This window comes from uncultured Corynebacterium sp., from assembly GCF_947253065.1.
GTDB lineage: Bacteria > Actinomycetota > Actinomycetes > Mycobacteriales > Mycobacteriaceae > Corynebacterium.
In genome coordinates this window covers 57,672-114,778 of the sequence record NZ_CAMXWS010000002.1, presented here as the reverse complement: position 1 = coordinate 114,778, position 57,107 = coordinate 57,672, and the positions used below count along the sequence as shown (strand labels likewise).

General features: G+C 60.3%; 50 protein-coding genes (1 of these 50 only partly in view). 27 read left to right on the top strand and 23 right to left on the bottom strand.

The features are described from left to right. Nucleotides 1-35 precede the first annotated feature (35 nt). From Q0X21_RS01320 to Q0X21_RS01300, 5 genes are all read left to right on the top strand, one after another. Nucleotides 36-809, top strand: a complete 774-nt coding sequence (locus Q0X21_RS01320) for a hypothetical protein (protein WP_297849896.1) — start codon at nt 36-38, stop codon at nt 807-809. Next, nucleotides 810-2,381: a DNA polymerase Y family protein gene (locus tag Q0X21_RS01315; protein WP_297849895.1), complete on the top strand. Its 1,572-nt coding sequence runs from the start codon at nt 810-812 to the stop codon at nt 2,379-2,381. Between the two features lie 67 nt (nt 2,382-2,448). Then, on the top strand, nt 2,449-3,354 hold the full coding sequence (locus Q0X21_RS01310; RefSeq protein ID WP_297849894.1) for a sucrase ferredoxin: 906 nt from the start codon (nt 2,449-2,451) through the stop codon (nt 3,352-3,354). 293 nt (nt 3,355-3,647) lie between these two features. Then, nucleotides 3,648-4,805: a class II histone deacetylase gene (locus Q0X21_RS01305; protein WP_297849893.1), complete on the top strand. Its 1,158-nt coding sequence runs from the start codon at nt 3,648-3,650 to the stop codon at nt 4,803-4,805. Then, nucleotides 4,802-6,274, top strand: a complete 1,473-nt coding sequence (locus Q0X21_RS01300; RefSeq protein ID WP_297849892.1) for an APC family permease — start codon at nt 4,802-4,804, stop codon at nt 6,272-6,274. Before Q0X21_RS01305 ends, Q0X21_RS01300 begins: the two co-directional genes overlap by 4 nt. Before the next feature lie 65 nt (nt 6,275-6,339). Here Q0X21_RS01300 and Q0X21_RS01295 read toward each other — a convergent pair whose 3' ends face one another. From Q0X21_RS01295 to Q0X21_RS01285, 3 genes are read right to left on the bottom strand one after another with little or no spacing between them, the layout of a single operon-like run. Further along, nucleotides 6,340-7,035: a methionine ABC transporter permease gene (locus Q0X21_RS01295; RefSeq protein WP_297849891.1), complete on the bottom strand. Its 696-nt coding sequence runs from the start codon at nt 7,033-7,035 to the stop codon at nt 6,340-6,342. Beyond that, complete coding sequence (locus Q0X21_RS01290; RefSeq protein ID WP_297849890.1) at nt 7,035-8,126, bottom strand: methionine ABC transporter ATP-binding protein; 1,092 nt, start codon at nt 8,124-8,126, stop codon at nt 7,035-7,037. The genes Q0X21_RS01295 and Q0X21_RS01290 overlap by 1 nt, the downstream gene beginning before the upstream one ends. Beyond that, nucleotides 8,126-9,022, bottom strand: coding sequence for a MetQ/NlpA family ABC transporter substrate-binding protein (locus Q0X21_RS01285; RefSeq protein WP_297849889.1), 897 nt, complete (start codon nt 9,020-9,022; stop codon nt 8,126-8,128). Before Q0X21_RS01285 ends, Q0X21_RS01290 begins: the two co-directional genes overlap by 1 nt. Nucleotides 9,023-9,163: 141 nt before the next feature. On the opposite strand from Q0X21_RS01285, the gene Q0X21_RS01280 reads away from it, so the two are divergent. Next, entirely contained in the window at nt 9,164-12,313 is a 3,150-nt protein-coding gene (locus Q0X21_RS01280; RefSeq protein WP_297849888.1) for an error-prone DNA polymerase, read from the top strand. 390 nt (nt 12,314-12,703) lie between these two features. On the opposite strand, the gene Q0X21_RS01275 is transcribed toward Q0X21_RS01280, so the two are convergent. Then, entirely contained in the window at nt 12,704-13,030 is a 327-nt protein-coding gene (locus tag Q0X21_RS01275) for a type II toxin-antitoxin system HicB family antitoxin (protein ID WP_297849887.1), read from the bottom strand. 99 nt (nt 13,031-13,129) lie between these two features. Between Q0X21_RS01275 and Q0X21_RS01270 the strand changes: the two genes are divergently transcribed. Further along, nucleotides 13,130-13,645 (top strand): hypothetical protein, encoded by a 516-nt coding sequence (locus Q0X21_RS01270; RefSeq protein WP_297849886.1) that lies wholly within the window; start codon nt 13,130-13,132, stop codon nt 13,643-13,645. A gap of 51 nt (nt 13,646-13,696) precedes the next feature. On the opposite strand, the gene Q0X21_RS01265 is transcribed toward Q0X21_RS01270, so the two are convergent. Continuing rightward, nucleotides 13,697-14,281 (bottom strand): hypothetical protein, encoded by a 585-nt coding sequence (locus tag Q0X21_RS01265; RefSeq protein ID WP_297849885.1) that lies wholly within the window; start codon nt 14,279-14,281, stop codon nt 13,697-13,699. A gap of 67 nt (nt 14,282-14,348) precedes the next feature. Between Q0X21_RS01265 and Q0X21_RS01260 the strand changes: the two genes are divergently transcribed. The 3 genes from Q0X21_RS01260 (at nt 14,349) to Q0X21_RS01250 (ending at nt 17,132) form a co-directional block, all read left to right on the top strand. Beyond that, a complete protein-coding gene (locus Q0X21_RS01260) occupies nt 14,349-15,227 on the top strand; it encodes a cytochrome b/b6 domain-containing protein (RefSeq protein ID WP_297849884.1) in 879 nt (292 codons plus the stop codon). 94 nt (nt 15,228-15,321) lie between these two features. Further along, a complete protein-coding gene (locus Q0X21_RS01255; RefSeq protein WP_297849883.1) occupies nt 15,322-15,771 on the top strand; it encodes a PH domain-containing protein in 450 nt (149 codons plus the stop codon). Continuing rightward, nucleotides 15,768-17,132, top strand: a complete 1,365-nt coding sequence (locus tag Q0X21_RS01250; RefSeq protein WP_297849882.1) for a PH domain-containing protein — start codon at nt 15,768-15,770, stop codon at nt 17,130-17,132. The genes Q0X21_RS01255 and Q0X21_RS01250 overlap by 4 nt, the downstream gene beginning before the upstream one ends. On the opposite strand, the gene Q0X21_RS01245 is transcribed toward Q0X21_RS01250, so the two are convergent. Beyond that, a complete protein-coding gene (locus Q0X21_RS01245) occupies nt 17,129-17,599 on the bottom strand; it encodes a tRNA (cytidine(34)-2'-O)-methyltransferase (protein ID WP_297849881.1) in 471 nt (156 codons plus the stop codon). The genes Q0X21_RS01250 and Q0X21_RS01245 overlap by 4 nt on opposite strands. A gap of 25 nt (nt 17,600-17,624) precedes the next feature. Here Q0X21_RS01245 and Q0X21_RS01240 point away from each other — a divergent pair, with 25 nt between their 5' ends. Genes Q0X21_RS01240 through Q0X21_RS01225 form a run of 4 tightly spaced genes read left to right on the top strand, consistent with a single transcriptional unit; the run spans nt 17,625 to nt 20,441 of the window. Beyond that, a complete protein-coding gene (locus tag Q0X21_RS01240; protein WP_297849880.1) occupies nt 17,625-18,482 on the top strand; it encodes a bifunctional methylenetetrahydrofolate dehydrogenase/methenyltetrahydrofolate cyclohydrolase in 858 nt (285 codons plus the stop codon). Next, nucleotides 18,454-18,807 carry a DUF3017 domain-containing protein gene (locus tag Q0X21_RS01235; protein WP_297849879.1) on the top strand — a complete coding sequence of 118 codons (354 nt, stop codon included), beginning with the start codon at nt 18,454-18,456 and terminating at the stop codon, nt 18,805-18,807. Before Q0X21_RS01240 ends, Q0X21_RS01235 begins: the two co-directional genes overlap by 29 nt. Before the next feature lie 44 nt (nt 18,808-18,851). Continuing rightward, a complete protein-coding gene (locus tag Q0X21_RS01230; protein WP_297849878.1) occupies nt 18,852-19,505 on the top strand; it encodes a metallophosphoesterase in 654 nt (217 codons plus the stop codon). 39 nt (nt 19,506-19,544) lie between these two features. Further along, a complete protein-coding gene (locus Q0X21_RS01225; RefSeq protein ID WP_297849877.1) occupies nt 19,545-20,441 on the top strand; it encodes a DUF1266 domain-containing protein in 897 nt (298 codons plus the stop codon). Nucleotides 20,442-20,447: 6 nt separating this feature from the next. Here the strand turns inward: Q0X21_RS01225 and Q0X21_RS01220 are convergent, their stop codons facing one another. Both Q0X21_RS01220 and Q0X21_RS01215 read right to left on the bottom strand, forming a co-directional pair. Further along, a complete protein-coding gene (locus tag Q0X21_RS01220) occupies nt 20,448-21,590 on the bottom strand; it encodes a homoserine O-acetyltransferase (RefSeq protein WP_297849876.1) in 1,143 nt (380 codons plus the stop codon). Further along, on the bottom strand, nt 21,587-22,912 hold the full coding sequence (locus Q0X21_RS01215) for an O-acetylhomoserine/O-acetylserine sulfhydrylase (protein ID WP_297849875.1): 1,326 nt from the start codon (nt 22,910-22,912) through the stop codon (nt 21,587-21,589). The genes Q0X21_RS01220 and Q0X21_RS01215 overlap by 4 nt, the downstream gene beginning before the upstream one ends. Nucleotides 22,913-23,085: 173 nt before the next feature. On the opposite strand from Q0X21_RS01215, the gene Q0X21_RS01210 reads away from it, so the two are divergent. After that, complete coding sequence (locus Q0X21_RS01210; protein WP_297849874.1) at nt 23,086-23,994, top strand: endonuclease domain-containing protein; 909 nt, start codon at nt 23,086-23,088, stop codon at nt 23,992-23,994. Nucleotides 23,995-24,215: 221 nt separating this feature from the next. On the opposite strand, the gene Q0X21_RS01205 is transcribed toward Q0X21_RS01210, so the two are convergent. Next, nucleotides 24,216-26,429: an NADP-dependent isocitrate dehydrogenase gene (locus Q0X21_RS01205; RefSeq protein ID WP_297849873.1), complete on the bottom strand. Its 2,214-nt coding sequence runs from the start codon at nt 26,427-26,429 to the stop codon at nt 24,216-24,218. 118 nt (nt 26,430-26,547) lie between these two features. On the opposite strand from Q0X21_RS01205, the gene Q0X21_RS01200 reads away from it, so the two are divergent. From Q0X21_RS01200 to Q0X21_RS01190, 3 genes are all read left to right on the top strand, one after another. Then, nucleotides 26,548-27,453, top strand: a complete 906-nt coding sequence (locus Q0X21_RS01200) for an exodeoxyribonuclease III (protein WP_297849872.1) — start codon at nt 26,548-26,550, stop codon at nt 27,451-27,453. 24 nt (nt 27,454-27,477) lie between these two features. After that, entirely contained in the window at nt 27,478-28,539 is a 1,062-nt protein-coding gene (gene trpS, locus Q0X21_RS01195) for a tryptophan--tRNA ligase (protein WP_297849871.1), read from the top strand. A gap of 136 nt (nt 28,540-28,675) precedes the next feature. After that, nucleotides 28,676-29,764, top strand: a complete 1,089-nt coding sequence (locus Q0X21_RS01190; protein WP_297849870.1) for a YhjD/YihY/BrkB family envelope integrity protein — start codon at nt 28,676-28,678, stop codon at nt 29,762-29,764. On the opposite strand, the gene Q0X21_RS01185 is transcribed toward Q0X21_RS01190, so the two are convergent. Then, entirely contained in the window at nt 29,724-31,073 is a 1,350-nt protein-coding gene (locus tag Q0X21_RS01185; RefSeq protein WP_297849869.1) for a D-alanyl-D-alanine carboxypeptidase family protein, read from the bottom strand. The genes Q0X21_RS01190 and Q0X21_RS01185 overlap by 41 nt on opposite strands. 267 nt (nt 31,074-31,340) lie before the next feature. Between Q0X21_RS01185 and Q0X21_RS01180 the strand changes: the two genes are divergently transcribed. After that, nucleotides 31,341-32,012: a VIT family protein gene (locus Q0X21_RS01180; RefSeq protein WP_297849898.1), complete on the top strand. Its 672-nt coding sequence runs from the start codon at nt 31,341-31,343 to the stop codon at nt 32,010-32,012. Between the two features lie 80 nt (nt 32,013-32,092). Here the strand turns inward: Q0X21_RS01180 and Q0X21_RS01175 are convergent, their stop codons facing one another. The 3 genes from Q0X21_RS01175 to Q0X21_RS01165 all read right to left on the bottom strand — a co-directional run bounded on the left by Q0X21_RS01175 (nt 32,093) and on the right by Q0X21_RS01165 (nt 34,692). Next, nucleotides 32,093-33,331, bottom strand: coding sequence for a hypothetical protein (locus Q0X21_RS01175; RefSeq protein ID WP_297849868.1), 1,239 nt, complete (start codon nt 33,329-33,331; stop codon nt 32,093-32,095). A gap of 78 nt (nt 33,332-33,409) precedes the next feature. After that, nucleotides 33,410-34,411 (bottom strand): C40 family peptidase, encoded by a 1,002-nt coding sequence (locus Q0X21_RS01170; RefSeq protein WP_297849867.1) that lies wholly within the window; start codon nt 34,409-34,411, stop codon nt 33,410-33,412. Next, complete coding sequence (locus Q0X21_RS01165; RefSeq protein ID WP_297849866.1) at nt 34,408-34,692, bottom strand: hypothetical protein; 285 nt, start codon at nt 34,690-34,692, stop codon at nt 34,408-34,410. The genes Q0X21_RS01170 and Q0X21_RS01165 overlap by 4 nt, the downstream gene beginning before the upstream one ends. 71 nt (nt 34,693-34,763) lie before the next feature. Between Q0X21_RS01165 and upp the strand changes: the two genes are divergently transcribed. From upp to Q0X21_RS01130, 7 genes are all read left to right on the top strand, one after another. Continuing rightward, on the top strand, nt 34,764-35,399 hold the full coding sequence (gene upp / locus Q0X21_RS01160; RefSeq protein WP_297849865.1) for a uracil phosphoribosyltransferase: 636 nt from the start codon (nt 34,764-34,766) through the stop codon (nt 35,397-35,399). Between the two features lie 82 nt (nt 35,400-35,481). Continuing rightward, nucleotides 35,482-35,865 (top strand): helix-turn-helix domain-containing protein, encoded by a 384-nt coding sequence (locus Q0X21_RS01155; RefSeq protein WP_297849864.1) that lies wholly within the window; start codon nt 35,482-35,484, stop codon nt 35,863-35,865. Between the two features lie 99 nt (nt 35,866-35,964). Further along, on the top strand, nt 35,965-37,149 hold the full coding sequence (locus tag Q0X21_RS01150; RefSeq protein WP_297849863.1) for an amidohydrolase: 1,185 nt from the start codon (nt 35,965-35,967) through the stop codon (nt 37,147-37,149). A gap of 110 nt (nt 37,150-37,259) precedes the next feature. After that, nucleotides 37,260-38,666 (top strand): NAD(P)H-quinone dehydrogenase, encoded by a 1,407-nt coding sequence (locus Q0X21_RS01145; RefSeq protein WP_297849862.1) that lies wholly within the window; start codon nt 37,260-37,262, stop codon nt 38,664-38,666. A 192-nt stretch (nt 38,667-38,858) separates the two neighbouring features. Then, nucleotides 38,859-40,370, top strand: a complete 1,512-nt coding sequence (gene prpD, locus Q0X21_RS01140; RefSeq protein WP_297849861.1) for a 2-methylcitrate dehydratase PrpD — start codon at nt 38,859-38,861, stop codon at nt 40,368-40,370. A 99-nt stretch (nt 40,371-40,469) separates the two neighbouring features. Next, nucleotides 40,470-41,660 (top strand): bifunctional 2-methylcitrate synthase/citrate synthase, encoded by a 1,191-nt coding sequence (locus Q0X21_RS01135; protein WP_297849860.1) that lies wholly within the window; start codon nt 40,470-40,472, stop codon nt 41,658-41,660. 80 nt (nt 41,661-41,740) lie between these two features. Beyond that, nucleotides 41,741-45,181, top strand: a complete 3,441-nt coding sequence (locus tag Q0X21_RS01130) for a pyruvate carboxylase (protein WP_297849859.1) — start codon at nt 41,741-41,743, stop codon at nt 45,179-45,181. A 118-nt stretch (nt 45,182-45,299) separates the two neighbouring features. On the opposite strand, the gene Q0X21_RS01125 is transcribed toward Q0X21_RS01130, so the two are convergent. The 9 genes from Q0X21_RS01125 to Q0X21_RS01085 all read right to left on the bottom strand — a co-directional run bounded on the left by Q0X21_RS01125 (nt 45,300) and on the right by Q0X21_RS01085 (nt 55,649). Beyond that, a complete protein-coding gene (locus tag Q0X21_RS01125; protein ID WP_297849858.1) occupies nt 45,300-45,938 on the bottom strand; it encodes a DUF305 domain-containing protein in 639 nt (212 codons plus the stop codon). 76 nt (nt 45,939-46,014) lie between these two features. Further along, nucleotides 46,015-46,845 carry a carbohydrate ABC transporter permease gene (locus tag Q0X21_RS01120; protein ID WP_297849857.1) on the bottom strand — a complete coding sequence of 277 codons (831 nt, stop codon included), beginning with the start codon at nt 46,843-46,845 and terminating at the stop codon, nt 46,015-46,017. Further along, the gene (locus tag Q0X21_RS01115; RefSeq protein ID WP_297849856.1) at nt 46,842-47,915 is read right to left on the bottom strand and encodes a carbohydrate ABC transporter permease; all 1,074 of its coding nucleotides are present in this window, start codon (nt 47,913-47,915) and stop codon (nt 46,842-46,844) included. The genes Q0X21_RS01120 and Q0X21_RS01115 overlap by 4 nt, the downstream gene beginning before the upstream one ends. 153 nt (nt 47,916-48,068) lie before the next feature. Continuing rightward, entirely contained in the window at nt 48,069-49,316 is a 1,248-nt protein-coding gene (locus Q0X21_RS01110) for an ABC transporter substrate-binding protein (protein ID WP_297849855.1), read from the bottom strand. A 218-nt stretch (nt 49,317-49,534) separates the two neighbouring features. Further along, nucleotides 49,535-50,014: a GNAT family N-acetyltransferase gene (locus Q0X21_RS01105; protein WP_297849854.1), complete on the bottom strand. Its 480-nt coding sequence runs from the start codon at nt 50,012-50,014 to the stop codon at nt 49,535-49,537. A gap of 142 nt (nt 50,015-50,156) precedes the next feature. Continuing rightward, the gene (locus Q0X21_RS01100) at nt 50,157-51,542 is read right to left on the bottom strand and encodes an NAD-dependent succinate-semialdehyde dehydrogenase (protein ID WP_297849853.1); all 1,386 of its coding nucleotides are present in this window, start codon (nt 51,540-51,542) and stop codon (nt 50,157-50,159) included. 112 nt (nt 51,543-51,654) lie between these two features. After that, nucleotides 51,655-53,208 carry an APC family permease gene (locus Q0X21_RS01095; RefSeq protein ID WP_297849852.1) on the bottom strand — a complete coding sequence of 518 codons (1,554 nt, stop codon included), beginning with the start codon at nt 53,206-53,208 and terminating at the stop codon, nt 51,655-51,657. Then, entirely contained in the window at nt 53,205-54,137 is a 933-nt protein-coding gene (locus tag Q0X21_RS01090) for a universal stress protein (RefSeq protein ID WP_297849851.1), read from the bottom strand. Before Q0X21_RS01090 ends, Q0X21_RS01095 begins: the two co-directional genes overlap by 4 nt. A 15-nt stretch (nt 54,138-54,152) precedes the next feature. Then, nucleotides 54,153-55,649: an NAD(P)/FAD-dependent oxidoreductase gene (locus Q0X21_RS01085; protein WP_297849850.1), complete on the bottom strand. Its 1,497-nt coding sequence runs from the start codon at nt 55,647-55,649 to the stop codon at nt 54,153-54,155. Nucleotides 55,650-55,760: 111 nt separating this feature from the next. Here Q0X21_RS01085 and Q0X21_RS01080 point away from each other — a divergent pair, with 111 nt between their 5' ends. Next, nucleotides 55,761-56,432 (top strand): TetR/AcrR family transcriptional regulator, encoded by a 672-nt coding sequence (locus tag Q0X21_RS01080; RefSeq protein ID WP_297849849.1) that lies wholly within the window; start codon nt 55,761-55,763, stop codon nt 56,430-56,432. Nucleotides 56,433-56,444: 12 nt separating this feature from the next. On the opposite strand, the gene gabT is transcribed toward Q0X21_RS01080, so the two are convergent. Beyond that, nucleotides 56,445-57,107: the end of a 4-aminobutyrate--2-oxoglutarate transaminase gene (gene gabT / locus Q0X21_RS01075; protein ID WP_297849848.1), read on the bottom strand. It continues 666 nt past the right edge of the window; 663 of the gene's 1,329 nt are visible here — the last part of the coding sequence; the start codon falls outside the window, past its right edge; its stop codon occupies nt 56,445-56,447.

Here is a 57,107-nt window from a genome sequence, read left to right as displayed (position 1 = left end):
GACCTTGGTTCGCCCGCGGAGCATAATCAGCTTCCGTGAGTGGAACAAGTGTTCGTAAGGCGGTTGCGGAGGTGGACCTGACGGCAGCGGCGGTGTCGACGGGCTCCAGTGGTTCTGCGCGTGCTGAACAGATCGCCCAGCTCCGCTCCAAAATGGCGCAGATTGGCGGTGCTGTCCCTGGTGGTGATGGGGATGGTGCCGGTTTCGCACAGAAGATCGCAGACGGCGAAGGTGTGGTTTCGCTCGGTGAGCAGTTTCGATTTCTGCTTCCTGGCGGTGGTCTACCGCGCCATGCTGTCACACATATGAGCGATACCCCGGCGCTGGTTGCGGAGATGCTTCTCCACGTTGTGGAGGCAGGTGGCCACGCCGGCGTGGTGGGGTGGCCGGAATTGTCTTATGCCGGAATTGACCCGAAGTATCTGGGCCGCATTATCGCTGTGCCGGATCCCGGGGTGGACCCTTTGGGTGTTGCCGCGGTGCTCACGGAGGGGCTGGACTTGGTTGTGTATCGCTCGCCAGTGTCGCTTGCTCTCTCTCCGGTGCGGTGCCGTCCACTGTTGGGCAAGCTGCGCAAAGGTCGGGCAGCACTGATGATGGTTGGCGCGACGGTGCCGTCGCCTGCGCTGACTGTCACGGGTGATATTCAGGCTTTTCATGGCATTGGTCGTGGCACGGGCCGCATTACTGGTGTGGATATTCGGGTGCGGGCGCAGTCGAAGGGTGGGCATCCGGCGTCGGCAAGCATCACTGTGGGGCAGGCTGCTGTGGAAGCGTCTGCGCCTCCGGTGTTGAAGGTGGTGAGGTAGGTGCGTATCGCGGCGGTCTGGTTTCCGGATTGGCCGGTGCAGGCTGCGCGACTAGAAGCAGATGATGAGCTGGAGGAACCGCTGGCGATCGGTGCGCAGCACCGTGTCAAGGTGGTGTCGCATCGTGCGCGGGCGCTTAGGGTGCGTCGCGGAATGAAGGTCAGGCATGCGCAGTCGGTGTGCCCGGAACTGACGGTCGTTGATGACAATCCGGACCGTGATGGACGTATGTTCAGTGCGCTCGCGGCCGGGTTTGATGATGTTGCGGCATCGGTGGAGGTGTTGCGTCCGGGGCTGGTCATTGTGGATATTGCGGCGGCGGGTTCGTTTCATGGGGGCGAAGAAACGGCTACCGAAATGCTTATTGACGCTGCCGCGCGCCGTGGCATCGATGCCTTCGCTGGTGTGGCTGATGAGATTGCGACAGCGCTTATCGCTGCTCGTTTGTCTGCGGTGGTGCCAAAGGGTGGTTCGGCAGAGTTTTTAGCGGGGCAACCGCTGAATGTCTTATTGGCGGAGACGAGTCTTGGCGCAGATGCGGAGACGGTGAAAGCACTGGGCCAGCTGGGTGTGGCGACGTTGGGGGATCTTGCGCAGCTTCCGTCGACGGCTGTGTCCACTCGTTTCGGGCGTGCGGGGATGGCGTGTCATCGGATTGCGCGTGCAGCCCCGGATCGTCGTGTTGCGCCGGAGCTTCCTGCCCAGGATCTGGCGGTGGCGATCACGCCGGAAGATCCGATCGAGCGGGTCGATGCGGCTGCTTTCGCGGCGCGTGCATTGGCGGCGAACCTGCATGAGCGGTTGGCGGAGGCGGGGCAGAACTGTTTGCGTTTGAAGGTCAAGGCGGAGCTTGCGGATGGCACTGTTGTTGAGCGTGTGTGGCGCACGCGTGAGGCGTTGTCGGAAGAGGCGACGGCGGATCGTGTTCGATGGCAGTTGGATGGGTGGCTGACCAGTGGGGGAGCGGGTGCGATTGCCTCGTTGGTGTTGGAGCCTTTGGAGCTTGCACAACCTGAATCGGCAGGACAGCTGTGGGGGACTGGTACCGCGGGCGATGGTGCTGGGGCAGCACGAAGGGTGGCGGAGCGTGTGCAGTCGACGCTTGGGATTGATGCGGTGTTGCAACCGCGATTCGTCGGTGGGCGGGGCGTGGCTGAGAGGATCGCGCTGATTCCGTTTGGGGAACGTGATCCGGAATTACCGGATGGGATCGACCCGGCGAGTGCGTCGTGGCCGGGGGCGATTCCTTCACCGTTGCCAGCGCGGATTGGTGGCGGTGTGGATCACCCGGCTGCAAAGATCACCATGATCGATGCGAAAGCACGGCCCGTCGGGGTCACGGCGGAGGCGTTGTTGAGTAGTACTCCGTACGCGTTGAGTTGGGGTGGAAGCCACTACTTGATCACTGGGTGGGCTGGGCCTTGGCCGGTGGACGAGGGGTGGTGGGGTGAGCGTCCGCAGAAGGTGGCGCGGCTGCAGGTCGTCGGTAAGCGGGAAGAGGGTGGTGCGCCGCTAGCGTGGCTGTTGCTGTGGTCGAAGCAAAAGTGGCGCGTGGAGGCGATGTACAGCTAGTTTTCTGCTGGCTGATGCGAAGGAGCGCCATTGAAACGTCCCGGAAAGATAGGCTACCCTTAGATGTATGTCTGTCGACCGCCGAACATTGTGCTCTGATGTGGAAGTTGAGCCCCTGCCCGGCACTGCGAAACAAGCCGGTGTGTATGTGCTTTTTGAGTACCCCGGCTCGTGGAGCCACGATATTTTGGACGGCGACACCTTCGGCGAAGAGCTCACTGCGAAGCTGAAGGCTCACATGAAGGAGACCGGTGCTGCGCTGCAGTTGATCCGCCACCCTACGCGTGAGGGGCGCACGATCACTGACCATCATCTTTACATCGTGTTTTCCGATATTGGGGTCACCGAGGTGCTTCACGTCGATGGGCCTGAAGCCATCTTGGACCTTGATCTTTCGGGCCCCGGCAAGAACGGTGGGCAGACCCGTATTGCACCGCTGCTGCTCGTGTGCACGCATGCGAAGCGCGATCGTTGCTGCGCGGTCAAGGGCCGCCCGTTGGTGGGGGAGCTGGAGCGCCGCTACCCGTTCAAGAAGACCGGCGACGTCGTGTGGGAGACCTCCCACGTCAAGGGGCACCGTTTCGCGCCGGCCTTGCTGCTTATGCCGTGGGGCTACAGCTTCGGACGTATGAACCTCGAAGCCACGGAAGCGATGCTCGCCGCCGCCATGCGCGCGCAATACTTCGTCCCCGGCAACCGCGGCCGCGGCACTCTTACCCCGCCGGAGCAGGCCGCTGAGATCGCCGTCGCAGCGCACCTGCAGCGCGAAGGCCACGACGTTGCTTACGGGCAACTCTCCGTCAGCACATCCGAAGTCGCTGAAGACACCGCACGCATTTCGCTTATCGACGCCGCGTCGGACCGCGCCTTCACCGTTGCGCTGAGCAAAAAAGAAGCATCCGGGATTATTTCTTCTTGTGGTGATGAACCGAAGACCGGTGGCTATTGGTCGGTGGATTCGGTCAGCGATTAGATAAAAGCCTCGCTAGTGAAATGGCGAGGCTTTCGTATTTCTTTCATAGGTATTAATTCCGGTCGGGATATTGAGTAGGGGATCTGGCGGTAGGTCCTGATTTGTCCTGCGTATTACTGGGTTTCTGATGTACGCATTTCAAAATTGGTGAGGCTTTTTCGGGGGTAGTTAGTTGTGGGAAATGACCTGGCAATCCACCCCGGGTGTGTCCTAGATCGCACTTCGCTTGTAATGTGTGTCACCAAGCAAAATGAAGACCGTTCATTTTCGCTGAGATTGAGAGGAGTGCTCACATGGAAAAGATCGACACACCGGCCCGCAAGGTCGGATACCTATGCGATACGTTGTTCTTCTGGCATGACACGGGCACCGGTGGAGATGAGCCGTCGGACCCGCGCAAGGGATTGCAGCCGGTCTACCGTCACTACTCGGCACCCGAGCCGAAGAAGCGCCTGCACGAGATCATTCAAGTCTCCAAACTGCGGGATAAAGTTGTAGACCTCCGTGCCCGGCCCGCAACGGACGAAGAAATCTTGCGAGTGCACTCAGCAGAACATCTCCAAAACATGGAGGAGCAGTCCAAGCTTCCAAAGGGCGGGGATTGCGGTGATGGGGGATCGCCGTTTGGTCATAACGCCATTGACATTGCGCGGCTTTCTGCTGGCGGTGCGATTGTTGCAACTGAATCTGTGCTCAGCGGTGACATGGACTGTGCGTACGCGCTGATCAACCCGCCGGGGCACCATGCTGAACGCGAGCGCGGCCTTGGATTCTGCTTGTTCAACAACGCCTCGGTTGCGGTGGCACATGCTAAGGAGAAGTGGGGTCTGGAGCGCGTTGCCATCGTGGATTGGGATGTTCACCACGGTAATGGTTCGCAAGATATCTGGTGGACCGACCCGAGTGTGCTCACCATTTCCATCCACCAAGACCGCAATTTCCCAGTCGATTCCGGATTCGTCGATGAGCGCGGAGAGGGTGAAGGTCTTGGCCGCAACTTCAATATTCCGCTGCCTCCTGGCTCTGGAAATGCCGTTTATGAGCATGTTGTTGAAAACCTTGTTGGTCCGGCGCTTGAGGAGTTCAAGCCGGAACTGATCCTTGTGAGCTGTGGCTACGATGCTGCGATGCAGGATCCTCTCGGTCGCATGATGGTCACTACCTCTGGTTTCAAGCGGATGGCCTCGTTGATGATGGAGACCGCGAACAAGGTGTGCGATGGGCGTCTCGTCTTCATTCAGGAAGGCGGATACTGCCAGTACTACGTACCTTTCTGTGGCCTTGCCACGATGGAGGAGCTGGTTGGTGCAGATTCTGGCTTCAGTGATGGATATGCCGCCATTGTCGATGGGCAGATTCGAACTGAAATCACTGCTGAGCAGGAGGCTGCGATCACATCAGCCCATGATGCCTACTTTCAACCAAAGGAGAATGAAGGAGGCATCGGATGAGCCAGGGACCTAAAAACCTACTGAAGACTCACAATGTCGTCTTCTTGGTCGTTGCCGCTGCAGCTCCACTGACGGTCGTCTCGGCCGGTGCGACCGCAGCGTACGCAACATCAGGGATGTCGGGAGTGCCACTTGGATACCTCGTTTGTGGTGCCCTGGTCGCCTTCTTTGCCGTTGGCTTTTGCGCTATGGCGAAGGAGATTCCAAACACGGCAGCATTTTTCTCTTACGTATCGGCGGGCCTCGGTCGCAGTCATGGTCTGGCTGCATCCTGGCTAGCACTCGTTTCGTACTTGGCGATGCAGGTAGCGCTCTATAGTTTGTTCGGCTTCACGGTCAATAGCCTGCTTAGCAGTGTGGGAGTAGACGTGCCGTGGTGGCTGTGCACGATGGGTGCGATTGCCCTCGTCGCTGTGCTCGGTGTGAATTCTGCCGATGCTGCTTCGAAACTGCTCGGTGTTCTGCTGACTCTTGAGTTCCTCGCAGTCGCGACATTTTGTGTTGTGGCGCTGAACAATCCGGCTGAGAATATCGGAGTCACCACACTCACACCACAAGCACTTCTGGGCGTGGGTACCGGCACGACACTGGCATTCACGATCGCCGGTTTTATGGGGATTGAGAGTACAGCGATGTACTCGGAGGAAACTCATAAGCCAAAGAGCACAATTCCTCGCGCAACGCTGATCGCAATCGGAGTCATTTCGATCTTCTACGCTTTCTCCTCCTGGAGCATCGCTCAGAGTGCAGGGGAGAGCAATATTGTCGCTGCTTCGCAGGAGCAGGGTGCAGACCTCTTCTTCAATTTCCTCGCAGCCCACGGTCTTGAAGGTGTAGTTCCCTTGATCCGAATACTGCTCGCTACTTCGCTATTCGCAGCAGTGACCTCTTTTCACAACACGATTGCCCGATACCTGATGGCATTGGGGCGTGAGCAGGTCATCTGGAAGAAGCTTGGTGGAGTGTCCGGCAAGGGCGCACCAGTAAATGCGTCCTTGGCGCTGTCCGGTTTTGGTGCCCTTGTTGTCCTTGGCTTCGGTCTCATCCAGAATTTGATTGGTTACAACGAAGGATTCCCGGCAGATATTCTCTTCTCCTGGCTGAGCGCAGCCGGTGGCTTCGGTCTGGTCTTCCTTTTCCTGGTGACGTCGATCTCGGTGATTCTCTACTTCAAGAAGCACCAGCACACCTACAACAAGTTCGTCACAGTGATCGCGCCTGTCATTGCAACTATTGGCTTCGGCATCGTGTTCGTTCTCATTCTGATGAACTTCGATGTCCTGATCGGCAATGACGAGCTGTGGTATCTCGTGTTCATCGTTCCAGGAATCGTTCTACTGTGTGGTGTTGCTGGCTATATTCGCGGTGAGTACCTGCGCAAGAATGATCCGCGTATCTACGAGAACATTGGCTCGGGTCAGCCACCAGCGGAACCCGCTGAGCTAACCCGTGAACCAGTGAGCGTTTAAAACAAGTGCATAGCAAAAGGACCGTGAAAAACTTCACGGTCCTTTTGTCGTCGTCAAGCGTGTGCTTATCGACGCATGACCTTCCGCGACAGGTAGTTGCCCAGCAGCTGTGCCAGCTGAACGATGATCACGATGGTGATCACGGCCAGCCAGGTGACCTCCGGCTGGTAGGCGCGGTAGCCGTAGACGATGGCGAAGTCACCCAGGCCGCCGCCTCCGATGTAGCCCGCCATGGCGGACATATCGATCACGGCGATGAAGATGAAGGTGAAGCCGAGGATCAACGGGCCGAGTGCTTCGGGGATGATCACGGTGCGGATGATGCGCCACGGGCCAGCGCCCATTGCGCGGGCAGCTTCGATGACACCGGGATCGATGGCGACGAGGTTCTGCTCCACGATGCGGGCCACGGTGAAGGTGGCGGTCACGCACATCACGAAGGTGGCGGCCTCGCGGCCGATCGTGGTGTCCACCACCGCCAAGGTGACGGCGTAGAGCATGGCGATCATGATGATGAACGGGATCGGCCTGAAGAAGTTCACCAGGATATTCAGCACCCAGTAGACGACCTTGTTCTGCAGCACTCCGCCCTGGCGGGTGGTGTACAGGAACAAGCCGACGATCAGGCCGAAGAAACCACTCACGATCATGGTGATGACCACCATGAACAGGGTGTCGATGATTGCGTCGAGGTAGGTGGGGCCGAGACGTTCCCAATCAACGCCACCGGCGGCGAGAATCAATTCGTTCGTCGCGTTCATTAGTTTTCCTCCCCGTTCGTTGCGGCATCGGCACGGGCACCGGATGTTTCGGTGATACCGTCGGTGATCTCATTGATCGTGGTTGTCTGACGCAGGGTGGAGTAGAAGTCCTCAATGGCTTCCTGGTCACCGGTCAAGCGCACGGTCATCTTGCCAAACGAGTGCTGCTGCAGCGTGGTCACGGAACCGTGCACCACATCCAGGCTGACACCGCGTTCGAGCAGCTTGGCTGCAGCGGAGAAAAATCCAGATTCGGCGGTCAGCTCGACGGTGAACAGGCGACCACCGGTGTGCATGAGCTCGCGCTCTTCCGAAGCAGATGGGGTGTTGCGCAGGCTGCTGGATACGAAGCGCTGCGCCACCTTGGTCTGCGGGTTGGAGAAGACCTCGTATACCGAGCCATGCTCAACAACGCGGCCGCTTTCCATCACCGCGACCTTGTCAGCGATATTGCGAATGACATCCATCTCGTGGGTAATCACCACGATGGTGATGCCGGTGCGTTCATTGACCTCCTTGAGCAGAGCCAGGACTTCCTGGGTGGTCTCGGGGTCGAGGGCGGAGGTGGCTTCGTCGGCAAGCAAAAGCGAAGGGCTCGTGGCAAGCGCACGAGCGATGCCGACGCGCTGCTTCTGGCCACCGGAAAGCTGCTCCGGGTAGTTCTTGCCGCGCTCACCGAGCCCAACGAAGTCGAGCAACTCGGTAACACGTGCCTTGCGGTCGGCAGCGCTCATTTCTGTCATCTTCAGCGGGTATTCAATATTGCCCGCCGCATTGAGCGATGAGAAGAGGTTGAACTGCTGGAAGATCATGCCGATATTGCGGCGAACTTCACGCAGTTGCTTGGCCGGCATGCCGACGATGTCGGTGCCGTCCAGCAAAATATGTCCCGAAGTTGGGGTGTCCAGCCCGTTGATCATGCGCACGAGCGTGGACTTACCGGCACCCGAGTACCCGATCACGCCCAAGATCTCGCCCGGTTCAACGGTGAGATTGACGTTGTCCAACGCGACGACGTCGGCGCCTTTCTTCCCGGACCGGAACACTTTGTTCACGTCCCGGAATTCGATCCGGGTGCCGGTTTTGGCCATTACTTCGATTCCTCCACGAGGCGGTCAAGGATCTCGTTCAGCTCTTCCTTGGACTTCTGAACCTGGACGGCGGTGCCGTTGGAGTCCTCGTTCAGAGCCTCGGTGACCTCCGGGGTCTGCCAGATCTCAACGAGCTTCTCGTAGGTCGGGTTATCAATATCCTCTGCGCGGACAGCGAAGATGTTGATGTACGGCTCAGCCAGCTCAGAGTTCGGGTCGTCGGAAGCGACAGCAGTGGAGGCGTCGATGCCGGCGCGGGAGAGCCAGTTGTTGTTGATGATCGCCGGGTCGCCCTGGTTGTAAGCGGTCGGGGTCTGGGAAGCGTCGACCGGGGTGACCTCGACCTTGGATGCTTCCTTGTCGATGTCTGCCGGGGTCGGGTTCAGCTTGTCAGCGCCATCCTTGACCTTGAGCAGGCCAGCCTGAACAAGCACGTTGATTGCGCGACCCTGGTTGGACGGGTCATTCGGGATAGCGATCTTCTCGCCCTCGATGCCGTCGAGCGAGTCGTGGTCCTTCCAGAACAGGCCGAGGGTGTTGATCTCGGCGGATCCGACGATGCGCAGGTCCTCACCGGAAGACGCCTCGTACTGAGCCAGGTACAGGATGTGCTGGAACTTGTTGACGTCGATCTGGTTCTCAGCCAGCGCCGGGTTCACCGGGGTGTACTCGGTGAACGGGACGAGCTCGAGGTCAATGCCCTCTTCCTTCGCCTTATCTACAAAAACAGACCAAGCTTTCTGGTCGGAGTCGGTGGTGCCGATGCGGACCACCTGGTCGCCGTTGTTTCCGTTATCGCCTGCGGCGTTGTCTGCGGAATCGGAGGAGCACGCAACCAGTCCGGTAGCCGCCAGGATGGAGGCTGCTGCGGTTGCGATAACACGGTTGAGACGCATGTCGCTTCCTGCTCTTTCTTTTATCGTCGGGAAATGAACGTGAAAAGAATGTAACACCGTGCGTACCGCTTAGTCTAGTTTGGGTTCATCCCAATTAAATCGAAATTGGAACAGAGTTTCGATCAGGGTTATTATTTTGGGGTGAATTTCAACGGCGGCGAACGTCTTTCCTGGTCGCGGCTGGAGCGTATTCTCTCCGGCCGTCCCGGACCCGTTCCCGTGCCCGTGGATCACACTCGCGAGCCTATTTCTGAGCGCACTCCTCGCGGTGAATCTGCCGTTCCATTCGCTGAACTCCATGCCGTATCCACCTACAGTTTCCTGTCGGATACGGGCGGTGCCAGCGAGCCGGAAGAGCTTGTTGCGCGCGCCCATGAGCTCGGACTTTCCGCGTTAGGTGTGCTGGATAGAGACGGTTTCTACGGGGCGGTGAAATTTGCGGAGGCAGCCGCGGAAGCGGGCATGTCCACGATCTTCGGCGCGGAGCTTTCGCTTATCGACGCCCCACCTTTGCCCCTCATTGCCCGTGGCCCCGAGGGGTACCGTCGCCTGTCTCGACTCATGGCTCATGCACACATGGCAGGAGGGGAGAAGGGTGTGATTTACTACCCACCCCTGCCGGATATCGCTGCTGAATTGGATGGCTCGTGCATCGTCTTGGCGGGGTGGCGCTGGGCTGACCGCATCGATGATTTGATCGAATGTTTTGGAATAGACCGAGTGGTCAGGGAATTTGAAGTTTCCATGCTCCCTGAGGACGCTGATCGGAACGCTTCACTGAAAGCATATCCGCAGGTCCCTGCCATTGTCACCGCTGCTCCTGGTGCGGCTACTCGGGAGAGGGCGAGGTTGGCGGGGGCGAAGAGGGCATTGGGGCGTCGACAAGCGATTGCTTCTGCGTACCGCGACGTGCACCCGATGGGTGCGAACTGGCTGCGTTCCGGCGAACAACTCCTGGCGATGGCCCCTGACTGTGCGAACGCTATTGAATTCACCGTTGAGCTGGCGGAACAATGTGCATTCACCCTCGATCTGGTCGTCCCGCAATTGCCGCGGTTTCCGACGCCTGATGGGCATGACGAGATGAGCTGGCTGCGACACATCGTGGGGGAACGGTCTCGCGAGCGCTATGCCACGCGCTCTGATGCCGTGCGTGAACGCGCGCAGAAGCAGATCGAGCATGAGCTTCGCGTCATTGAGCAACTCAATTTTCCTGGGTACTTCTTGATCGTTGATGACCTCGTCTCTTTTTGCCGCGGGGCCAATATTTTGTGCCAAGGCCGCGGGTCTGCTGCGAATTCCGCGGTGTGCTTCGCGCTCGGCATCACGAATGTCGATCCGATTTCCGCTGGTCTCTTGTTTGAGCGCTTCCTGTCTCCGGACCGCGACGGCCCGCCCGATATCGACATTGATATTGAGTCCGGTCGCCGCGAAGAAGTCATCCAGTACACCTATTCCACCTACGGCCGTGAGAATGCTGCGCAGGTGGCCAACGTGATCACGTACCGCACTAAAGGCGCCGTGCGTGATGCTGCTCGTGCACTCGGCTACCCGCAAGGTGCTGCTGATGCTTGGTCCAAAGGCCTGGCCTCGCCCCCTGGACGCGTTGAGGCTCTGGCTGCGCAACTCAAGGGGCAGCCGCGTCACCTGGGCATTCACTCTGGTGGCATGGTGATCTGCGACCGGCCCATCGCCGATGTCGTGCCCACTGAATGGGCGCGCATGGAGGGGCGCTCCGTCGTGCAATGGGATAAAGACGACTGTGCTGCTGCTGGCCTAGTCAAATTCGACCTGCTGGGACTCGGGATGCTCGAGGCTCTGCACCACATGATCGACCTCGTGGGTGAGACCACCGGCCGCGAGGTGCGCCTGTGGGAGCTCGATCTTGCTGATCCGAGTGTCTACGAGATGCTTTGCCGCGCCGATGCCGTCGGCGTGTTCCAGGTCGAATCCCGTGCGCAGATGAACACCCTGCCGCGTCTGAAACCACGCAAGTTTTTTGACCTGGTTGTTGAAGTTGCCCTGATTAGACCTGGCCCGATCCAGGGCGGGTCCGTCCACCCTTACCTGCGTCGTCGTGATGGTCTCGAACCTGTTGAGTATGAACACCCGGTGCTTGAGCGCTCCTTGGGCAAAACCCTGGGCATTCCTCTGTTTCAGGAACAGCTCATGCAGATCGCCGTCGACGCCGCCGGATTCACCGGTGCCGAGGCCGATTCCTTGCGTCGCGCCATGGGTTCCAAACGCTCGCCCGCGAAGATGGCCGCGCTGCGCCAGCGGTTCTTCGACGGGTGCTGGGCCACGAATCAGATCGATGACGCCACGGCCGATCGCCTGTGGCAGAAGATCGTCGCGTTTGCTGCCTACGGATTCCCCGAATCCCACTCCCAATCTTTTGCCTCACTGGTGTATTTCTCCGCCTGGTTCAAGCGCTACTACCCGGCCGAATTTTGCGTCGGGCTGCTGCGTGCCCAGCCAATGGGGTTCTACTCGCCACAGTCGCTGATTCAGGATGCCCGCCGCCACGGTGTCACTGTCCTGCCCGTCGACGTGAATGCCTCGGGTGTAGAGGCCCGCTGCGTCGACTCCGGCACCATCCGCGTCGGGCTGAACCTGATCAAGGGGCTGGGTGTAAAAGCCGCTGAAAGGATTGAAACGGCCCAGGCCAGTGCTGCTTTCACTGGCATTCCGGACTTGTCCCGCCGTGCTGATCTGACCGTCGAGCACGTCGAGGCTCTCGCCCGCGCCGGTGCTCTCGACTGCTTCGGTGTAGACCGACGCCAAGCCCTCTGGCAAGCCGGCGTCGCCGCCACCGAACGCGACGGCATGCTGCCTGGCCTTTCAGCTATCGACGCCCCGGCGCTGCCCGGCATGAACTCCTTCGAGCTCATGGCCGCCGACATCGCCGCCACCGGTGTCACCCCTGGCCTCATGCCGATGGAGAAACTCCGTGGGGCCCTCCGCCACGCCGATGTCGTGACAGCCGCCGACCTGAAACACGTTTCCGATGGCACCCGCATCCGCGTCGCTGGCGTGGTCACCCACCGTCAAGCCCCACGCACTGCTTCCGGCGTGACCTTCCTTGGCGTGGAGGACGAGACCGGCCTGACCAACATCATCATCCCCAAAGGCTTATGGAACCGGCAGAAGATCCTGGCACGCACCGCGAAAGCTCTCATTGTTCGCGGCATCGTTCAGAACGCTTCCGGTGCGGTCAGCGTGCTTGCCGACAAGCTCGAGCCCCTTGAGATGGGGGAGTGGCTCTCCCGCGGGTCTCGGGACTTCCGGTAGTTCCCGGGTCTGGGGTCAGGCCTTAGGGGGAGGCGAGTCTGGTTGGCCTTTGCGATTTTGGTGGATCTTCTTTACATCTCCAAAGTGCATTGATTCTTATAAGCCCATGTCAGAGAGTTTTCGCTATGCGGGGTAGAGGGGTCGAATGTAAAACAGATCCACCGCGGTTCTCGCACTAGCGGCTCCCCCTTCGTTTGCTGCGCCCGCCACGCTGGTGCTGCCTGAGGCGTTCGCGGTGGTTCGTCTCTGTCGGCCGGTGAATCTGTTTACATGCCACATGTGCGACATGTTTTATAAGGAAAGGTCAGCGCGATTGCGGTATTTAGCAAGATCGTGCTGATGTAAACAGATTCACCCGTTGGTGCGTTCCAGATGTTTTCGAGGCCAGCATCAGGCAGAGGCCAGCTTTTGGGTCACGAGGGCATTGAGTGAGATCCCCTCATTTTCAGCTTCGTGAACGAGCTTCCGGTGGAGCGACGGTGAAATGCGGACATTGAACCGCCCGGAGAACTCACGCATCCCAAGCGGTTGTGGGACTGGATCGCCGCTTTCTAAAAGGTCCGCCAAAACCTCCTCGACGAGGGAAATGATGCCTTTTTCGGCGGCATCTCGGGAATCTTCCAGCCAGGACAGCGACGGGAACTCCCGGACCGTTGCAACGAACTGCTCGTCCTCCTGGGACCAGCCAACCTGATAGGTGTATTTGTCAGCGTCCATGTGAATTCTCAAGATCTCTTCGATACTTGACCCCATGTCTGGGTGGTACCAAATATAGTACCGTATCGTTTGTTTGTTACCCAGAGGAGTTGAAACCCAGTGATCGCACTGCTCGCCACGGTCGCTGCGGTTCTCGGTCTCGTCATTGTGGCCACGTCGGTGGGTGCTAACTCCGCGGGCTTCGCCATCACAGCCATTCTCCTCAGCTTCGGGCTCGCGCCTTTCGCCGGCGATTCTCTCGAGCGCCACGTCCCGCCCTCACTGTGGGATCGTTTGTCGCTCTCGCACAACGCTTATCGACGCCTCTCCCTCCCCCTCTTCAGCTCCCTTCTCTCCGCAGTCGGTTGGAACCGGCTGATTATCGGACTGCGCGACGAGCAATCCGGTGAATCTGACGCAAATAGGAGAATCAGGAACTCACGTCCTGTCCAAGCGTCCGCAGCTGGTCACACGTGGGCGCTGCTGCTTCACATCGTCGCCGCTATTTGGGCAGGCATTGCCGGTGGATGGGTGGTGTCGCTGGTCCTCTTGCTCATCGGCGTGTTCGGCCACCTTTATCCAGTACTGCTGCAAGTCCGGGTGCTGACCCGCTGGCGAGAACTCGGGCGAATTTAAACCCCTCACCGCACTAGGTTCGATTCCACCCAACTGACCGGCTTGGATAATCTAAGCAGCGATGACTAGCAACAATATTCCGAAGGCAGCATCGCCCAACGACGTTCCGGCAGCCCCCAAGCCGCCCGCAGCGCCCGGGGTTCCCGCAGCGCCCCAGGCGCCAGGCGCTTCTGCTCCAAAGGCTCCCGCGGCGCCGGAGCCACCCGCCGCTCCCGCGGCGCCGGTAGCCCCGGCAGCTCCTAAGCCGCCCGCTGCTCCATCCGCGCCGGGTGCCGCTGTCCCAGCTCCGCCGGCGGCGGCAGCACCGAAACCGCCCGCAGCCCCAAAGCCTCCCGCAGCACCCACCGCTGGCGCGCCGAAGCCTCCGGTGGCACCGTCCGCACCTGGAAACGCGGCGCCGAAGCCGCCAACTGCGCCGAAACCGCCAGCAGCGCCCGCTGCACCGGGAGCCTCAGCGCCCAAACCACCCGCGGCACCGGCCGCGCCGGGCGGGGCTGCGCCGAAACCGCCAGCAGCTCCGGCCGCACCGGGGAGCGCGAAGCCAACGGCCCCCGCAAAACCTGCGACCGCAGCGAACCCCGCCCCTACAAAGCCGGACAACGCGGATAAACCTGCAGCGAAAAAACCGGAAGCCAAGACACCAGCAGCCACGAAGCCGGCAGCGAGCTCGCAAGGGGAGGGCAGCGGTTGGCGTCGATTAGCGGTGTTCGGCGTGCTGGGCGCGGTGGCGCTGTTGGCACTGGCTGTCGCGGCGTCGAGGACGTTTCTAAACAGTGGCGCGGGGCAGGACTTCCTGGCGAGCTACCCGGGTGCGAACCCGCTGCCGGATGATGCGCCGGTGGGGCTGCCGGCGTGGCTGGGCTGGTCGCACTTTTTCAACATGTTCTTCATGGCGTTGATCGTGAAGACGGGTTGGCAGGTGCGTACGCAGCGGAAACCGGAGGCGTACTGGAGGCCGCGCAATGGCGGTAAGAAGATCAGTCTGACGTTGTGGATCCACTTGATGTTGGATCTGTTGTGGATTGTCAATGGTGTGATCTTCGTGGTGTTGCTGTTCGCAACGGGCCAGTGGATGCGTGTGGTGCCGACGAGCTGGGAGGTGTTCCCGAACGCGGTGTCGGCGGGGCTGCAGTACCTGAGTTTGGATTGGCCGACGGAGAATGCGTGGGTGAATTACAACGCGCTGCAGCAGTTGGCGTACTTCATCACTGTGTTCGTGGCGGCGCCGCTGGCTATCGCGTCGGGTGTACGCATGAGTCACTGGTGGAAGAACGAGTGGGCGACGGCGAACAAGATCTTCCCGGCGGGTGCGGCGCGCAAGATTCACTTCCCGGTGATGATCTACTTCGTGCTGTTCGTGGTCATCCACGTTGTGTTGGTGCTGGCCACGGGTGTGCTGCGCAACCTGAACAATATGTATGCCGCGCGCGGGGATGTGAACCCCGATATGTATGCGGACAACTGGCTCGGTTTTGTCATTTTCGCGGTCTCGCTCGCGGTGATCGCGGGCGCGTGGGTGGCTACGAAGCCGGCGGTGCTCGCCCCGGTGGCCCGCAAGTTCGGCGAGGTCACCGCGCGGTAGGGTAGCGCCCATGGAGCGATCACCGGAAGCCATAAAAACACGGGGGAGGCACGCGCGCGTTGATTCGCCGTCGCTACCCACGTCCGCTTCCGAGATGAATCCGGTTTCACGCAAGCTCATCGTGGCGCGCTACTTTTCCCAAGCTTTGTGGGCGCTTGTCATCGTGGGCAGCTTCCTCGCGGCGCAATACACACTCGGTGGCTGGTGGTGGATCGGCGCAGCATTGATGGGGGTGTGGTGCGTGTTCCAAGCCATCATGATCCCGTTGCGCGTGCGCAATATCGGGTGGTTGGAAACGGGGAATGAGCTGCTGATTTCCAAAGGCAAGATCAACCAGACATTCACGGTCGTGCCGTATGGGCGCATCCAATTCGTGGACGTGACCACCGGGCCATTCACACGCCCGCTCGGGCTGAAAGGCGTCGCGCTTCACACAGCGTCGGCCTCGACCGACGCGAAAATCCCTGGCCTCCCAGCAGCAGACGCCGACGCATTGCGCGAGCGTCTTGCCGTCAACGCGCGTGAGCGAATGAGCGGCCTGTGACGTCCCCCAACACTTTCGCTTATCGACGCGTCCACCGCCTCACCCCCTTCCTCCGCGCCTGGGCCGCCGCCGCTGCACTGGCAACGATCCTGGTGTTCAACTTCACCACCACTGTGCTCAAAGGTCTGCAGCGTGGCACCGAGGAATCATGGTCGGTGGTGGAAGTAGCGCAGGTATTCGGCGTGATCGTGGTTGCCATCGTGCTGGCGCTCGCCGTGTCGCAGTTGTGGTGGTCCCGCATCGGTTTCCGACTCAGCGACGATGAGGTCGAGCTGCGCAGCGGACTGATCACCACGAAAGTCCGCACGACCCGCTACAGCCGCATTCAGGCTGTAGATGTCATCGAGCCCTTCGCACCCCGGGTTTTCGGGCTCGCTGCTGTGCGAGTCGAGGCCGCAGGCGGTACCGATTCAGCCATTGAGATCGGTTATGTTCCGCGCGTTGAGGCAGAGGACTTGCGTCGTGAATTGCTCGACCGCATCGCTGCGCAAGGGCCCGAAGCGGCAATGACTGTGGATCCAGATGAGGTTCTCACCGAGGGGCCCAGTGCTGCAGCGCTCATCCCACCGATTCCTGTTGCCCGCTCGCTCGCCGGTGCGGCACTGCGTCTGTCTACGCTGTTCACCGTCGCTATCTCCCTAGTGCCGGTACTCTCCGAGGTCACCTTCGCGGTGGTCTTGCCGGTCTTGGTCGGCTTTATCCCACAGATCTGGACGCAGATCGACCAGTCCTGGCGTTACACGGCGACATTGGATGACGGGGTGCTGAACTTGTCGTACGGGCTAGCGAACCGCCGCAGGCAAGCAGTTCCCCTCGATCGAATCCATGCGATCAGGTTGTCCCAACCAGTGTTGTGGCGGCCGTTCGGCTGGTGGACGGTCGCGGTGAATATCGCTGGTTACGGCAGCGAAATGAATAAACAGTCGGGTACATCACGCCTGCTTCCGGTGGGCTCCTATGAGCAGGCAGTCGAACTCATTACTGCGCTCAGTCCGCTCCCGACGGAGCACGTCGCCGACCCGGAGTGGGATATCCGCTCACCGAAGCGCGCACGCATCCCTTCGCCTCTCGACGCCTCCCGCCAAGCCCTCTCCCTCCAACCCGCCCCGGACGCGAGTGTGTGGGCCACAACTAGTCATGGGTTGCTGAGCCGCCGATTCGAATTCATCGACATCACCCATATCCAAGAGATCACCTACCGGCAGGGCCCAGTGCAGCGCATGATGAACTTGGCGCACGTCCGCTTCGACCTCGTGCCCGGGCCGGTGAAAATGACCGCGCGTGATCTCGACACCGCAGACGCGTGGGCGGTTGTGGACGAGCTCAGCACCCGCGAGTTGCCCCCGCTTACCCAGACCTAGCTACCGCCGGGGAAACCGAGCTGCCGCCAGGCTTCATACGTTGCCACTGCTGCAGAATTAGACAGGTTCATCGACCGGCGGCCGGGCAACATGGGGATGCGCAGCTGGTCGGTCACGCGCTCGTGGTGGGAATGCTCATGGGGAAGACCAGTGGGCTCAGTGCCAAACAGGAGGGCGTCGCCAGGCTGGAATTCAACGTCCGCGAAATTGCGGGTGGCGGAGGTGGTGAAGGCGAAGATGCGGGCGTCGATAAGCGATGCGAAGCATGCGTCGATGTCATCGTGGACCTCAACGTGTGCGAGATCGTGGTAATCGAGCCCTGAGCGGCGCAAATGCTTGTCGTCGAGCGAAAACCCTAACGGTCGTACGAGGTGCAGCGTGGCACCCGTGCCAGCGCACATGCGGATGGCGTTGCCGGTGTTTGGCGGGATGACGGGGTTGTCGAAGATCACGTGGAGGTCAGTCACGGCGCACAAGTCTAGAATGGTGCGCGTGACTGCGATCAAATTGGACGGAAAACTCTACCGCGAGGAGATTTTCGCGGACCTGGCTAAGCGAGTCGAGGACCTCAAGGCGAAAGGCATCACGCCCGGTCTGGCCACGGTGCTCGTTGGCGAGGACCCTGCGAGCCAGAACTACGTGCGCATGAAGCACAAGGACTGTGAGCAGCTAGGCATTGCTTCGATCATGAAGGAGCTGCCGGGTGACTGCACTCAGGAAGAACTCGACGCGGTGATTGAAGAGCTGAATAACGACGATGCCGTGACCGGCTACATCGTGCAGCTGCCCCTGCCGAAGCACCTGGATGAGAACCGCGTGCTGGGACTGATTGATCCGGACAAGGATGCCGATGGCCTGCACCCGGTCAACCTGGGTCGCCTCGTGCTCAACGAGCCAGCACCGCTGCCGTGCACCCCGAACGGTTCGCTCGCTCTCCTGGAGCGCTTCGGCGTAGATCTCAACGGCGCGATCGTGTGCGTCATCGGCCGTGGCGTCACCGTTGGTCGCCCGATCGGACTCATGCTGACCAAGCGCGACGTCAACGCCACCGCAGTGCTGTGCCACACCGGCACCAAGGACCTCGCCGCTGAGACCCGTCGCGCAGACGTCATCATCGCGGCCGCAGGCAAGCCGCACATGATCACCGCCGACATGGTCAAGGAGGGCGCCGCAGTGCTCGACGTGGGCGTTTCGCGTGTCGACGGCAAAACCACCGGCGATGTCCACCCCGACGTCTGGGAGAAGGCCGGCTGGGTCTCCCCGAACCCGGGCGGCGTTGGTCCTATGACCCGCACCTTCCTGGTGCGCAATATCGTGGAGCGTGCCGAGCGTCTTGCAGCAGTCCAGTAATCCAGCGCCACCGAGCCTGGATAACCCCCACGACATCGGCAACCCGCCCTCACGCCTGCCACTACGCACGCAGCAAGTGTTGGTCGGGTTGTTCGTCGTGGGTTTTGTAGTAGCCACGCTCTTCGCCATGACGGAGCACTGGCGTCGCGCGGCGTTCACTCTTGGCGCCGCGATGCTGTGGCTCACCGCGTGCCGATTGACCTGTGATTCGCAGGTCCTCGGTTTGCTGGCGGTGCGCTCCCGCCGCTTTGACGCGCTCTTCACCGGAGTCACCGGCGCCGCGCTGGTGTGGCTCGCCGTTTCCGTGGACGCGCTGGGGAGCTAGGGGGCGGTCGTCTGTGTCTTTCAGTGGGGGATACTCTGACAGCCATGGAACCGGTTCTTGTTCTCGCTGATATCCACCTCGGGCGTAAGCAAAAAGACGACAAGAAGATTGGCCCCGGTATCGAGTGGGCACTGAACGCCCTCGACCGTGGCGCTAAGGCCGGTGCTAGGCACATGGTGATGCTTGGCGATGTGATTGATCGCAAGCGGTTCTCCGAATACACCTGCACCGAGGTGACGCAGTTTTTTGAGCGTGGCCTCAAGCTCTTCGATACGGCCGTGTTCATTTCCGGTAACCACGATGTCAGCCATGACTTAACGGGCGTGATCCCTGAAGATGTGACCGTCGCAGGTACCCAGCCCCAGACCATCCGCGCGGGACAGTGGGCACTGCACACAGCAGCTGTCGAGGTGAACCGCGATCCACGCCGGCTTGTGCCCGATTTCCCTACAACGGTCGACGGCGTGCCTAATCTCGGACTATTACACAGCTCAGTCACCGGCGAACTGGTGAAGAATGAATGCTTGCCGTGCACCATGGACGAGCTGATCTCGTCTGGCTACGACGCGTGGTTGCTCGGCCATGTTCACGAGCGCGTCGTGCTGTCCAGCGATCCTTTCATCGGCTGGGTTGGTATGGGCAAAGCCCTCATCGCCTCATTCGATGGAGGAAAGGTCACTACCAGCGACGCCTTCTAACTGTGTGCGGAGTCACATTCTTTGCGTTAACCTCGTGGCGTGTTTGGACGCAAGAAGAAAAAGAATAAGAAAAAGGGCAAGTTTTCTCTTCGTGCCTCCGTAATCCTGGGACTGACTAACAACTATGAGGAGTTCATGGAGTGGACGATCGATCCTTCTAAAGGGGACTTCAGCCATGTTGAAACGGGCTCACTCCCTGTCGAGGTAGGCCTCGGTATTTCGCTCATGATGCCGTTCGGTGAAAGTGAACCGACAGCGGCGGATGCGCCTCCAAAAGTCGTGGCGGCACAGAGCACGCCGGAGGACCAAGGTATGTTCGCGATGATCTCCACGATGTTGGAACAGCAGTGGGGCATCACGTCCAGCGACGAGCTGTTGGAAACGGTGTCTATTCTGTTGTCCAACCCGGTAGACCATGAATACGTCGCGATGCGCCCCTACATGCAGCAGCTTGCAGATCTACCTGTGAAGGAGCGCGACGATGCGGCCCCGCAGATCATAGAAATGGCGGTGGCTGACTTCCAGCAAACTGAGATTCCAGAAGATGTCGTTCGAGAGGACCTCGGAAACTGGCTGGATCTGTATACCCAAGAACACAGCGAGAAACTGATCCCGCAGAAGCTTCCGAGCACCCTTGCTGGCTGGGAAATCGGACGCGCTGCCCGCGTTGCCCGAATGGGCTACATGCTGGGGATGATCGACCTGGACCAGTACTTGAATATTTCCTCCACCGCGCTTGCTCTCACCAGGGAATACTCGGAGAGCTGGCGTGACCACGTGGACCAGTTCCTTCTCGGCCGCGCGAAATGGCAGGAGATTCTCGATGAAGACACCCTGGACCACCGCGACATGATGCATGTGCGACTGCAGCACCCTAATTCAATGTGGTTCAAATACCCGCTGCACGGAAACTACGAGACGGAGCCAAACTCCTAAAACTGATTAGATCTCGTAGTTGCCGCGTTGCTTGGCCAGGTCCGTCGCCGACGGTGTCTGGTCAGCCAGCGCGATGAAATTGCGCAAAATGTGGCCCATCTGGCGGGTCTCCACGAGGAAGGCGTCGTGTCCGACCGGGGAGACAATTTTGTTCATGGCTAGCAGATTCCCGATATTGCGGGACAGGTGCTCCTGTTGGTGGAACGGGTAGAGAATATCGGTGTCCACGCCGACGACCATGGTTGGGACGTTGATCTGCGCCAATGCACGGTTGAGTCCGCCGCGCCCGCGGCCAATGTCGTGGCGGGAGAGGGACTCGGTGATGGTGACATACGAGCCAGCGTCGAAACGCGAGACTAGTTGTTCCCCCTGGTGGTCAAGGTAGCTCTGTACGGCGAAGCGCTGGTGTTCATCACGGTAAGAACCAAGCGGGTTCTCCCCAGGCTGGGCCATGGTGCCGAAGCGCTCGTCGATTTCCTGCTCACCGCGATACGTCAGGTGCGCGAGGCGACGGGCAGCAGCAAGACCAGCATCGGGGGAGCGGCCGGTGCCGTAATAGTCGCCACCCTGCCAGTCCGGATCGCGCACGATCGAGGTGATCTGCGCAGTTTGGATCCCGATCTGCCATGCCGACGCACGCGCAGACATAGCGATCACACAGGAATAATTCGCCCAATCTGGGTACATCAGCGTCCACTCGAGCGCACGAGCGCCACCCATGGATCCACCGATGATCGCGTGCATGCTGTTGATGCCCAGCGACTCCAAGAACTGGGCCTCCGCGCGCACTTGGTCGCGGATCGAGATAGCAGGGAAACGGGAACCCCACGCACCACCATCAGGGTGCTCGCTCGACGGGCCAGTCGAACCTGAACAGCCACCCAGCACATTTGTGCACATGATGCAGAACCGGTCGGTGTCTAGCGGCGCGCCGGGACCGATGAGATCCTGCCACCAGGAGACAGCATCGGAATCACCGGTCAAGGCATGCTCGACCAGGATCAGATTATTGCGGCCGTGGGGGTCACCGGAAAACTCGCCCCAACGTCGATAAGCAATGCTTACGTCGCGGATCGTGGCGCCGGCCTCTGTGTGCACGTCGCCGATCTGCTGGGTGGCGAGCTCGCCTTCAGGCGCGAGAGTGATCATGCGATAGCCGCGAAACCGCGCTCGAGGTCAGCGATGATGTCGTTGATATCTTCGATGCCCACGGACAGGCGGATCGTCGCCTGAGTGATGCCCGCGCGCTTCAGACCAGCCTCATTGGACTGCGAGTGCGTCGTGGATGCCGGGTGGACAACGAGGGAGCGGACATCGCCGATATTCGCCAGGTTGGAGTGCAACTTCAGTGCGTCAATGAACTTCCACGCCTTCGACTTATCGGCAGAATCGCCCGCGAGATCAAACGACAGCACCGAACCGGTGTACTTCAGGCCCAGCTTTTCCTTCGTCGCATAGTGCGGCGAATCCGGCAGGCCCGCGAAATTCACGTGCGCGACCTCGTCCTTGCCAGCCAGGTATTCCGCGACCTTCAGCGCATTCGCATTGTGCTTATCCACGCGCAGGCCCAGCGTATCCATCCCCTGCAGCGCCACCCAGGCGTTGAATGGCGAAATGGCGGCACCTGTATCGCGCAGGATGCCGGCGCGGGCCTTCACCGCGAAAGCCGGTGCGCCGAGGTCCGCGTAAACAAGACCGTGGTAGGCCGGGTCAGGGTTGACGAAGTACGGGAAGACCGGTTCGCCGTCGCGGGTGACGGTCCAGTCGAAGGAGCCGCCGTCGATAAGTGCGCCACCGAGAGCAGCGCCGTTGCCGGTGTAGAACTTCGTGGTGGACACGATAACGACGTCCGCGCCGTGCTCCAGCGGCTTCACCAGCGTCGCGGTGGCCATCGTGTTGTCAACGATCAACGGCACCTGGTTGTTGTGCGCGACCTCCGCGACAGCCGGGATATCCAGCACATCCGCGATCGGATTGCCGAAAGTCTCGCCGTAGAACGCCTTCGTATTCGGCTTGACCGCCGACTGCCAGCTAGCCGGGTCATCCGGGTTCTCCACGAAGCTGACCTCGATGCCCAGGCGGGGAAGCGTGACCTCAAAGAGCGTTTCCGTGCCGCCGTACAGACGCGGGGACGTGACAATGTGGTCGCCCGCGCTAGCCAGGTTCGTGATCGCCGCGGTCTCCGCAGCCATACCCGAAGCGAAAGCCACCGCTGCGACACCGCCCTCGAGCGATGCCAGACGGTTCTCCAGCGCCTCCTGGGTTGGGTTGGTGATGCGGGTGTAAATCGGGCCCGGATCCGCCAAAGCGAAACGGTCCTGCGCGTGCTGCGTGTCGTTGAACACGTAGGACGTGGTCATGTAAATCGGCTGGTTACGAGCGCCGACCTCCGAGTCGACACTCTGCCCCGCGTGAATCGCGCGGGTATCAAAAGACCAGTCGTTTGCTGCACTGTTGTCGTATTGAGGCATGGGCACCAAGCTAGGAGCCTGCGCGGGCTGCTGCAAGAGGTTTTAGTGTGAGCGGTCCGGTCCCGCAGCGAAAAAGCGGACCAAGCTGTCTATTTGCTGTTCTGGGCTTGCAGTTCTGTGTGAATCTAAATCGGCGGTGGAACCTGGTTGCTGCCGGTGCAGTCTAAAGGGACATGGATGATGAACGATTCGCAAAACTCACGGAACCAATTACAGACATGCGAACAATCGATCAGGTCGCAAGACGCCCTGGCGAAGCGGAACAACTCCATGAATTATCCGGGACGCTGCACTATCCAACCAGTCTTTTCGTGGCGCTGCCATTCCATGAAAAACGCTACATACTTGCTTATGCTGCCGCGCAAAGCTCCTCCAGCTCAGTCCTTGTATCTCGTTCTGCAGCCAGGCTCTGGAATATGTGGGTTGTGGCCACCACACCTGAAACAATCGAATTGGCTTTGCTGAGTGGAAAGGCGTCGCCCTCCCGATCCCAACAACATCGGTACACCTACCGGTACGGGAAAATCCATCCCACTGAAATCACCGCTGTGCGTGGTGCAGCGGTTACTAACGCGATACGCACCTTCGTAGATATAGCGAGGTACCACGGCTTTCACGAAGGGATCGTGGCCGCCGACTGCCTGTTGCGCAATGGCTTCACTAAGCAGGCAATCCGCCAGTACATGGGCACTCTTGGCAGAAAGAAGGGGATTGCTATTGCGCGCAGATGTCTTGATTTTGCGGTTGGCAATTCAGACTCGGCCTATGAGAGCTACGCCCGGGCTCTGCTGATCGAGGCTGGCATCGAAGGGATTGTCACGCAATTCCAGATTGGACGATTTCGCGCTGATCTCTGCATTGGTGGTTGGTTGCTCGTTGAAATTGATGGGCGGGCGAAATACGAAGGCGCTGATGGCAAGAGATTGGTATACAAGGACCTTGTTCGACAGCGAGACATTGAGAACCAGGGCTATGTTTTTCGTCGGGTGTCGCCGGAGTTTTTGTTGAAGCACCCTGACCGATTCGTTGCCGACATTCTCGCCGTTATCCAAGCTCGAGGGCGGGGGCCAGCGCAGCCATAGGAGTGTTTTGGCTTGCGGGATTAGTCATAGCGACGCAAACACCTATTCCTAAACACCTGTTCTCCAGGTGATGGAGGCGACAGGAATACCGCTGACCTTGTGAACAGGTATTTAGGAATAGGTGTTTAGAAAAGTGGCCCCAAACGACGAACGGCCCGACCCCGCAAAACCTGCGGGACCGGGCCGAAAGGCCGAAACGCCGTAATAGGCCGATATCGTGGTTAGCTCTCCAGCTCGTCGACGATGCGGTTGAAGGTCTCGGACGGGCGCATGACCTTGGTGGTCATGGCGTCGTCGACCCAGTAGTAGCCGCCGAGGTCGGCGGGGGAGCCTTGGACGTCGAGAAGCTCTTGGAGGATGGTCTCCTCGTTATCGCGCAGGTCGGCGGCGATCTTCTCGAAGCCGGAGGCGAGCTCGGCGTCGTCGGTCTGCTTTGCCAACTCTTCGGCCCAGTAGCGGGCGATGAAGTAGTGGGAGCCGCGGTCGTCGATCTCACCCGCCTTGCGGGACGGGGAACGGCCTTCGTCGAGGAAGGTCTCGATGGCGCGGTCCAGGGTGTCGCCCAGGACGCCGGCGCGGGCGTTGTCGTTCTTGTCCTGCTCGTGGCGGAAGGACTCGGTGAGGGCGAGGTACTCGCCGAGGGAGTCCCAGCGCAGGTGGTTTTCTTCTTGGACCTGCTGGACGTGCTTCGGGGCGGAGCCGCCGGCACCGGTCTCGAACAGGCCGCCGCCAGCCATGAGCGGAACCACGGACAGCATCTTGGCGGAGGTGCCCAGCTCGAGGATGGGGAAGAGGTCGGTGTTGTAGTCACGCAGCACGTTACCGGTGACGGAGATGGTGTCCTCGCCCTTGCGGATGCGCTCGACGGAGATCTTGGTCGCGGTGACCGGGTCCTCGATGGAGATGTCGAGGCCCTCGGTGTCGTGATCCTGCAGGTACTTCTTGACCAGCTCGATGAGGTTGGCGTCGTGGCCGCGCTCCGGGTCGAGCCAGAAGATAGCCTTCATGCCGGACAGGCGAGCACGGTTGACAGCCAGCTTGACCCAGTCCTGGATCGGGGCGTCCTTGGTCTGGCAGGCGCGCCAGATGTCACCCTCCTCCACGTCGTGGGAGATGAGAGCCTCGCCCTTGGAGTTGCGGACCTCAACGGTGCCGGCTGCCGGCACCTTGAAGGTCTTGTTGTGGGAGCCGTACTCCTCAGCCTTCTGCGCCATGAGGCCGACGTTCGGGACGGTACCCATGGTGGTCGGGTCGAAGGCGCCGTTGGCGCGGCAGTCGTCGATAACAGCCTGGTAGACGCCAGCGTAGGAGGAATCCGGGATCACGGCCAGGGTGTCCTGTTCCTGGTCGTCGGCGTTCCACATGTGGCCGGAGGTGCGGATCATGGCGGGCATGGAGGCGTCGATGATCACGTCGGAGGGCACGTGCAGGTTGGTGATGCCCTTGTGGGAGTTGACCATGGCGAGCGCGGGGCCGTCGGCAAGCTGCTGCTCGAACGCCTTGCGGATCTCCTCGCCGTTCTCCAGCTCGGACAGGCCGTCGAGGATGGCGCCGAGGCCGTTCTCGCCGTCGAGACCGGCCTCGAGGAGCTCGGCACCGTACTTGTCAAAGACGGGCTTGAAGTAGGCGCGCACGACGTGGCCGAAGATGATCGGGTCGGAGACCTTCATCATGGTGGCCTTGAGGTGGACGGAGAAGAGAACGTTCTCGTCTTTTGCGCGCTTGACGGCCTCGAGGAGGAAGGCGTCGAGTGCTGCGACGGACATGAAGGTTCCATCGATGACGTCACCGGCAGCGACCTTGACGTCGTCGCGGAAGATGCGCTCCTTGTCGGCACCGACAAGCTTCATGGTCAGCGTGTCGTCCTTGTCCAGGATGACGGACTTCTCGTTGTGGCGGAAGTCGCCGCTCGTCATGGTGGCCACATTGGTCTTGGAGTCAGCGGACCATTCACCCATGGAGTGCGGGTGCTTGCGGGCGAAGTTCTTCACCGAGCGCGGTGCGCGACGGTCAGAGTTGCCCTGGCGCAGGACCGGGTTAACGGCGGAGCCCTTCACAGCGTCGTAACGCTTGCGAATCTCTTCCTCGGTCTCGTTGTTCGGGTTCGCTGGGTAGTCGGGGATGTCGAATCCGGCGTCCTGCAGCTCCTTGATCGCGTTGCGCAGCTGCACCAGCGATGCGGAGATATTCGGCAGCTTCACGATGTTGGCTTCGCGCGTGCCCGCCAGTTCGCCGAGCTTTTCCAGGTAGTCCGGAACTCGCTGGTCCTCACCGAGGTAGTCGGGGAACTGCGAGAGGATACGGCCGGCAAGGGAAATATCGTAGGTTTCTACGTCCACACCAGCGTTGGATGCGAAAGCTTCGACGATTGGTTTGAGGGAGTAGGTAGCTAGAAGCGGAGCTTCGTCCGTCTTGGTCCAGATGATTTTGGCCATGGGTCACCTCAAATAGTCTTAAACGTTCTATTTCTCAATGTGTCAGCCCACCAGCGTACCCATTAACGTTTCAGTCCGCCGACTTGGCTCCTTGCAGCGCCAGGTAAGGTAGGCCCGCATGAGCCTCACTATTGCATCAGTCAACGTCAACGGCATTCGCGCGGCTACGAAGGTGCGCAATGAGAACAACCCGGGCATGCTCGCCTGGCTCGAGGAGACTTCAGCCGATGTGGTGCTGATGCAGGAGGTCCGTGCAACGGAGGATCAGGCCGAAAAGGCACTGGCCCCGGCGATCGAGCAGGGGTGGCATGTGTATTTCGCACCGGCCGCCACGAAGGGTCGCGCGGGCGTGGGCATCGCGTCGCGCACACCGCTTTCCGACGTCCGCATCGGCATCCCCGAATTCGAGGATTCCGGTCGCTTCATCGCGGGCACGCTTGACGACGGCACCGTGGTCGCCTCCCTCTACCTTCCCTCTGGCAGCACTGAGACGGAGAAGCAGGATGAGAAGTGGCGCTTCCTGGACCAGTTCGAACCGCTGCTGGCGCAGTGGGCAGATGAGCATAAGGACATGGTGATCGGCGGTGACTGGAATATCTGCCACCGCCGTGAAGATTTGAAGAACTGGAAGGGCAACCAGAAGTCCTCTGGCTTCCTACCGGGCGAGCGTGCGTTTATGGACTCGGTCTTTGGCTGCTTCCCGGACGATGAGGCCCAGGATATCGAGGCCAAGGATGAGGCCGGCTTCTTTGGTGCCGTCGAGTACGTCAGCGATGTCCGTCGCGTTGCCTGCGATGAGCCGCGCTGGTTCGACGTTGCCCGCCGCCTGCAACCAGACGATGCTCCCTACACCTGGTGGACTTACCGTGGCCAGGCGTTTAATAACAATGCTGGCTGGCGCATTGACTACCAGGCGGCTACCGCAAGCATGCTTGAGCGCGCCCAGCGCACCTGGGTGGAAAAGGCCCCGACCGTTGAGGAGCGTTGGTCCGACCACTCGCCGCTGCTGGTTGAGTACCGCTAAGTAGCGGTCGCTAGACTGTTTTCCATGACTGCTGCTGAAAACCCCGGGAACCCCGAGAACACGTCCACTTCCGCTCAGACAGGCACCCAGCGTGTCTTGTCTGGCATCCAGCCCACGGCGGATTCGTACCACCTGGGCAATTATTTGGGGGCGCTGAAGCAGTGGATTGATCTGCAGGATGGGTATGACGCGTTCTACTTCATCCCGGATCTACACGCGATCACGGTGGACCAGAACCCGGAGGAGCTGCGTGAGCGCACATTGAAGGGTGTGGCACAGCTGATCGCGCTGGGCATTGACCCGGATAAGTCCACGTTGTTCGTGCAGTCGCATGTGCCGGAGCATGCGGAGCTGACGTGGGTGCTGCAGTGCCTGACGGGCTTCGGTGAGGCGAGCCGCATGACGCAGTTCAAGGACAAGTCGCAAAAGCAGGGCCAGGACCGCACGTCGGTGGGCCTGTTCACGTACCCGGTGCTCATGGCGGCGGATATCTTGCTGTACTCGCCGCAGTTGGTGCCGGTGGGTGAGGATCAGCGTCAGCACCTGGAGCTCACCCGCACGCTCGCGGAGCGTTTCAACAGCCGTTATGGCCAGACTTTTGAGGTGCCGGAGGGCTTCATCCCGGAGGGCTCAGCGAAGATCTATGACCTGCAGGAGCCGACGGCGAAGATGAGTAAGTCGGGTGCGAATCCGAAGGGCATTATCAATCTGCTGGATGAGCCGAAGACGTCGGCAAAGCGCATCAAGTCTGCGGTCACGGACAATGACGGCGTGATCGCTTTCGATCGTGAGAATAAGCCGGGCGTGTCCAATTTGCTAGCTATTCAGTCGGCGTTGACGGGCAAGAGTATTGATTCGCTTGTCGCTGGTTATGAGGGCCAGGGTTACGGCGCGCTCAAGGGCGATACGGCAGATGCGCTTGAAGCGTTCACGACGCCGCTGCGTGCACGTTATGACGAGCTGATGAGTGATCGTGCCCAGCTCGAGGACATTCTTGCCCGTGGTGCGGCTCGTGCGCGTGAGATTGCGCACCCGCTGCTCGCGGATGTTTATGAGAAGACGGGCTTCCTCGTTCCGCGTCGCTAAAAGCACGCTTATCGACGTCGCGTTTAGCCTGCGACCCAACACCGGCCATTAGCCACCGGCGCCCCGTTGAGGCGCAGGTGTTCGGCCGGTGTTTTAACATGAGTGGACAAAACCTTAGGAAAGGACCGGAAGATCCATGGCAACTGCCACATCGCCCCGCGAGGGCTTTACGGATGAGCAAGGAATTGAACGCGCCCACCCGACCCAGCAGGACGAGGGAGCGATGGACAAGGTGAAGGAGAAGGCTCCGCCGGTCGCGCACGCGATGCGCATGAACGAGCGCTTCGGCGCCCAGGGCGGTAATCAATTCGCCGCCGGCATCACGTACTTTTCGGTGCTGTCGATCTTCCCGTTGGCCATGTTGCTGTTTGCCGGCATCGGTTTCGTTTTGGCGGCGCGCCCGGATCTGATGGCGCAGCTGCAGGAGCAGATCGCTAATTCAGTTGAGGGTGACACCGGTGAGATGGTCAATGAGGTCGTGCAAACGGCGATTGATCAGCGCGGTGCTGTTGCCGGTATTGGTTTGTTGACCACGCTGTGGTCGGGCTTGAGCTGGATGAACCACCTGCGCACAGGCATTTCTGCCATGTGGGCGCTGGACGCGAATGAGGGCGGCGGAAACTTCGTCACAAAGAAGCTCGCGGACCTGGTCGCGCTCATCGGCCTGCTCGTGCTGTTTGTGCTGGCCTTTGCGGTCACGGCGGTGGGCTCGTCCAGTCTGACCACCACGGCGATGGAGCACTTCGGCATCGGCAACTTCCCGGGTGCACGCCTCGTTGTGTGGGTGGCAGGTCTGGTCGCCGGTATCTTTGCTAACTTCCTGGTGTTCTGGTGGATGATCGTGTTCATGCCACGCACCAAGGTGCCGCTGAAGTCTGGCTTCAAGGGTGCATTGCTCGGTGCAGTCATCTTTGAGCTGATCAAGCAGTTCTCCACCGTCATCATCGGCTCTGCCACCGGCAACCCGGCGGGCGCGCTGTTTGGCCCGATCATCTCCCTGATGGTCGTGCTCTACCTGGTCTGGCGCGTGGTCCTCTACGTTTCGGCGTGGACGGCGACGACGAAGGAATCCCTCGCGAAGGAAGCGCCGGCGGTTCCGGAGCCGGCTGTGATCAATATTCGTGCTGGCGTCAACGAGCCGGATAACACCGGCCGCACGCTCGGTATTGGTGCGGCACTTGGCGCTATTGGCGTTGCCGCCGTTTCTTTGCTGACGCGAGACTAAGCCAGGTACCTATTCCAGCCAGGGCGACAACGCCCACGAAGACGGCGATTCCTTCCCACGGAAGGGCGCCGTCTTCGGCATTTCCGGGAGAATCAGCCCCGGCATCAGGGGCATCGGTGACGGGGGTGCCGGTGTTGGAGGGTTCGGCGGTGGCGTCGATAAGCGATGCGACTGCGTCATCTGAGCTGAACTTGTAGGCCTCGTGAATGAGGTCTTGTGTTTGCTCCCACGCGCGGCCTTTATCGATGGTGGTGTCCAGCACGATCGCCATGAGCCTGCGGCCGTCGCGGTCGAGCGCGCCGACGAAGGTGTGCTTCGCGTCATCGGTGTAGCCCGTCTTGCCGCCAATGCCGTCGGGGTCGTTGAGGTAGAGCTGATTGTCGTTATAGACATCGAAGCCGGGGATGTCCTCGCCGTTCGCGTCCTTGTAGCCGGGGAAGGGGTACATCTCTGTGGAGACGATCTTGTTGAACGTGGGGTTCTTGAACGCCGCGGAGTACGCAATGCCCATGTCCCATGCGGAGGTGGACATGCCTGGGGCATCAAGGCCTGAATAGCTTGCTGCGCGAGTGTCTTTCATGCCCAGCTCAGCAGCCTTTTCGTTGACCTTTCGCAACGTGACTTCATCGCCGCCGAGTACTTGGGCCAGTGCGTGTGCAGCGTCATTGCCGGAGACCATCAGCAAGCCGTGCAGCAAGTCGTCGATGGAATACTTCCCATTCGGGCCAATGCCTACTGCGGAACCTTCCTGTCCAGCGGATTCCTCGCTGACGGTGACCACCTGGTCCAGCTTCAGCTCATCGATGACCACCAGTGCGAGTAGCACCTTGATGATGGAGGCAGGACGGTAGCGTCCATGCGGATCCTTCATCGCGATGACATCGCCCGTATCGGGGTCAGCCACCAGCCACGCGGTGGCCAGAACTTTGTCGCTGACCTTGAATTTATCCGGTGCGATGATTCCGCACGGGCCGTCATAATCCACCGGCAGTGGGGTCGGGGTGGGCGCACCTGGAGCGATGCGCTCAGACGTGCTCACCGCTTCGGGCGGCAGCGTCGCATTGGGACAATTGTCGGTATTCGGTGCTTTATCGCGCGGGTCCGGGTAGTGCGGTTCGTCTTCAGCTTCCGCATCAGCTTCTTCATCATCGCCAGGTGCGAGCGGCTCAGTCGCCTCTGGGATCACAGCTCCCAGTGGCTGCGCGGAAGCTGCGGGCAGCGGGGAGTGCGGAGCAGGCGTATTAGCAATGGGCAGGACAGCAGCCGGCGCAATAGCTGCAGCCAGCGCGATTGAAAGCTTCTTCTTCATCGTCCGGTAAGTCTAGGTCCCGGCGGTGGGAAGAGCTTTTTATGACCCGCGGACAGCCTCACCAACCAAGGTGAGGCTTCCCTTGAAAATGCCCTCTCACCTGCGGTTAGTTAGTACTTACTTGCTTGCGGAAGTAATTGATGTCCGAGTAGAACGGACACTGTGAACGAAAAAGAAAACGCTGTTGCTGCCATTTCGCAGTCGGATGAAACCAGTGAAATAGCTAAATCAACGGACGCGACTGAGGTTGAAGTAGAAACCCACGGCATGGGGGAGAAGCTCAATCGCCTGCGTGCCGCAGTGCTTGGCGCTAATGACGGCATTGTTTCCACTGCTGCAGTCGTCGTCGGTGTTGCCGGCGCAACATCGAGCACCCGTGAGATTTTCACGGCAGGTCTCGCAGCACTTGTCGGTGGTGCTATCTCCATGGCGTTGGGCGAGTACGTCTCTGTTTCCTCCCAACGTGATGCGGAGAAGGCAGCAGTCGACTCTGAACGCGCATTGCAAGCCAAGGATCCCGAAGCCGAATTCGCACACCTCGTGCAGGCTTACAAGAATTCCGGGCTGTCTGATGAGACCGCTTTGGCTGTGGCGCGTGAGCGGACCGAGAATGATCCACTGGCTGCGCACTTGGAGGTCCACTATGGCATCGACGAGGAGGACATCGTCAGCCCCTGGTCTGCTGGCATTGCCTCTTTCTTGGCATTCGCGGTCGGCGCAATCCTGCCGCTTCTGGCAATCATGGTCGCACCAGCAGCAGTTCGCGTTGTGGTCTGCGTGGTGGTCACGTTGATCGCTCTGGCCATCACCGGTGCTATCTCTGCCAAGCTCGGTGGTGCAAAGCCGGGCCGCGCGGTGGTCCGGCTGGTCATCGGTGGTGGCTTGGCCCTGGCAGGAACCTTCGCTGTTGGTTCGCTCTTTGGTACCGCTGTGGGATAAAGGTCCCCTCGAAACACAAAGATGGCCACAGGCGATGTGCCTGTGGCCATGAGTTTGCGGTGGCTGGCCGCTATTGCTGTTTAGAACTTGGAGAAGCGCTTGACCAGAAGCTCTTCGAGTTCGCGCCAGCCCTCGGCCTTGTCATTGAACGGGGCGGACGGGACATAACCGGCGGCTTCGGTGGAGCCCATCATGTAGGCCAAGTAGTCCTGCATGCGGGGATTAGCCAGAAGGTAAGAGTTCAGCGAGTCATCCTCCGCCCAGTCAGCAGCATCGGCCATCAGCTCGTAAGCCTTGGACATCTGTTGGGTGTCCACAGTGTCCACGCCCTTTTCGATGTCGGCGGCGATGCCATTGAGGGAGTAGGAGTTGTCTGGGTGGACGGTGACCTCCAGCTCGCCAGCATTAGCCAGTGTCTGCAGATCGTCCCAGGTGCTCACGCGCGCGAGCTCATGGTCCTCGTTGTCCACGAGCCAGCGCAGCATGTGCTTGGCGGTGGGGAAGGTGAAGATCTCACCGAACTTGCCCAGGAAGACCGGAGAATCACCGAGGTAGGTACGCAGGGTGTACACGCCCTTGCCTTGGACAGTGATCTTGACTGGGTCGATGCCAGCTTGGGCCCATGGCGAGGAATCATAAGGATCAGCTGCATTGCGAGCCTCTTCGGCTTCCTTCTCAGCCTTGGCGCGCTCCTCAGCGCGTGCGCTCGACGCAGTGGCGATCTCAGCTGCAGCAGACTTGAGACGGGCAGAGTCCAGCTCATCGTCGTTGATGATGCGGACTGCCTCATCGAGGGAAGCAATCACATTCTCCCAGTTGGCCAGGACGGTTCGGCCGACGCCAGACCACTCGTCAAGCCCGGTGTCGCCGGAGTAGTGTTCGTGGCCGCGGCGGACATTGCCCAGAATCGAGTGGGAGGCGAAGAAGATATTCGCGTCCTGCGCACCGGCGATCTCCGCGAGCGAGCGTGCCAGCTGGAAATTGCGGGAGACTGCCGAGACATTCTCGTGGCTCGGACGGCCAGCCAAGAAGGCGGGCACGCCGATGAGGTCGTAGTAGTTCTTCTCCGTCGGCACCACGCGGTCAGCGCCACCGGACTGGAAGGCTTCCCACTTCGGGTGCTCGGACAGGTCGGCGCTGCCGTGGTCTTCGAGGTAGACCAGCAGGGCTTCCGGGCTGTTGAAAGCCAACACGTCATCGGCATCGCCGAAGAAGGCCTGCCATTCGGAGCCGCCTTGGCGCCAGGTCGGGGCCCAGAGAGTGTAGAAATCTCCCTGGGTCAACGAGATCTTCACGGGGAGAATCGCGCGCGTATTCATGGGCACACACTTTACTAAACCCGTATACAAACTTCGTCACTGGGAATGCCTGCTCGTGTAGTGCTTTGCGCAGTTGGTTTACACGGTTGGCCGCCAGAACCCCATGAATGGCATTCCGATATTGCTGGTGCGCACAGGGTTCATCTGCACCGGGTCGCCAGCTTCGACCATCATGCCGTCGCCGGCGTACATCGCCACGTGGCCGGACCAGACGACGAGATCGCCAGGTTGCAGGTCCTCGTATTGGACTTGTTGGCCGACGGCTTGGTTCTCCGCAGTGCGGGGAATTTCCACACCGGCTTGGCCATAGGCCCAGGAAGTCAACCCGGAACAATCGAAGCCACCGGGTGCACTGCCGCCCCAGACATATGGGGTGCCCACCATGGACTTCGCAGCATCGACGGCAGCTTGCCCTGCAGCACTGCCACCACTGGATGAGTGCGAGGCAGGCACGGTCGAAGACATTCCGGTGGGGCCATCAGGCACCTCGACCTTTTTCTGTTCGGCAGTCACGGTGGTGGATGTGGAGCGCAAGTCACTACTCGCAACCTCTGCAGAAGTGGAAGGTACGAGCGGTTCGCGGCCCAATGCGGCAGCAACGAGGGAATCGAGACGACGGACAAGCGGGTCGAGGTCGCGTTCGAGCTGATCTAGCCGCGAGTTCACGTCCCACAGTGCAGCAGCTGCCAATGCCGCCAGTTCCGCTGCGGCGGCCACACCAGCGGGTCCTGCGAAAAGCTGTGGGATCAACGGTTGGGCTTGGCCGACGAAACGTTGGCCGATCAGGACGATGTCGGTCGCAGCGCTGGCAATCTTCGGTGCCGAGTCGCGGAGGGTGTCCAAGATTGCATCACGGTCAGCGGCGAGATTTTGCGCTGCGTTGAGCAGACGGCTCGGATCAGCACCAACAACTTCTGCCAACGGAACGGCTGATGCGAATTCGGGTGTCGGCCCGAGACCGAGACCGGGTAGCGGTTCAGGCACGGCATGCATGATCGCACTTAGGACTGGCTCGACCAGTGCGGAACCAGCTGAGGCGGCCAAGGAGGTGAGGATTGGTGATTTCACGGCAGTGGTCATGATTGGATCGCCTCGAATCGGTGGGCCGACGCGGCGTCGATAAGCTGGGCCTTCTCCCTGAATACCGTCATGTTGTCCGCGATGCGGTGTGCTTCGCGCTCGAGCAGATCAGACTGCCCATTCGCGGTGTCGACAGCGCGGGTGAGCGCATCGACGAGCGGTGCGATCGGGCCGACGGCGGGCAACGGCGGCAAGGTGATGTGTTCCAGTGAGTCAGCGTCCGCGCGCAGCGATGCGAGATGGTTGTTGGTGGCAGGAATATCCATGTTCAAAATGTGCATGCCTTATTGGACTGCCTTAACCCCCTTCCCGGTTCCATGCATGCGCAAACTTCCCGATAGCATGGGGAACTATGGAGATCACCATCATCGACCACCCGTTGGCCCAAGCTCGTATGAGCCGTCTGCGCGATGAGCGCACGAGTAATTCCAGTTTCCGTGCGGCCCTGTCGGATTTGGGTGCGATGCTGGTCTACGAAGCGTCGCGTGACGCGGCGGTTGAAAGCTACGAATGCAAGACGCCAGTCGGCGTTGCAGAGGGCACGCGCCTGCAGAATCCGCCGATTATTGTGCCGATCATTCGTGCTGGCCTTGGCTTGGTTGAGCCGGCGCTGTCGATGATTCCGGACGCGCAGGTCGGCTTTATTGGTCTGGCGCGCGATGAGGAAACGCACGAGCCGGTGCCGTATCTGGAAGCCTTGCCGGATGATCTGTCTGGCCAGCCGGTGTACCTGGTGGATCCGATGCTAGCTACCGGTGGTTCGTTGGTGCACGCGATTGAGCTGCTCACCGCACGCGGGGCAGATGACATCACCGTGATCTGTGTCGTGTCCGCGCAGCCTGGTGTGGATCGTCTTGCGGAGATGGGCGTGCCGCTGCGTTTGATCACGGCTGCTGTGGATCCGGGTCTGAATGAGGATGCATACATCGTTCCAGGCTTGGGCGATGCGGGCGATCGTCTCTACGGGCCGCGGAATATCAATTTGTAAAGAATTTTTTGTGGCAGCCGGCCGGGCCCTCCGTTATTCTCCGGATTGGAAGAAGCTTAAAAACTTCAAGGGGGGCTTGAAAATGGATGAAGTTTTGCCGTCGGGGCACTGGGCGAGCTACGGATTTGGCTTGTCGGCGCGGCTTCGCTCAGTGCGCGTAATGCGGGGGATTAGCCAAGTGCGTTTGGCGGAATTAGCTGGGTTGTCGCGTTCCTTGGTGTCTAATTTGGAGCGCAATCATTACAACCAAGAGCGCACATCTGATCCGACGATGAGCACGATTTATCGTTTGGCATATGCGCTTCGCGTGCCGCCAGCGGTGCTGCTTCCGGCCGTGGGGGAAGAAGTCGGGCAGATGTGTTGGGAAACGCTCGAGGAATTGGTCGAGGACCAGGTGGAAAGATTGGCCACTCAGGTGTCCTGGCCGGCTCGCCCGGAAGACACGCAGCCTTTCGCACCAGCCTGAAGCGCGCGTGTTAATTAGCCCTGACTTACTGTACAGCTTGGTCTAGTTGTACACTTCGACGCATAACAAATAATGCCGAGAAGCAGGGGAGTGTGCAGCGTGGGTATAGCGGCTCAGGTCGACGCATGGTTGGCGGCGCACCGCGAAAAGGTTATTGGCTGGCGCCGTCACCTGCACTCGCACCCGGAGTTGTCGCACAACGAGTTTGAGACCACTCAGTTCATCGCTGAGGTGCTCAAAGACCATGGGCTTGAACCCAAACTATTCCCGGAAACCGGCCTGTATGTTGATCTCGGTCCGGAATCCAATGAGCGTCTGGGCTTCCGCGCAGATATTGATGCATTGCGCGTTGAAGAAGTCTCCGGTCTGCCTTTCGCATCACGCACCCCGGGCATTTCCCACTCGTGCGGCCACGATGTGCACACCACGATCTGCTTGGCGCTGGCATGCGCATTATCGACGATTGACCTGCCATTCGGGATTCGCATCATCTTCCAACCGGCGGAAGAAGTCATGGACGGCGGTGCCCGCGACGTGATCGCATGGGGTGGACTTGAGGGCGTGTCCAGCATTTATGCCGTTCACGCGGAGCCGAAGTTGCGCGTTGGCCAGGTCGGCGTGCGCACCGGTGCCATTACGTCCGCAGCCGACGTGTTGCGCATCGAGGTCACCGGGCCCGGCGGTCACACATCCCGCCCACATCTGACCGCCGATGTCGTCTACGCCTTGGGCAGCCTGGTCACCCAGCTGCCGGGACTGCTGTCGCGCCGGGTCGATCCGCGCACCGGCACGGTGTTGGTCTTCGGCCAGATCGAGGCCGGATTTGCCGCGAATGCAGTGCCGAAAACCGGCCGCGTTTCGGGCACGATCCGCACGCAAGACATTGGCACGTGGCGTACGTTGGAGCCGCTCATGCGCGAGCTTATCGACGCAGTGGTGCTCCCCACCGGCTGCGAATACGAACTGTCGTATATCCGTGGCGTGCCGCCAGTGATGAACGATGATGTGGCCACCGCCGTACTTGCTGGCGCGGCACAGTCGGTGGATCCACACGCCGTGGTCCAGGCACCACAGTCCAGTGGTGGTGAGGATTTCTCCTGGTACCTTGAGCACATTCCGGGCTCGATGGCTCGTCTGGGCTGCTGGCAGGGCACCGGCCAGAAATACGATCTGCACCGCGGCGACATCATTGTTGATGAGCGCTGCATTGATGTCGGCGTGCGCCTTTTCGGTTCCGTGGTGGACCGCTATGACGGCGGTCTTGCAGACGCTGCTTCGCTTTAATTCTTCGCTTCGACCCCAGCCAGTAGGCGGCTTTTTGTCCTGGGGGCTACAGTGGACACCCGGTAACTCTGAAGAAGAATTTTGCAACGCGAAGCGCAAAGGAGTCATGCGTGTCCAAAAAGATCGTGATCATCGGCGGCGGCCCGGGCGGCTACGAGGCAGCTCTCGTGGGCAGTTCCTATGGTGCGGACATCACGCTGGTTGAGGATCTCGGTGTCGGTGGCTCCGGCATTCTGCGCGATGTCGTTCCGTCGAAGGGCTTCATCGCGGGCACGAATATTAAGACTGACCTGCGTCGCGCTGATGCAATGGGTCTGAAGCACGGCCTTGGCGATGTGAACCTGTCTGTCCCGGCGCTGAACAACCGCGTTGTCGCGCTTGCTTCGGAGCAGTCGCGCGATATCCGTGCACAGATCGAGCGTGCAGGCGTGCGCATCATCAACGGCCGCGGTCGTTTCGCTGCAAAGCAGGATGGCCACACCACGCACCGCGTTGAGGTGGCGCTTAACGACGGCACGGAGGAGACCATCGACTGCGACATGGTCTTGATCTCCACCGGTGCATCCCCGCGTGTTCTTCCGAAGGCGAAGCCGGATGGCCGTCGCATTCTGAACTGGCAGCAGATGTACGACCTGATTGAGGAGCCGGAGCACCTCGTCGTGGTCGGTTCCGGTGTGACCGGTGCAGAGTTCGTTTCCGCCTACGCCGAGTTGGGCGTGAAGGTCACTATGGTCGGCTCTTCCGACCGCATCTTGCCGCACGATGATGCTGATGCCGCTGACGTGCTGGAGCAGGTCCTGTCCAACCGCGACGTGACCCTGGTGAAGGACGCACGCGTGGACAGCGTGGAGAACACCGGTGATGGTGTGATTGTGCGCACCAGCGATGGCCGTGAGATCACTGGATCGCACTGCCTGATGTCCATTGGTTCGATCCCGAATACGAAGGACCTGCAGCTGGAATCCCAGGGTGTGGATGTCACTCCGTCGGGCCACATTCACGTTGACCGTGTTTCCCGCACCAATGTCTCTGGCATTTACGCTGCGGGTGACTGCTCGGACCTCATGCCGCTCGCATCGGTCGCTGCAATGCAGGGCCGTATCGCTATGTACCACGCGCTCGGTGAGGGCGTGGAGCCGCTGCGTGTCCGCACCGTCGGCAACGCAGTGTTCACCCGTCCGGAGATCGCTGCCGTGGGTATCACGGAGCAGCAGATCCACAATGGTGAGTACAACGCAGACATCATCAAGCTGGAGCTGGCCACAAACCCGCGCGCCAAGATGCGTTCGCTGAAGACTGGTTTTGTGAAGATCTTCGCCCGCAAGGGCTCCGGCCAGGTGCTCGGTGGCGTGATCGTCGCCCCGACGGCATCTGAGCTGATCCTGTCGCTCACCATCGCCGTGACCAATAACCTCACGGTTGAGCAGCTGGCTAATTCCATGGCGGTCTACCCGTCCCTGTCCGGTTCGATCACCGAGGCAGCACGCCGCTTGGTGCACAAGACTGACCTGAACTAATCAAAACAGCAGGTCACGGCGAAATATAAGTTATATAAGTCCGCGCCGAAATATAAAAAATATAAAGGATATAAAGAAAAGGCAGCCCGCGCTCCAGATTGTTTCGGCATACTAATTAGTGACGCGAAACACAAAGGTGTTTCGCAGTGACGTTGTATGACCGCGGAGATGATCCAGGAGGTTGGCTGTCCAATGATTGAGCACGAGGTGCGCACGCGCAGATCGGCGGAGGATTTTCCGTACGAGGAGCACCTTGCCTACAAGGTGGCGCAAGTCGCCGCGGACCCAGTGGAGGTCCCGGAAGACACGAAAGAGATGATCATCAACCGCATCATCGACAATGCTGCGGTGGCGGTGGCATCAGTGGTACGCCGACCGGTGACATCGGCGCGAGTGATGGCGCAGGCACATGCCGTGGATAAGCAAGGCGCCGCTGTTTTTGGCGTAGATGGCCGCTATTCCGCGGAGTGGGCGGCGCTGGCGAACGGCACTGCGGTGCGTGAGCTGGACTTCCATGACACGTTCTTGGCGGCGGAGTACTCGCATCCGGGAGACAATATTCCGCCGCTTCTGGCAGTGGCACAGCACAAGGGCCTGGACGGCAAAGCGCTGATCCGGGGCATTGCCACTGGTTATGAGATTCAGGTGAACCTGGTCAAGGGTATCTCCCTGCACGAGTTCAAGATTGATCACGTGGCGCACCTGGGGCCGAGCGTGGCTGCTGGCATTGGCACGATGCTGAACCTGGATGTGGACACGATCTACCAGTCGGTGGGGCAGGCGCTGCACACCACGACGGCGACGCGTCAATCACGTAAGGGTTTGATCTCCTCGTGGAAGGCATACGCCCCGGCATTCGCGGGGAAGATGGCCATCGAGGCGGTTGACCGTTGTATGCGCGGTGAGGGCGCGCCCGCCCCGATCTGGGAGGGCGAGGACGGCGTGATCGCGTGGATGCTGCACAGCCCGGACCGCACCTACACTGTGCCGCTGCCCGCGCCGGGCGAAGAAAAGCGCGCCATCTTGGATACCTACACCAAGGAGCACTCGGCGGAGTATCAGTCGCAGGCACCGATTGACCTGGCACGACGCATGAAGCAGACCATTGCCGATGCGGGACGCACGACCGTGGAGATCGAGTCGATTGTCCTGCATACCTCGCACCACACGCACTATGTCATCGGTACTGGCGCGAACGACCCACAGAAGATGGATCCGACGGCTTCGCGCGAGACCCTGGACCACTCGATCATGTACATCTTCGCTGTCGCGCTTGAGGACGGCATGTGGCATCACATTGATTCCTATTCACCGGAGCGTGCTGGTCGCAAGGAGACCGTCGAGCTGTGGCACAAGATTTCCACCACCGAGGACCCAGAGTGGACTCGCCGCTATCACTCGACTGATCCGAATGAGAAGGCCTTTGGTGCCAAGGCGGTGATCACCTTCGCGGATGGGGAAGTGATCGAAGACGAGTTGGCAGTGGCTGATGCGCACCCGCTCGGTGCGCGTCCGTTTGAGCGTGCCGATTACATTGCGAAATTCCGCACACTCGCCAAGGGGCTGGTGTCGGAAGAAGAGCAGGATCGCTTCATTGCAGCCGTGGAGAACCTGGAAAACCTCAATGATCTGAATGAGCTCAATGTTCGACTTACTGCCGAAGCATTGGCTGCTGCACCGCAAACACCTGAAGGAATCTTCTAAACCACATATCCAAGGGCCTGAGCTAGCGCGAGGCATGAGCGACGCCAGCAAGGGCCCACTCTTTCACCCAAAATATAGTTTTGTAGAGGAGAGAAAATAATGTCGAATCAGCCTGAAATCCGCAAGGGCCTCAATGGTGTTGTCGCTGACTACACGCAGATCTCCAAGGTCAATCCCGAAACGAACTCTTTGCTGTACCGCGGCTACCCAGTCCACGAGCTGGCCAATAATGTCAGCTTCGAAGAAGTAGCCATGCTGCTGTGGAATGGGGAACTGCCCAACGAGGAGGAACTGCAGGAGTTCTACGACGTGGCACGCAGCCGCCGCGGGTTGGATGAGGAACTGATTGGGGTCATCGAGGCGATGCCGAAGGATTGCCACCCGATGGACGTCCTGCGCACCGCCGTATCGTTTTTGGGTACGCGTGACCCGGAGAAATTCACGCCAAATTCTGATCACATCCGGGATATCGCACTGACGCTGCTGACCAAGCTGCCCACCATCATCGCGTTGGATATCCGCCGCCGGCGCGGGGAGGGATACATCGAGCCGGATGTGAATCGCGGTTATGCAGAGAACTTCCTCTGGATGGTCTTCGGTGATGAGGAAGGCTCCCCGGCGACGATTCCGTCGGATGTTGAGGCGTTTGAGAAGTCGATGATCCTGTATGCGGAGCACTCTTTCAATGCTTCGACCTTCACCGCACGCGTGATCACATCCACGCAGTCCGATACCTGGTCCGCGGTTACCGGCGCGATCGGTGCGCTCAAAGGCCCACTGCATGGTGGTGCCAATGAATTCGTCATGCACAATTTCGTCGAGATCGACGATCCGGCGAAGACCGAAGAGTGGACCTTGAATAAGCTGAAGAATAAAGAGCTGGTCATGGGCTTCGGTCACCGCGTGTACAAGAAAGGCGATTCGCGCGTGCCCACGATGGAAGAGGCTTTCAAGAAACTCGCCTCGGAGCACCCGGAAAAGAACGCGGAAAAATGGGTTGAGATGTACGACATCATGGCCAGGACCATGTATGAGAACACCTCGATCAAGATCATGCCCAATCTGGATTTCCCGGCGGGACCTGCGTATTACATTCTCGGATTCGATATTGAATTCTTCACCCCACTGTTCGTCATGGCGCGCATCACTGGGTGGACTGCTCACATCATTGAGCAATTCGAAAACAACACGATCATTCGCCCTCTCGCCGCATACAACGGTGCGGATGAACGTCACGTTTCGGGAGTGGAGGATCGCGGTTCTGACGGCACCGAGCTAGCCGCTGGGTAACGGGCGCACGGGTCTGTGTTCGTAGGTGGCCTTTAAGATTGATTGGTGGAAATGCACCCATCTGATTCCGGGAGGCCCCAATGACTGATCTTGATCGTTCGACGAGCCAGGAAGCAGCACATCTGCCCACCTTCAACAAGATTCTCGTGGCCAACCGCGGCGAGATCGCGGTGCGCGCATTCCGCGCAGCATTTGAGACGGGCGCCAAGACTGTTGCGGTCTACCCGCGCGAGGACCGTCACTCCTTCCACCGCCCATTCGCAGATGAGGCTGTGCAGATCGGTGATGAGGGGCAGCCGGTCCGCGCGTACCTGTCTATCGACGAAATCATGCGCGCCGCCGAGCAGACCGGGGCAGATGCGGTCTACCCCGGTTACGGTTTTCTCTCTGAGCGCGCTGACTTAGCGCGCGCCTGCCGTGAGCGGGGCATCACCTTCATCGGCCCGACCGCAGAAACCCTTGATCTGACCGGTGATAAGGCCGCTGCAGTCCGCGCTGCGGAAGAGGCCGGTCTGCCGGTGCTCAAGGATTCTGAGGCGACCACGGATGTGAGCAAACTCGTTGAGTGGGCTGATGATTTCGAATTCCCTGTCTTCGTCAAAGCGGTATCCGGTGGCGGCGGAAGGGGAATGCGCTTCGTCGATAAGCGTGAAAACCTTGAGTCGCTCGCTGCGGAAGCATCGCGTGAGGCGGAAGCCGCATTCGGTGATGCGAATGTGTACCTCGAGCAAGCGGTGATCAACCCGCAGCACATTGAGGTGCAGATCTTGGGGGATTCCGCGGGCAATGTCATGCACTTGTTTGAGCGTGATTGCTCCGTGCAGCGCCGCCACCAGAAGGTCGTAGAGATCGCGCCCGCGCAGCACATCACCGAAGAACAGCGTGAACGCATCTGCCAGGACGCGGTGAATTTCTGCCGCCACATCAACTACCAAGGCGCCGGCACCGTCGAATTCCTGGTGGATGAGAAGGGCAACCATGTCTTCATTGAGATGAACCCGCGCGTGCAGGTCGAGCACACGGTGACTGAGGAGGTCACGGGTGTAGACATTGTGAAATCGCAGATGCACATCGCGGCGGGTGCAACGCTGGACCAGCTGAGCCTGCACCAGGATGAGATCACGCTGACGGGCGCTGCCTTGCAGTGCCGCATCACCACTGAGGATCCGAATAATGGCTTCCGCCCGGATTCCGGTGTGATCACTGGCTACCGTTCACCGGGCGGTGCTGGTGTGCGCCTAGACGGCAATGTGTCGGTGGGCTCGGAGATCACCCCGAATTTCGATTCGCTGTTGGTGAAGATGACCTGCCGTGGCAAGGATTTCGAGACGGCTGTGGCGCGTGCCCGCCGTGCGCTCAACGAATTCTCCGTCAATGGTGTGTCCACGAATATCGGCTTTTTGCGCGCGCTGTTGAGCGAGCCGGACTTCACGGAAAAGCGCATTTCTACCAGCTTCATCGCGGATCACCCGATGCTGCTTGAGGCTCCGGCCGCGCCGGATGAGGCTGGCCGTATCCTCGAATACTTGGCGTGGGTGACGGTGAATCAGCCGAATGGTCCGCGTCCGACGAATATTCAGCCGTCGAAGAAGCTGCCGGAGCTGAACTACACCTCCACGCCACGCGGCGCACGCGATGAGCTGCGCGAACTCGGCCCAGAGAAGTGGGCGGAGAAGCTGCGCGGCCAGACAGCGCTCGGTGTCACCGACACGACGTTCCGCGATGCACACCAGTCTTTGCTGGCCACCCGCATTCGCACGAACACGCTCGTCGCCGCGGCGAAGCACGTCGGGCATCTCACGCCGGAGCTCACCTCCGTTGAGGCATGGGGTGGTGCGACCTACGACGTGGCCATGCGTTTCCTCCACGAATCGCCGTGGACGCGCCTGGAAGAGCTGCGCGAAGCAATGCCGAATATGAATATTCAGATGCTGCTGCGAGGCCGTAATACGGTCGGCTACACGCCGTACCCGGAATCCGTCACGCGCGCATTTGTGAAGGAAGCAGCCAGCTCCGGGGTGGATATCTTCCGCATCTTTGACGCGCTTAACGACGTCTCCCAGATGCGCCCCGCCATCGATGCCGTGCTGGAGACCCAGTCCACTGTGGCTGAGGTAGCAATGGCGTATTCGGGCAACCTGATGGACCCAAATGAGGACCTGTACACCCTTGATTACTACCTGCGTCTGGCTGAGGAAATCGTCGAGACCGGTGCTCATATTCTGGCCATCAAGGACATGGCGGGACTCATGCGCCCGGCCGCTGCCGCGAAATTGGTCACTGCTCTGCGTGAGCGCTTTGATCTGCCGGTGCACGTGCACACCCACGACACTGCTGGCGGCCAGCTGGCAACGTATCTTGCCGCAGCTAATGTCGGTGCCGATGTCGTGGATGTGGCTTCTGCACCTTTGGCGGGCACGACTTCGCAGCCGTCCATGTCCGCGCTGGTGGCAGCATTTGCCAACACTGAGCGTGATACGGGCCTCTCTTTGGAAGCAGTCAGCAGCCTAGAGCCATTCTGGGAGGCAGTCCGCCAGATCTATGCTCCGTTCGAGTCGGGCATTCCTGGCCCGACCGGTCGTGTGTACCGCCACGAGATCCCGGGCGGCCAGCTATCCAACCTGCGTACCCAGGCTGTTGCTTTGGGGCTGGGGGACCGTTTTGAGCTGATCGAGGACTACTACGCCGCAGTCAACGAAATGCTCGGTCGTCCGACGAAGGTCACGCCATCCTCGAAGGTCGTGGGCGATCTGGCCCTGCACCTCGTGGGCGCTGGTGTTGATCCGGAGGAATTCGCGCGTGACCCGCAGAAATTTGATATCCCGGACTCCGTGATCGGCTTCCTCCGTGGCGAGCTAGGCACCCCTCCGGGCGGCTGGCCGGAATTGCGTGACCGCGCACTCGGCGGGCGCAAGGAGACACCGCAGCTTTCTAGCGTCCCGGCGGACCTGGCTGAGGATCTGGAATCCGAGGACCACCGTGCACGTCGCGCTAGCTTGGACAAGCTGCTCTTCCCGAAGCAGTACGCCGAATTCCTCGAGCACCGTCGCACTTACGGCATCACTGACCAGTTGTCGGACAAGACCTTCTTCTACGGCCTGAACGAGGGCGAGGAGACAATGATTTGGTACGGCGACCTGGAAGAACAGCAGACGCCACTGGTTGTGCGTTTAGATGCGGTGGGTGAGCCGGATGAGAAGGGCATGCGCCGCGTGATTATCAATGTCAACGGCCAGATCCGTCCGGTGACCGTCCGTGATGAGAATGCGGAGTCGTCTGTCGCTGAAGTGGAAAAGGCCGATGCGGGCAATCCGAACCACGTCGCCGCACCGTTTGCTGGTGTGGTCACGGTGACCGTAAAGGAGGGCGATGAGGTCGCTGCCGGCGACCAGGTCGCATCCATTGAGGCAATGAAGATGGAAGCATCCATCTCCGCCCCGAAGGATGGCGTGATTGAGCGCATTGCCTTCACTCAGGCCACGAAGGTGGAAGGCGGCGATCTCGTCGCCGTGATCCGCTAAGAGCCGCCCACACAAAGCGCACACAAAAGCCGCTAGGCTCCGCACTCCCTCCGAGAGGAGGGTGGTGCGGGAGCTAGCGGCTTTGTGCTGTGGAAGAAGGAGTGGGGAGAAGAGCGAGCTAAGCGAGAAGCTCTTCCATCTCCTTCATCTCCGCGGTCTGGACGTCGACCATCTCCTGTGCCAGCTCGCGCAGCGGGGCATACCCGCCGTTGTCGATCTGGTCCTGCGTCATGGGGATGACATGATCGTGGTGGTAGTGCATCATCTCCAGGAAGGTGGTGCGCAGCTCATCGCCTTCCAGCGTTGCGAATTCTTCGAGCTCTTCCGGCTGGAACATCCCGTTCGCGATGTGGGTCGAGTGCATCTCCATGTCGTCCTGGATGCCCCACTCGTCAGCCCAGGCGCGCATCTGCTCGTTCTCGCGCTCTTGACCGTCCTTGATGCGCTGAGCCAGGTCGCGGACCTGCTCGTCGTCGACATCGGATTCAAGCAGCACGTCGGACATGTCGATGGCCTGCTGGTGGTGGGGGACCATCATGCCGAGGAAGTGGACGTCCACTTCGTTGTGTGTCCCTTCCGCCTCGTCCCCGCCGTCACTGAAGGCCCCGCGGACCGTCGGGCTGAGGGCGGCGATGAGCAACACGAGCGCGGCGATGACGGCGAGGGCAATGATCCACGGCTTGCGGTCCGGCCGCGTTAGCTCCTCGGATCCAGTGGCACGGACATCAAGTCCATTATTGAGTTCTCTGTCTGCCATTGGCATCCCCTTTCAGTGTTCAGGGTCAGACTAGCTGTCAGTCCCAGGTCAACGCCACAAAAGTGGGGAAGGCCACTTATCCCTTCACGCCACCGGCGGTGAGACCGGAGACAATGCGGCGCTGGAAGACCAGCACCATGAGGATCAGCGGCACGGTGACCAGCGAACCGGCAGCCATGATGGCTGCGTAGGGGTACTCAAAGGCGCTCGGTCCGGAGAAGCGAGCAATCGCCACGGTGACCGGCTCGGTGGCGTTGGTGGACAGCTGGCGCGCGAGCATGAACTCATTCCACGTCGCAATGAACGCGATGATCGCTGTGGTGAAAATACCCGGTGCAGCCAGAGGGAGAAGCACTTTGCGGAAGGCCTGGCCACGCGTTGCGCCGTCGACACGCGCTGCTTCTTCGAGCTCCCACGGCAGCTGCCGCAGGAAGGAAATCAGCGTGTACACCGTCAGCGGGAGTGCGAAGGAGATATTGGGGATGATCATGGCGCGGTAGGTACCAATCCAGCCGAGGTCACCGAAGAGCTGGAACAACGGGGTGACCAATGCGATGCCCGGGAACATCGACGCGGCGAGAATGATGCCAGTGACGATGCCTTTGCCGCGGAAGTCCAAGCGTGCCAGCGCATAGCCGGTGAAAACACCCACGATGACAGCAAGCAGGGTGGTGATCAGGGAGATGATCAGCGAGTTCGCGATCGCCCCGAGGAAGTCATTGCCCTTATCCGTGGCCAGCGCGTCGCGGAAATTCTCCAGGGTGACGTGCGTGGGCCACGGGGTGGTGTCAAACGTGTACTTCTTATCGCGCAGCGCGGTGACAAGCATCCAGTAGAACGGGGCGAGACCCCACACGAGAATGAAGACAACGCCTAAGGCATGTCCGATTTTGCCGAGGTTTTTCATCGTGCTGCCTCCTTCTCCTTCTTTGCGCTTTTAGCGCGACGCTTTTCTTCCCGTTTTTCTCTTCTGCGTTGTGTTTGTTCACCGCCGACATCAGCCCCGGCGAAGCGGACCATAATGAAGGCGACGGCGAAGATGAGCAGGAAGATCAACGTGGACAATGCGGAAGCAGAGTTGAAGTTGTTCTGACGCATGTCTTCCACCACCAGCTGCGAGATCGTGGCAGTGGGAGAGTTCGAGGAACCGGAGATCATGATCACCGGCAGGTCGTACATACGCAAGGCATCGAGGGTACGGAACAGAATCGCCACCATGAGCGTCGGGCGAACCAGCGGCAGCGTGATGCGCAGGAAGGTCTGCCACGCAGATGCACCATCCACGCGCGCGGCCTCATACACATCCTTCGGAATCATCTGCAGGCCAGCGAGGATGAGCAGGGCGACAAACGGTGTGGTCTTCCACACATCCGCAATGATCACAGCCACACGCGCTGCCCACGGATCCGTGGTCCACGCGATGGACTGGCCCAACAGCGAGTTCACAATGCCGTTCGGGGCGAACATGAACTGCCATAGCTTCGCAGTCACAGCGGTGGGGATTGCCCACGGGATGAGCACCGCCGCACGGATCAACGAACGCATACGGGACGGATGGTTCATGATCAACGCCATCACCATGCCCAGTACAGCCTCCAGCGAGACAGTGACCACGGTGAAGAACAGCGTGATGCCCAGTGCTGGCCAGAAGTCCGTCGCCAGCACGCCCGGCGGGCAGTCACCCACAGTTCCCGTCGGGGTCATGCACCGGTTCTGAATCCAGTACAGGTAGTTATCCAGCCCAGCGAAACCACCATCAACGAACACGCCTGTCGACGGATCGAGGTGGCGGTTCGCCTGGAACGACAACCAAATGGCTCGCAGGATCGGGTAACCGATCACGATGGCCAGCACGATCAGTGCCGGCGCTACGAGTGCGTACGCTTTACCGGAATCGCTGCCAAAGCGCGTTTTCTTCGGCTTGGAATCTGCGTTTTTGTCTTTCGCTGATCCATGCCGCTTAAGGACGGTACTCATGAACTCTCCTTCGAAGCACAGAACCTACGGTGCTGCACACTCGGTTTTGGCCCCCACAATGGCAAGGGCCGCAAACGGATCTTAAACCGTTGCGGCCATATGGTGCCCGGTTTGCCCGTGTTAGCCGGAAGGCAAACCGTGGTCAGGTGGCTATTACTGCGCCTGCTTAATGGCGGCAGCCATGTCCTTAGTTGCGTCATCGACGCTCTTGCCGGAGGTCAGCGCTGCGTAAGCGTTGTCCTGGACGGCCTTGGAAATCGCCGGGTAGAACGGGGAAACCGGACGCGGCTTAGCGTTCTCCAGAGACTCCTTGAGTGCCGGCAGGTACGGCTGCTCCGCGATGAGCTCCTCGTTGTCGTAGATGGAAGCCAAAACCGGCGGGAAGGAAGCCTTAGCGAAGGAGAGCTGGTTCTCCTCGTTGACGATGAACTCGATGAAGTCCTTCGCGGTTGCCTTGTGCTTGGAGTTCACGTTGATGCCGTTGTTGTAGCCACCGAGGGTGGAAGCGCCAACGCCCTTCTCAGCAACCAGCGGCTGGACCTCGACGTTCACGCCTGCTTCAACAGCGTTGGAGTACATGTACGGCCAGTTGATAGCAAAGGCGGTCTTGCCCTCGGTGAAAGCCAGGTTGGTCTCCTCCTCGGTAGCAGCGGTGGAGGACTTGGCGATGGTGCCGTCCTCGTATGCATCGACCAGTGCCTGCAGGCCAGCCTTAGCCTCTGTGGATTCAACGGTCGGTTCACCGTTCGCGTCAATGACGGCGCCGCCCCAGCCGTTAATGAAGCCGATCGTGTTCACGGTCAGGCCCTCGTACTGCTTGAGCTGGGTGGTCAGGCAGTCACCCTCCACGGCCTCACAAGCGGACTTGAGGTCTTCAAAGGTGTCCGGCTTCGACTCAACCTGGTCCACATTGCGGAACAGGAGCTGGCCGTTGGTGTTCTGCGGCAGCGCGTACAGGGTGTCGTTGTAGGTAGCGGACTCAACGGTGGACTGCAGCAGCTTGGAGGTGTCCACTGCAAAGTCACCTTCGAGCGGCTCGAGCCACTGGTTAGCGGCGAAGTCCGCGGTCCACACCACGTCGAGTGCCATCACGTCATAGTCATCATTACCGGCCTGCAGGGACTGCACGAGGGTATCGCGCTGGTCATCAGCCTCACCAGCGAGCTCCTTGAGCGTGACCTTCTCATCCGGGTGCTGCTCATTCCACGCATCGATGATCGGGGTGAGCTTATCGGTGTCGTTGCGGCCCATCGCGAAGGTGATGGGGCCACGCTCGCCAGCGGAAGCACCGTCGCCGCCAGCATTATCAGCGGAATCGCTGGAGCAAGCAGCAAGAGCAGTGGAAGAAAGAGCAATGGCGCACAGCACGGCGCCGGTCTTGCGAGTTGCGTGGAATGTCATAAACAAGGCCTTTCAGATCAGAGGGTGTCTCCAATCTTAAAGAACGCATGCATGAAAGCCCAGAGTTTCATGAACTTCGGGTGAACAATCCTGCGGAAAATGGCATGAAATCACCCCCGAGCCAGGGGAGGCCGCGGGGGTGCGGGGTCCGGTTGTAGGGTGTGGCTGGTTGATCCAATGTGGATTTATTGCCAGCCTTTACCCCACAGTCGGGGGGATTAGACCAGATCGCGGTACATCACGTTCGGGTTCGTCTGAGTCTCCACAAAACCGAATTTCTCGTAGACGTGGCGGGCGCGCTTGTTCTCAGGCATGACCTCCAAAGAGATCTTCTCCGCGCCCTGATCGATCGCGAGCTCGCACACCGAGTGCAGCAGCACGGCACTCAGACCATAGCCGTGGGAGCGCTCCTCAACGGCCAGGAAGAGCTCCGGCACATTCGGGCCCAGGTTGGCGTGGCTAATGCGGTTATCTGGCTCCCAGTAGCGCAGCCAAATGCCACCGGCAGGGGTCCGGTCCTGGTCGTAGGCGATCCAGCCGCCGTCGTGCTCCGGCGACCAGTCATCCACAAAAGCCGTCAGCTTCTCCTGGCTGCAGTTAAGTGGCTTCGACTCATCCCCGAAGACGTCCGCCAAATAGTGCAACCGGCGAATGTAGGTGCGGTCCGATTCGGTGGCGGGTTTTAGCGTGAATTCCATAACTCCCAATGGTAACGCAAAGCACACATAATAACTGGCAGTGAAGCAAATCTCTTAAAGGAAAAACCAATTAAAAAACTCCCCGGCCCCGCGCCGGAAGGCGCGAAGACTGGGGAGTGCTGCGTTTAGCGAGAGTAGGGGATTAGTCCTCTACAAAGTACAGCTGCTTGTTCACGAACTCGTCCATGCCCAGCGGACCGAGCTCGCGGCCGAAGCCGGAACGCTTCACGCCACCGAATGGGATCTCCTCGCCTTCGCCTGCAGGCGTATTCACATTCGCCATACCGGTCTCAAGCTTGCGGGCGATCGCAACTGCGCGGTCGGTGTCCTGGGAGAACACAGCGCCGCCGAGGCCGTACTGGGTGTCGTTGGCAAGCTGCAGTGCTTCCTCATCAGAGGAGACCTTGAATACCAGGGCGATCGGGCCGAAGAGCTCTTCGTTGTATACCGAGTTATTGGTGTCCACATCAGTGAGCACTGCCGGTGCGTAGTAGGCATTCTCGCCGAGGCCGCCGCCAGCGCGCAGGGTAGCGCCTTCCTTGACGGCGCGGGTGATCTGCTCATCGAGAATCTCAGCAGCAGAGCGGGAGGAAAGCGGGGCGTAGACGCCGTTTTCGCCAGCCTCTTCCGGTGTGCCCGGCTTCGCCTGCTCTGCAAGCTTGACCAGCTCGTCGACGAACTCGTCGTAGATGTCCTCCATGACGATCATGCGCTTGTTGCCGTTGCAGACCTGGCCCATGTTGTACATGCGGGTCTCCCATGCCAGCTCGGCAGCTGCCTTGACATCAGCGGAATCGAGCAGGATGTACGGGTCGTTGCCACCGAGCTCCAGCACTGCCTTCTTCAGGTTCTTGCCGGCGGTCGCGCCGACTGCGGCACCTGCACGCTCGGAACCGGTGAGGGAAACGCCCTGCACACGCGGATCCTCGATCATGGTGGTCACCTGGTCGTGGGTGGCGTAGACATTCTGGTAAGCGCCAGCCGGAAGGCCTGCGTCCTCGACGATCTTCTGGATCGCGGCAGAGGACTCCGGGCAGATCTCAGCGTGCTTCAAAATGATGGTGTTGCCGTTCATCAGATTCGGCGCTGCAAAGCGTGCGACCTGGTAGTACGGGAAATTCCACGGCATGATGCCCACCAGCGCGCCGAGCGGGAGGTGGCGGATCACAGCGGTGCCACCGTTGAAGCTCTCGATTGTGCGGTCAGCAGCGAACTGCTCACCGTTGTTGGCGTAGTAGCGGAAGATATTGGCGGACAGCTCCACCTCATCAATGGCGTGGGGGCGTGCCTTGCCCATCTCGCGGCCGATGATCTCAACGAGCTCTTCCTTGCGCTCGTCGAAAAGCTCAGCAATGCGCAGGACGTACTTCTTGCGCTCAGCGATATCCAGTGCGGCCCACTCGTTGAAGCCCTTCTCCGACGCAGCGAGAACCTGTTGGATCTCCTCGTCGGTAGCGGTCGGGTAGGTCGCGGTGACCTCACCGGTCGCCGGGTTTTCTACTCGGTAGGACAAATCTTTCTCAGCCATGGTGTCTCCTTTAATTACTTGAAGTCAGTCTGGGTCGATTGAGTCGATTGAGTTGTTCTGCTTGTGTTCCGTGGCCGCCAGTGTAGGGATCTGGCCACGGAACGGCAGACGGTTAGATCGTGATGATCGGGGTCGAGTCATCCTCATCAGCCGTGACGCGGGCAAGGGTCTCACCACGGAAGAACGCCGGGTGGCGCAGTCGCGTGAACAGCATCAGCACAACGCCGAGGAGCAAAATGCCCATGCCGAGCACGAAGACGGTGCCCATGCCGAAGATCGACGAGCCGGAACCGTAGGACGGATCGATGGAGTCGAATGCGGTGATGAAGAACATTGCCAGCAGCATCGTTCCGCCGATCAGCGGCAGCAGGAAGCGGAAGAAGAAGCCGCGGACAGAGTCAGTGATCTCCTTGCGGAAGAACCACACGCATGCAAAAGCGGTGATGCCGTAGTAGAAGCAGATCATCAGACCAAGCGCGGTAATCGTGTCCCACAGTGCGTTCTCGGAGGCGATCCTGGTGACGGTGTAGAAGCCGCCAGCAGCCAGTGCGGATGCTGCGGTGGCTACGCCCGGGGTGCGGAACTTCGGGCTGATTTGCGCGAAGACTGGCGGCAGGGCCTTGTAGAACCCCATGGCCAGCAGCGTGCGGGCAGGGCCCACCATCGTGGACTGCAGCGAAGCGAAGGAACTCGCCAGCACCGAGATGGACATCAGGATCGCCCACGGGCCCATGACCGGGCCTTGGAGGGCGGCGAAGATGGACTCCTGGTTCTCCGGGTTACCGGCACCAAGGCCAGTGTCGCCCGTACCAGCCCACGCCACGACAGCGACGGCGGTGAGGATGTAGACGGTGATGACCACAAGCACGGTCAGCGTTGCCGCCCGGCCCGGGGTCTTTTCCGGATCCTTTGTCTCCTCATTCATGGTCAGGGTGACGTCCCAGCCCCAGAACATGAAGATCGACAGCGAGATACCAGCGGCGACTGTAGAGAAATCACCGATGGTCAGCGGGTTGAACCAGTCAGCTTCCACCGGATGGAAGTCATAACCGCCACCGTGGTATGCATTCCACAGCGCCATACCGCCGAAGAGCACCAGCGTGAACAGCTGGAGGGCGACCAGGAAGTACTGGAGTTTTTCCGTGGACTCAAGGCCGCGATAAGAGATGTATGCAGCGACCGCCAGCAGCGCGATCGTCGTTGGAATATTCACCCACAGGTTGCGGGTGAGCTCCGCGAATGCATCATTGCCGGTGAGCTGTGCCAGCAGGATATAGAAGAAGTCCACCGCTACAGCGGCCAGATTCGACAACACCAAAATGGTCGCCGTGATCAGGCCCCAACCACCCATCCAGCCGACCCACGGGCCGAAAGCCTTCGTTGCCCAGGTGAACGAGGTACCGGAATCCGGCACACGGTTGTTTAGCTCGCGGTAGGCGAACGCGACGAGCAACATCGGGAAGAAGCCGAGCAACAAGATTGCCGGGACGTGGTCGCCGACCTCCGAAATCGTCGGGCCAAGACCCGAGGTCAAGGTGTACGACGGAGCAATACAGCTCACGCCAATCACCACAGCGCCGATCAGACCGACGCGCCCAGTGATGAGGCCTTTTTCGCTTTGCGACGGCTGCTGTGCAATCTTTTCAGCCGTTTTCCGTGGGCTCATTCCGTAGCCTCCTCAGGGTCTTTCCTGGTGTCCTGCACCGGGGTGATCAGCAGCGGAATCGGCAGACTCCGCAGGACCTTGGCTGCGCGCGGGCCCATGAAGATACGGCCAGCGGCGGCAAGGCGGGAGGAGCCGGCAAGCAAGATTTCGTCGTCACGCCACTCCAATTCGGTCGCGGCTTCAGCAACGGTCTTGCCGGTGACGACTTCGGTGGTAGCCGAGCCGGCGTCGACAAGCTGCTTTGCTTGCTCCGCGAGGTAGTGGTTGGCGTTGGCTTCGAGGTTCTCCAACACCTTGTGGGTGACCTCTTTGCGGATCGCGCCCGCATCCTCATCGGTGAGGAAGGAGATCAACCGCAGCTCGCTGTTGGTGAATTTCGCGGTGCGAATCGCGGTGTCGATCAAAGGACGCGAGCCAGCCAGCGTGCCAAACATGCATGACACGCGGCTGATCCGTTCAGGGGCCTCGTAGCGCGGCGGTGCAAGCGCGATCGGAATCGACGACGAGTGCAACAGTGCATTCGCCGAAGACCCGATGCTGAAACGACGCAGCAGACCGCCACCACGAGTGCCCAGGATGATCAAGTCACAATCCAACTCTTGAGCAGTGCGGTGCAGCGACCGGGCCTCTTCCAAACCGGAAACGACCCGGCCGGTGGCCTTGATATTTTCGGGAACCTTCGCGAGTGCGTTCTCGAGCCACGCGCTGAGCTGACGGCTAATCACCGTTTCATGCGCGGTGACACGAGGGTACGCACCGGAATAATTCTCCGAGTGGGGGACCACCATGGCGATCTCCAGCTCAGCATTCCAGCTTCGAGCCAGGGCGATGCCCAAGTTCAAAGCGTCACTGCCAGCTGGGGTAGCCAGGTATCCGACCAGGATTCTCGATGGCCCGCGATCCGCAGGCTCTTGTGTTGGCTGGACCATTATCACCCGTGCCTTTTAGTAGTTAGCCAGGATGGCGTTTGCAGCGCGCTCGCCCTGGCGGACAGCGCCGTCGACGTGCTGGTAGCCCTCGTCGGCGATGTCGGAGCAAGCGAAGTGGATCGGGCCGACCGGCTGGTTCTGCAGGTGGCCCCAACGGGACAGGCCGCCCAGGTCGTAGCTGGTTGCGTATGCGCCACGGGTCCACTCTTCTGCAGCCATGTCGGAGAGGTAGAACGCGATCGGCTCCATGGTCTCCGGGCCCAGGTAGTCAGCCATAGCGGAGAGGATGCGCTGCTTGCGCTCTTCTTCCGGCAGGTGCCACATTTCCTCGGCGTAGACGTCGGAAACGAAGCCGACGAGGGTGCCGTAGGTGTCCTCTTCGCCCGGGTTGCCGCCGGCGATATTGGCGCCACGGTTGGTGTTGTCGTAGATCTCCTGGACCAAACGGCCGCCACCGAAGCCGGTGCCGGACAGGCCCTTCTCGCGCCAGAACGGGGTCTCGTAGATGGCGTGGACCTTGATGACCAGGCCCATGGAGATGTGCTGGTGAGCGATGTGCAGGTCACGCGGCATTGCCGGGACGTAGGAGATGCGGTTGTACAGGTTCGGCGGAACAGCGATGACGACGTTCTTGGCGTGAACGGTGATCTTTTCGGAGACGACAGTGACATCGCCCGGCTTGCCGTTGTTCGGCACACCATTGCGTACGTCCGGCTTGACGTTGTTCAGGCTGTCCTCGGTCGACGGATCCGGCTGTGCCCACTGGATCTCGCGGACCGGGGTGCCCAGGAACACGTCGTCGCCAAGCTCCTTTGCCATGGTCTCGGAAACGGACATCATGCCGCCCTCAACACGGCGGTCGAGGATGAAGTCCTCGTCGACCAGGTTGGAGAAGGAGCCGGCGGAAGCAGCCATGAGGACTGCCTGCAGTGCGGAGAAGGTGAAGGACGGCTTGGTCAGCATGCCGGATGCGACGTAGATGGAGACATTGTCAATGGCCTCCTCATCATCAGACAGCTGCTCCAGCCAGTGGCGGAAGGAGATGGAGTCCAGCTCTGCTGCCTTCGGGTGTGCCCACGGCTCCTTGGCGCCGATCTCAGCTGCCAGGTCGTCGAGGATCTTGATCAGCTTGTCCATCTCAGCCTGGGTGGACTCAGAAGCCGGGAAGACCGGACCCTCGTACTCGTGGCGCTCGCCGTCCGGGGAGACGTAGATGGACTTGCCTTCGCGGTAGCGCTGGAAGGTCTTCAGGCCTAGCTCATCGACCAATTCGGTCAGGCGGGTCTGGTCGGGGGAGATCCACTGGCCGCCGAGCTCGACGAAGTGGTCAACGCCCTTGGCGTCACGCACGCGTCCATTCCAGGTGCGGCCGCCGACGCGCTCGCGAGCCTCGAGGACAGCGACGGACTTGCCGGCCTTGGCCAGCGTGCGTGCAGCCATCAGTCCAGCTGGGCCAGCGCCGACGACGACAACATCGCGCTCAATTTCACGATTAGGTGCGCTAGAATTCATGCTTTTACTCCTGTACTTGTGGCCGTGGTTCGGCCAACGCGGATAATGAACGCCATTCATTAAATGGTGTGATCCAGGGTACATTCGAATTGCTAACGAGGGAAGATTCACATGGTAAAAGAACGGGGGCGCCCCACAGAAGTGCTGGTCAGTCGCGAAAAACTCGGCGCGGCTGCTCTCGCACTTACCTCGGAACAGGGGTATCAAGCGCTCACCATGGCCGCCGTTGCACGCCGCCTCGATGTCGCGCCAAGCGCTTTGTATAACCACGTTTCCGGCAAAGAGGAATTGCTCTACCTGCTGCAGGACTCCGTGATGCAGCTTGTCGACGTCGCGCCGCTGAAAGATGCCATCGCTGCCGGTTCCGGTTACCGCGGTGCCCTTGAGAAATGGGCACGGTCATACCGCGATGTGTTTGCTAACCACACTCCGTTGATTCCTGTTATCGCGGTCCAGCCGATTGGTGCATCCCCGCGCACGCAGGAGATGTACGAGGTGGTCGCCCAGGCGCTGACGGATGCTGGCAGTCCGCCTGAACGCGTGATGGCGCGCATTATTGCGCTGGAGTCTTTCATCTACGGATCAGCGTGGGACGCGCATGCCCCTGCTGACCTCTTTGATCCCGCTGAGATCTCTACCGAGCACTCCGCTTTGCGTCAGGCGGCCGAAGCGATGCGCGGTGACACGACAGCAAAAAAGGGTCAGCATGACGCTAACCCTTATGCTGACCAGCCATTTACTGCCGGCCTGAAGAACCTACTCGACGGAATGGACCTCGACTAGGTTCTCGTGCAACTAGATGTTGTTGCGGATTGCCTCCGCGATGACGCGCATGCCGTCACGCAGCAGGTCCTCCGGAATGACCAGCGACGGAAGCAGACGCACGACGTTGCCGTCGAGGCCACAGGTGAGGATGAGAACGCCCTTCGCCTTGCACTCTGCAGCGACCTTGGAGGTCAGCTCGGCATTCGGCTTGCCGTCCTTGGTTGCCAGCTCGATAGCGATCATTGCGCCACGGCCACGAATCTCAGCGATCTCAGCCAGGTCGGACAGCGGGTCGAGCTCCTCGTGGATGATCTTGCCGATCTCCTTGGCGCGGAGCGGAAGGTTGTGCTCCTTCATCTCCTCGATTGCAGCGACAGCAGCTGCACAAGCGACCGGGTTGCCGCCGTAGGTGCCACCGAGGCCACCAGCCATCGGAGCGTCCATGATCTCAGCGCGGCCGGTCACGGCGGACAGCGGCATACCGCCAGCGATGCCCTTAGCGGTGGTGACCAGGTCCGGCTCGATGCCGTCATAGCTGGAAGCGAACCAGTCGCCAGAGCGGCAGAAGCCAGCCTGGATCTCGTCAGAGATGAACACGACGTTGTTTGCGCGGCACCAGTCGACGACTGCCGGGAGGAAGCCCTCAGCCGGCTCGATGAAGCCACCTTCGCCCTGGATCGGCTCGATGACAAC

Excerpts from the sequence above, each read along its gene's own strand:
- Q0X21_RS01310 (WP_297849894.1), top strand. The coding sequence starts at position 2,449 with ATGTCTGTCGACCGCCGAACATTGTGCTCTGATGTGGAAGTTGAGCCC.
- Q0X21_RS01305 (WP_297849893.1), top strand. The coding sequence starts at position 3,648 with ATGGAAAAGATCGACACACCGGCCCGCAAGGTCGGATACCTATGCGAT.
- Q0X21_RS01300 (WP_297849892.1), top strand. The coding sequence starts at position 4,802 with ATGAGCCAGGGACCTAAAAACCTACTGAAGACTCACAATGTCGTCTTC.
- Q0X21_RS01295 (WP_297849891.1), bottom strand. The coding sequence starts at position 7,035 with ATGAACGCGACGAACGAATTGATTCTCGCCGCCGGTGGCGTTGATTGG.
- Q0X21_RS01290 (WP_297849890.1), bottom strand. The coding sequence starts at position 8,126 with ATGGCCAAAACCGGCACCCGGATCGAATTCCGGGACGTGAACAAAGTG.
- Q0X21_RS01285 (WP_297849889.1), bottom strand. The coding sequence starts at position 9,022 with ATGCGTCTCAACCGTGTTATCGCAACCGCAGCAGCCTCCATCCTGGCG.
- Q0X21_RS01275 (WP_297849887.1), bottom strand. The coding sequence starts at position 13,030 with ATGGACGCTGACAAATACACCTATCAGGTTGGCTGGTCCCAGGAGGAC.
- Q0X21_RS01255 (WP_297849883.1), top strand. The coding sequence starts at position 15,322 with ATGAATCCGGTTTCACGCAAGCTCATCGTGGCGCGCTACTTTTCCCAA.
- Q0X21_RS01230 (WP_297849878.1), top strand. The coding sequence starts at position 18,852 with ATGGAACCGGTTCTTGTTCTCGCTGATATCCACCTCGGGCGTAAGCAA.
- Q0X21_RS01220 (WP_297849876.1), bottom strand. The coding sequence starts at position 21,590 with ATGATCACTCTCGCGCCTGAAGGCGAGCTCGCCACCCAGCAGATCGGC.
- Q0X21_RS01215 (WP_297849875.1), bottom strand. The coding sequence starts at position 22,912 with ATGCCTCAATACGACAACAGTGCAGCAAACGACTGGTCTTTTGATACC.
- Q0X21_RS01210 (WP_297849874.1), top strand. The coding sequence starts at position 23,086 with ATGGATGATGAACGATTCGCAAAACTCACGGAACCAATTACAGACATG.
- Q0X21_RS01205 (WP_297849873.1), bottom strand. The coding sequence starts at position 26,429 with ATGGCCAAAATCATCTGGACCAAGACGGACGAAGCTCCGCTTCTAGCT.
- Q0X21_RS01200 (WP_297849872.1), top strand. The coding sequence starts at position 26,548 with ATGAGCCTCACTATTGCATCAGTCAACGTCAACGGCATTCGCGCGGCT.
- trpS (WP_297849871.1), top strand. The coding sequence starts at position 27,478 with ATGACTGCTGCTGAAAACCCCGGGAACCCCGAGAACACGTCCACTTCC.
- Q0X21_RS01190 (WP_297849870.1), top strand. The coding sequence starts at position 28,676 with ATGGCAACTGCCACATCGCCCCGCGAGGGCTTTACGGATGAGCAAGGA.
- Q0X21_RS01185 (WP_297849869.1), bottom strand. The coding sequence starts at position 31,073 with ATGAAGAAGAAGCTTTCAATCGCGCTGGCTGCAGCTATTGCGCCGGCT.
- Q0X21_RS01180 (WP_297849898.1), top strand. The coding sequence starts at position 31,341 with ATGGGGGAGAAGCTCAATCGCCTGCGTGCCGCAGTGCTTGGCGCTAAT.
- Q0X21_RS01175 (WP_297849868.1), bottom strand. The coding sequence starts at position 33,331 with ATGAATACGCGCGCGATTCTCCCCGTGAAGATCTCGTTGACCCAGGGA.
- Q0X21_RS01170 (WP_297849867.1), bottom strand. The coding sequence starts at position 34,411 with ATGACCACTGCCGTGAAATCACCAATCCTCACCTCCTTGGCCGCCTCA.
- Q0X21_RS01165 (WP_297849866.1), bottom strand. The coding sequence starts at position 34,692 with ATGCACATTTTGAACATGGATATTCCTGCCACCAACAACCATCTCGCA.
- upp (WP_297849865.1), top strand. The coding sequence starts at position 34,764 with ATGGAGATCACCATCATCGACCACCCGTTGGCCCAAGCTCGTATGAGC.
- Q0X21_RS01155 (WP_297849864.1), top strand. The coding sequence starts at position 35,482 with ATGGATGAAGTTTTGCCGTCGGGGCACTGGGCGAGCTACGGATTTGGC.
- prpD (WP_297849861.1), top strand. The coding sequence starts at position 38,859 with ATGATTGAGCACGAGGTGCGCACGCGCAGATCGGCGGAGGATTTTCCG.
- Q0X21_RS01135 (WP_297849860.1), top strand. The coding sequence starts at position 40,470 with ATGTCGAATCAGCCTGAAATCCGCAAGGGCCTCAATGGTGTTGTCGCT.
- Q0X21_RS01130 (WP_297849859.1), top strand. The coding sequence starts at position 41,741 with ATGACTGATCTTGATCGTTCGACGAGCCAGGAAGCAGCACATCTGCCC.
- Q0X21_RS01125 (WP_297849858.1), bottom strand. The coding sequence starts at position 45,938 with ATGGCAGACAGAGAACTCAATAATGGACTTGATGTCCGTGCCACTGGA.
- Q0X21_RS01120 (WP_297849857.1), bottom strand. The coding sequence starts at position 46,845 with ATGAAAAACCTCGGCAAAATCGGACATGCCTTAGGCGTTGTCTTCATT.
- Q0X21_RS01115 (WP_297849856.1), bottom strand. The coding sequence starts at position 47,915 with ATGAGTACCGTCCTTAAGCGGCATGGATCAGCGAAAGACAAAAACGCA.
- Q0X21_RS01110 (WP_297849855.1), bottom strand. The coding sequence starts at position 49,316 with ATGACATTCCACGCAACTCGCAAGACCGGCGCCGTGCTGTGCGCCATT.
- Q0X21_RS01105 (WP_297849854.1), bottom strand. The coding sequence starts at position 50,014 with ATGGAATTCACGCTAAAACCCGCCACCGAATCGGACCGCACCTACATT.
- Q0X21_RS01100 (WP_297849853.1), bottom strand. The coding sequence starts at position 51,542 with ATGGCTGAGAAAGATTTGTCCTACCGAGTAGAAAACCCGGCGACCGGT.
- Q0X21_RS01095 (WP_297849852.1), bottom strand. The coding sequence starts at position 53,208 with ATGAGCCCACGGAAAACGGCTGAAAAGATTGCACAGCAGCCGTCGCAA.
- Q0X21_RS01090 (WP_297849851.1), bottom strand. The coding sequence starts at position 54,137 with ATGGTCCAGCCAACACAAGAGCCTGCGGATCGCGGGCCATCGAGAATC.
- Q0X21_RS01085 (WP_297849850.1), bottom strand. The coding sequence starts at position 55,649 with ATGAATTCTAGCGCACCTAATCGTGAAATTGAGCGCGATGTTGTCGTC.
- Q0X21_RS01080 (WP_297849849.1), top strand. The coding sequence starts at position 55,761 with ATGGTAAAAGAACGGGGGCGCCCCACAGAAGTGCTGGTCAGTCGCGAA.